At 71.4% G+C, this 57,671-nt stretch carries 47 protein-coding genes and 1 pseudogene (2 of these 48 running past the window's edge); 18 read left to right on the top strand and 30 right to left on the bottom strand.

The window, feature by feature from the left end:
* Positions 1-255, bottom strand: partial view of an OFA family MFS transporter gene (locus IEZ11_RS33235; RefSeq protein WP_189266662.1) — the 5' end (the start) only. It extends 1,074 nt beyond the left edge of the window; 255 of the gene's 1,329 nt are visible here — the first part of the coding sequence; its start codon is at positions 253-255; its stop codon lies off the left edge, out of view.
* A 205-nt stretch (positions 256-460) separates the two neighbouring features.
* Between IEZ11_RS33235 and IEZ11_RS33230 the strand changes: the two genes are divergently transcribed.
* The 5 genes from IEZ11_RS33230 to fdhD are packed head-to-tail and all read left to right on the top strand — an operon-like array spanning position 461 to position 6,884.
* The gene (locus tag IEZ11_RS33230) at positions 461-1,432 is read left to right on the top strand and encodes a 2-dehydropantoate 2-reductase (protein WP_189266661.1); all 972 of its coding nucleotides are present in this window, start codon (positions 461-463) and stop codon (positions 1,430-1,432) included.
* Positions 1,429-3,348: a molybdopterin oxidoreductase family protein gene (locus IEZ11_RS33225; protein ID WP_189266660.1), complete on the top strand. Its 1,920-nt coding sequence runs from the start codon at positions 1,429-1,431 to the stop codon at positions 3,346-3,348. The genes IEZ11_RS33230 and IEZ11_RS33225 overlap by 4 nt, the downstream gene beginning before the upstream one ends.
* Before the next feature lie 5 nt (positions 3,349-3,353).
* Positions 3,354-5,171, top strand: coding sequence for an NADH-ubiquinone oxidoreductase-F iron-sulfur binding region domain-containing protein (locus IEZ11_RS33220; RefSeq protein ID WP_189266708.1), 1,818 nt, complete (start codon positions 3,354-3,356; stop codon positions 5,169-5,171).
* Positions 5,168-6,028: a 2Fe-2S iron-sulfur cluster-binding protein gene (locus tag IEZ11_RS33215; RefSeq protein WP_189266659.1), complete on the top strand. Its 861-nt coding sequence runs from the start codon at positions 5,168-5,170 to the stop codon at positions 6,026-6,028. Before IEZ11_RS33220 ends, IEZ11_RS33215 begins: the two co-directional genes overlap by 4 nt.
* Before the next feature lie 7 nt (positions 6,029-6,035).
* Positions 6,036-6,884, top strand: a complete 849-nt coding sequence (gene fdhD, locus IEZ11_RS33210; protein WP_189266658.1) for a formate dehydrogenase accessory sulfurtransferase FdhD — start codon at positions 6,036-6,038, stop codon at positions 6,882-6,884.
* A gap of 163 nt (positions 6,885-7,047) precedes the next feature.
* On the opposite strand, the gene IEZ11_RS33205 is transcribed toward fdhD, so the two are convergent.
* Both IEZ11_RS33205 and IEZ11_RS33200 read right to left on the bottom strand, forming a co-directional pair.
* Entirely contained in the window at positions 7,048-7,575 is a 528-nt protein-coding gene (locus IEZ11_RS33205; protein WP_189266657.1) for an isochorismatase family protein, read from the bottom strand.
* Between the two features lie 92 nt (positions 7,576-7,667).
* Complete coding sequence (locus tag IEZ11_RS33200; RefSeq protein ID WP_373295007.1) at positions 7,668-8,717, bottom strand: bile acid:sodium symporter family protein; 1,050 nt, start codon at positions 8,715-8,717, stop codon at positions 7,668-7,670.
* 159 nt (positions 8,718-8,876) lie between these two features.
* On the opposite strand from IEZ11_RS33200, the gene IEZ11_RS33195 reads away from it, so the two are divergent.
* Positions 8,877-9,740, top strand: coding sequence for a LysR substrate-binding domain-containing protein (locus IEZ11_RS33195; RefSeq protein WP_189266656.1), 864 nt, complete (start codon positions 8,877-8,879; stop codon positions 9,738-9,740).
* A gap of 60 nt (positions 9,741-9,800) precedes the next feature.
* Here IEZ11_RS33195 and IEZ11_RS33190 read toward each other — a convergent pair whose 3' ends face one another.
* The gene (locus tag IEZ11_RS33190) at positions 9,801-10,778 is read right to left on the bottom strand and encodes an Lrp/AsnC family transcriptional regulator (protein ID WP_189266655.1); all 978 of its coding nucleotides are present in this window, start codon (positions 10,776-10,778) and stop codon (positions 9,801-9,803) included.
* A gap of 351 nt (positions 10,779-11,129) precedes the next feature.
* Here IEZ11_RS33190 and IEZ11_RS33185 point away from each other — a divergent pair, with 351 nt between their 5' ends.
* On the top strand, positions 11,130-12,956 hold the full coding sequence (locus IEZ11_RS33185; RefSeq protein ID WP_189266654.1) for an AMP-dependent synthetase/ligase: 1,827 nt from the start codon (positions 11,130-11,132) through the stop codon (positions 12,954-12,956).
* Positions 12,957-12,963: 7 nt separating this feature from the next.
* Here IEZ11_RS33185 and IEZ11_RS52050 read toward each other — a convergent pair whose 3' ends face one another.
* Genes IEZ11_RS52050 through IEZ11_RS33140 form a run of 9 tightly spaced genes read right to left on the bottom strand, consistent with a single transcriptional unit; the run spans position 12,964 to position 24,010 of the window.
* Complete coding sequence (locus IEZ11_RS52050; protein WP_189266653.1) at positions 12,964-14,994, bottom strand: PQQ-dependent sugar dehydrogenase; 2,031 nt, start codon at positions 14,992-14,994, stop codon at positions 12,964-12,966.
* Positions 14,995-15,005: 11 nt separating this feature from the next.
* Entirely contained in the window at positions 15,006-16,349 is a 1,344-nt protein-coding gene (locus IEZ11_RS33175) for a glycoside hydrolase family 27 protein (protein ID WP_189266652.1), read from the bottom strand.
* A complete protein-coding gene (locus IEZ11_RS33170) occupies positions 16,346-19,582 on the bottom strand; it encodes a glycosyl hydrolase family 28 protein (protein WP_189266651.1) in 3,237 nt (1,078 codons plus the stop codon). Before IEZ11_RS33170 ends, IEZ11_RS33175 begins: the two co-directional genes overlap by 4 nt.
* Positions 19,583-19,594: 12 nt before the next feature.
* Positions 19,595-20,383 carry a polysaccharide lyase family protein gene (locus tag IEZ11_RS33165; RefSeq protein ID WP_189266650.1) on the bottom strand — a complete coding sequence of 263 codons (789 nt, stop codon included), beginning with the start codon at positions 20,381-20,383 and terminating at the stop codon, positions 19,595-19,597.
* Positions 20,380-21,588: a glycoside hydrolase family 88/105 protein gene (locus IEZ11_RS33160; protein ID WP_189266649.1), complete on the bottom strand. Its 1,209-nt coding sequence runs from the start codon at positions 21,586-21,588 to the stop codon at positions 20,380-20,382. Before IEZ11_RS33160 ends, IEZ11_RS33165 begins: the two co-directional genes overlap by 4 nt.
* Positions 21,585-22,829, bottom strand: a complete 1,245-nt coding sequence (gene pqqE, locus IEZ11_RS33155) for a pyrroloquinoline quinone biosynthesis protein PqqE (protein WP_189266648.1) — start codon at positions 22,827-22,829, stop codon at positions 21,585-21,587. Before pqqE ends, IEZ11_RS33160 begins: the two co-directional genes overlap by 4 nt.
* The gene (gene pqqD / locus IEZ11_RS33150) at positions 22,826-23,080 is read right to left on the bottom strand and encodes a pyrroloquinoline quinone biosynthesis peptide chaperone PqqD (RefSeq protein WP_189266647.1); all 255 of its coding nucleotides are present in this window, start codon (positions 23,078-23,080) and stop codon (positions 22,826-22,828) included. The genes pqqE and pqqD overlap by 4 nt, the downstream gene beginning before the upstream one ends.
* On the bottom strand, positions 23,077-23,850 hold the full coding sequence (gene pqqC, locus IEZ11_RS33145) for a pyrroloquinoline-quinone synthase PqqC (RefSeq protein WP_189266646.1): 774 nt from the start codon (positions 23,848-23,850) through the stop codon (positions 23,077-23,079). The genes pqqD and pqqC overlap by 4 nt, the downstream gene beginning before the upstream one ends.
* Positions 23,851-23,869: 19 nt before the next feature.
* Positions 23,870-24,010, bottom strand: coding sequence for a hypothetical protein (locus IEZ11_RS33140; protein ID WP_189266645.1), 141 nt, complete (start codon positions 24,008-24,010; stop codon positions 23,870-23,872).
* Positions 24,011-24,342: 332 nt separating this feature from the next.
* On the opposite strand from IEZ11_RS33140, the gene IEZ11_RS33135 reads away from it, so the two are divergent.
* The gene (locus tag IEZ11_RS33135) at positions 24,343-25,179 is read left to right on the top strand and encodes an aldo/keto reductase (protein ID WP_189266644.1); all 837 of its coding nucleotides are present in this window, start codon (positions 24,343-24,345) and stop codon (positions 25,177-25,179) included.
* A gap of 107 nt (positions 25,180-25,286) precedes the next feature.
* Here the strand turns inward: IEZ11_RS33135 and IEZ11_RS33130 are convergent, their stop codons facing one another.
* On the bottom strand, positions 25,287-25,898 hold the full coding sequence (locus IEZ11_RS33130; protein ID WP_189266643.1) for a hypothetical protein: 612 nt from the start codon (positions 25,896-25,898) through the stop codon (positions 25,287-25,289).
* A gap of 227 nt (positions 25,899-26,125) precedes the next feature.
* On the opposite strand from IEZ11_RS33130, the gene IEZ11_RS33125 reads away from it, so the two are divergent.
* Positions 26,126-26,821 (top strand): glycoside hydrolase family 75 protein, encoded by a 696-nt coding sequence (locus tag IEZ11_RS33125; RefSeq protein WP_189266642.1) that lies wholly within the window; start codon positions 26,126-26,128, stop codon positions 26,819-26,821.
* A gap of 162 nt (positions 26,822-26,983) precedes the next feature.
* On the opposite strand, the gene IEZ11_RS33120 is transcribed toward IEZ11_RS33125, so the two are convergent.
* Positions 26,984-27,895: a class I SAM-dependent methyltransferase gene (locus IEZ11_RS33120; RefSeq protein ID WP_189266641.1), complete on the bottom strand. Its 912-nt coding sequence runs from the start codon at positions 27,893-27,895 to the stop codon at positions 26,984-26,986.
* A gap of 88 nt (positions 27,896-27,983) precedes the next feature.
* On the opposite strand from IEZ11_RS33120, the gene IEZ11_RS33115 reads away from it, so the two are divergent.
* Positions 27,984-28,886 carry a phytanoyl-CoA dioxygenase family protein gene (locus tag IEZ11_RS33115; protein ID WP_189266640.1) on the top strand — a complete coding sequence of 301 codons (903 nt, stop codon included), beginning with the start codon at positions 27,984-27,986 and terminating at the stop codon, positions 28,884-28,886.
* Here IEZ11_RS33115 and IEZ11_RS33110 read toward each other — a convergent pair.
* Positions 28,864-30,579 carry a glycoside hydrolase family 6 protein gene (locus IEZ11_RS33110; protein ID WP_189266639.1) on the bottom strand — a complete coding sequence of 572 codons (1,716 nt, stop codon included), beginning with the start codon at positions 30,577-30,579 and terminating at the stop codon, positions 28,864-28,866. The genes IEZ11_RS33115 and IEZ11_RS33110 overlap by 23 nt on opposite strands.
* Positions 30,580-30,630: 51 nt before the next feature.
* Positions 30,631-32,112 (bottom strand): cellulase family glycosylhydrolase, encoded by a 1,482-nt coding sequence (locus IEZ11_RS33105; RefSeq protein WP_189266638.1) that lies wholly within the window; start codon positions 32,110-32,112, stop codon positions 30,631-30,633.
* A gap of 279 nt (positions 32,113-32,391) precedes the next feature.
* Here IEZ11_RS33105 and IEZ11_RS33100 point away from each other — a divergent pair, with 279 nt between their 5' ends.
* Both IEZ11_RS33100 and IEZ11_RS33095 read left to right on the top strand, forming a co-directional pair.
* Complete coding sequence (locus IEZ11_RS33100; RefSeq protein ID WP_189266706.1) at positions 32,392-35,310, top strand: glycoside hydrolase family 48 protein; 2,919 nt, start codon at positions 32,392-32,394, stop codon at positions 35,308-35,310.
* Positions 35,311-35,524: 214 nt separating this feature from the next.
* Positions 35,525-38,185: a cellulose binding domain-containing protein gene (locus tag IEZ11_RS33095; protein ID WP_189266637.1), complete on the top strand. Its 2,661-nt coding sequence runs from the start codon at positions 35,525-35,527 to the stop codon at positions 38,183-38,185.
* A gap of 214 nt (positions 38,186-38,399) precedes the next feature.
* Here the strand turns inward: IEZ11_RS33095 and IEZ11_RS33090 are convergent, their stop codons facing one another.
* Positions 38,400-39,185, bottom strand: a complete 786-nt coding sequence (locus tag IEZ11_RS33090) for a class I SAM-dependent methyltransferase (RefSeq protein WP_189266636.1) — start codon at positions 39,183-39,185, stop codon at positions 38,400-38,402.
* A 5-nt stretch (positions 39,186-39,190) separates the two neighbouring features.
* Positions 39,191-39,496 (bottom strand): 4a-hydroxytetrahydrobiopterin dehydratase, encoded by a 306-nt coding sequence (locus IEZ11_RS33085; protein WP_189266635.1) that lies wholly within the window; start codon positions 39,494-39,496, stop codon positions 39,191-39,193.
* Between the two features lie 79 nt (positions 39,497-39,575).
* Between IEZ11_RS33085 and IEZ11_RS33080 the strand changes: the two are divergent.
* The 4 genes and pseudogenes from IEZ11_RS33080 to narJ all read left to right on the top strand — a co-directional run.
* Positions 39,576-40,076, top strand: a pseudogene (locus IEZ11_RS33080) (transcriptional regulator); the annotation flags it as partial.
* 87 nt (positions 40,077-40,163) lie between these two features.
* Positions 40,164-41,027 (top strand): Sco1979 family transcriptional regulator, encoded by an 864-nt coding sequence (locus IEZ11_RS33075; protein ID WP_189266634.1) that lies wholly within the window; start codon positions 40,164-40,166, stop codon positions 41,025-41,027.
* A 42-nt stretch (positions 41,028-41,069) separates the two neighbouring features.
* Positions 41,070-41,885: an SAM-dependent methyltransferase gene (locus IEZ11_RS33070; protein WP_189266633.1), complete on the top strand. Its 816-nt coding sequence runs from the start codon at positions 41,070-41,072 to the stop codon at positions 41,883-41,885.
* Positions 41,886-42,077: 192 nt separating this feature from the next.
* Positions 42,078-42,578, top strand: coding sequence for a nitrate reductase molybdenum cofactor assembly chaperone (gene narJ / locus IEZ11_RS33065; protein WP_189266632.1), 501 nt, complete (start codon positions 42,078-42,080; stop codon positions 42,576-42,578).
* 51 nt (positions 42,579-42,629) lie between these two features.
* Here narJ and dnaK read toward each other — a convergent pair whose 3' ends face one another.
* From dnaK to IEZ11_RS33035, 6 genes are all read right to left on the bottom strand, one after another.
* Positions 42,630-44,480 (bottom strand): molecular chaperone DnaK, encoded by a 1,851-nt coding sequence (gene dnaK / locus IEZ11_RS33060; protein ID WP_189266631.1) that lies wholly within the window; start codon positions 44,478-44,480, stop codon positions 42,630-42,632.
* A gap of 140 nt (positions 44,481-44,620) precedes the next feature.
* Positions 44,621-45,046, bottom strand: a complete 426-nt coding sequence (locus IEZ11_RS33055; RefSeq protein WP_189266630.1) for an OsmC family protein — start codon at positions 45,044-45,046, stop codon at positions 44,621-44,623.
* Positions 45,047-45,117: 71 nt separating this feature from the next.
* A complete protein-coding gene (locus IEZ11_RS33050) occupies positions 45,118-46,914 on the bottom strand; it encodes a vWA domain-containing protein (protein ID WP_189266629.1) in 1,797 nt (598 codons plus the stop codon).
* Positions 46,911-47,972, bottom strand: coding sequence for an ATP-binding protein (locus tag IEZ11_RS33045; RefSeq protein ID WP_189266628.1), 1,062 nt, complete (start codon positions 47,970-47,972; stop codon positions 46,911-46,913). The genes IEZ11_RS33050 and IEZ11_RS33045 overlap by 4 nt, the downstream gene beginning before the upstream one ends.
* Before the next feature lie 158 nt (positions 47,973-48,130).
* A complete protein-coding gene (locus IEZ11_RS33040; protein WP_189266704.1) occupies positions 48,131-50,146 on the bottom strand; it encodes an alkaline phosphatase family protein in 2,016 nt (671 codons plus the stop codon).
* Positions 50,147-50,346: 200 nt separating this feature from the next.
* On the bottom strand, positions 50,347-50,778 hold the full coding sequence (locus IEZ11_RS33035) for a hypothetical protein (RefSeq protein WP_189266627.1): 432 nt from the start codon (positions 50,776-50,778) through the stop codon (positions 50,347-50,349).
* Between the two features lie 83 nt (positions 50,779-50,861).
* Between IEZ11_RS33035 and IEZ11_RS33030 the strand changes: the two genes are divergently transcribed.
* Entirely contained in the window at positions 50,862-51,635 is a 774-nt protein-coding gene (locus IEZ11_RS33030; RefSeq protein WP_189266626.1) for an MBL fold metallo-hydrolase, read from the top strand.
* 14 nt (positions 51,636-51,649) lie between these two features.
* On the top strand, positions 51,650-52,276 hold the full coding sequence (locus IEZ11_RS33025; RefSeq protein ID WP_189266703.1) for a DedA family protein: 627 nt from the start codon (positions 51,650-51,652) through the stop codon (positions 52,274-52,276).
* A 95-nt stretch (positions 52,277-52,371) separates the two neighbouring features.
* Here IEZ11_RS33025 and IEZ11_RS33020 read toward each other — a convergent pair whose 3' ends face one another.
* From IEZ11_RS33020 to IEZ11_RS33000, 5 genes are all read right to left on the bottom strand, one after another.
* A complete protein-coding gene (locus IEZ11_RS33020) occupies positions 52,372-53,484 on the bottom strand; it encodes an MBL fold metallo-hydrolase (RefSeq protein WP_189266625.1) in 1,113 nt (370 codons plus the stop codon).
* The gene (locus IEZ11_RS33015; RefSeq protein ID WP_189266624.1) at positions 53,481-54,785 is read right to left on the bottom strand and encodes an aminotransferase class I/II-fold pyridoxal phosphate-dependent enzyme; all 1,305 of its coding nucleotides are present in this window, start codon (positions 54,783-54,785) and stop codon (positions 53,481-53,483) included. Before IEZ11_RS33015 ends, IEZ11_RS33020 begins: the two co-directional genes overlap by 4 nt.
* Before the next feature lie 119 nt (positions 54,786-54,904).
* On the bottom strand, positions 54,905-56,047 hold the full coding sequence (locus tag IEZ11_RS33010) for a hypothetical protein (protein ID WP_189266623.1): 1,143 nt from the start codon (positions 56,045-56,047) through the stop codon (positions 54,905-54,907).
* 152 nt (positions 56,048-56,199) lie between these two features.
* Positions 56,200-56,457 carry a DUF6158 family protein gene (locus IEZ11_RS33005; protein WP_189266622.1) on the bottom strand — a complete coding sequence of 86 codons (258 nt, stop codon included), beginning with the start codon at positions 56,455-56,457 and terminating at the stop codon, positions 56,200-56,202.
* Positions 56,458-56,551: 94 nt separating this feature from the next.
* Positions 56,552-57,671, bottom strand: partial view of an ABC-F family ATP-binding cassette domain-containing protein gene (locus tag IEZ11_RS33000; protein ID WP_189266621.1) — the 3' portion only. 500 nt of this gene lie beyond the right edge of the window; 1,120 of the gene's 1,620 nt are visible here — the last part of the coding sequence; its start codon lies off the right edge, out of view; it ends in the stop codon at positions 56,552-56,554.

Here is a 57,671-nt window from a genome sequence, read left to right as displayed (position 1 = left end):
GGCCACCGTCATGGCCCAGCGCGGTCCGTTGCGCTCGACCAGGGTGCCGCCGAACGCGGCCGACAGACCGAGCATCACGATCGCGAGCTGGAAGGGCAGCGCGCTCTGGGTGCCGCTCAGGTTCAGCGCGGATTCGAGCGGCGGCTTGAACACGCTCCAGGCGTAGGCCTGGCCGATGGAGAGATGGACGGAGAGGGCGGCGGGCGGGACGAGCCAGCGGCTCCAGCCCGGGGGTGCTACAGGGGGGCTGCTCATGAGTCCCGAACGGTAGGGCCCCGCAAGGCGGTTGAGAACCCGACCGTTCGATCGTATGCGATGAGCGGTATCCAGAATGCGCTGAACGGTCATGGTCGGGACTCTTGTCGCGGTCAAGTCCATACTGTAGACAATATTTCGTCGACACGATTCGGCCGCTCCTCGGCCGCCTCCGCGGTATCCCTCAAACCGAACGGAGTGTTCCGTGAAAGTCGCAGTCCTCGGCGCCGGTGCCATCGGCGCCTACGTCGGTGCCGCGCTCCACCGCGCGGGCGCCGACGTGCACCTCATCGCCCGTGGACCCCATCTGGCGGCCATGAGGCAGTACGGAGTACGGGTGCTGAGCCCGCGCGGCGACTTCACCGCGCACGCCCACGCCACAGACGACCCGGCCGAGGTCGGCCCGGTCGACTATGTCTTCCTGGGTCTGAAGGCCAACTCGTACGCGGCGTGCGGGCCGCTGGTCGAGCCGCTGCTGCACGAGCGGACGACGGTGGTCGCCGCCCAGAACGGCATCCCCTGGTGGTACTTCCACCGGCACGGCGGCCCCTACGACGGCCACCGCGTCGAGAGCGTCGACCCGGGCGGTGCCGTCAGCGCCGTACTCGCCCCCGAACGCGCCCTCGGCTGCGTGGTCTACGCCGCCACCGAACTCGAAGCCCCGGGCGTGGTACGGCACTTGGAGGGCACCAGGTTCTCGATCGGCGAGCCCGACCGCAGCGTGTCGGGGCGCTGTCTGCGGTTCAGCGAGGCCATGCGGACCGGCGGGCTGAAGTGCCCGGTGGAGCCTGACCTGCGCAACGACATCTGGCTCAAGCTGCTCGGCAACATCTCCTTCAACCCGATCAGCGCGCTGGCCCGCGCCACCATGCGGCAGATGTGCCTGCACGGCGGCACCCGCCGGGTCATCGAGATCATGATGCGCGAGACGCTCGACGTCGCCGAGGCGCTCGGCTGCGAGGTCGGGGTCTCCATCGAACGCCGGCTGGCGGGCGCCGAGAAGGTCGGCGACCACCGCACCTCCACGCTCCAGGACCTGGAACGCGGCAAACCGCTGGAACTCGACGTGCTGCTCGCCGCCGTCGTCGAGCTGGCGGGGATCACCGGCGTACCGGTGCCCACCCTGCGCACCGTGCACGCCATCTCGGACCTGCTCGCGCTGAGGAGCGCCGCATGAGGAAAAGGCAGCCGAAGACCTACCCCCGTCTCACCCACCCGCTGGTCAGGGACGCGCGCGACGAACCGTTCCGGCGGGCGGACTGGCCGGAGGCCCTGGACCGCGTGGCCCGCGGCCTGGAGCGCAACCGGGACGCGTTCGGGATGTTCTCCTGCGCCCGCGCCACCAACGAGACGAACTACGTCGCACAGAAGTTCGCCCGGGTGGTGATGGGCACCAACAACGTCGACTCCTGCAACCGGACCTGCCACGCCCCGAGCGTCGCCGGTCTCTCGGCCGCGTTCGGCTCCGGCGGCGGCACGTCCTCCTACGAGGAGATCGAGCACACCGACGTCATCGTGATGTGGGGCTCCAACGCCCGCTTCGCGCACCCGATCTTCTTCCAGCACGTGCTGAAGGGGATCCGCGGCGGCGCCCGGATGTACGCCGTCGACCCGCGCCGCACCTCCACCGCCGAGTGGGCGGAGAGCTGGCTCGGGCTGAACGTCGGCACGGACATCCCGATGGCGCACGCGATCGGCCGGGAGATCATCCACGCGGGGCTGGCCAACGAGGCGTTCATCCGGCGGGCGACCACCGGCTTCGAGGCGTACCGGGCGCTCGTGGCGCCCTGGACGCTCTCCCTCGCCGAAAAGGTGACGGGCGTACCGGCGCGTGCGATAAGGGAGTTGGCGCACGCCTACGCCCGTGCCGAGCGCGCCCAGCTGTGCTGGACGCTCGGCATCACCGAGCATCACAACGGCACCGACAACGTCCGCGCCCTGATCAACCTCTCCCTGCTCACCGGCCAGGTGGGCCGCTGGGGTGCCGGGTTGCAGCCGCTGCGCGGCCAGAACAACGTGCAGGGCGGCGGCGACATGGGCGCGATCCCCAACCGCCTGCCCGGCTTCCAGGACATCCTCGACCCGGACACCCGGCTGAAGTTCGAGTCGGCCTGGGACACGGTGATCCGGCCGCACTACGGGCTGAACCTCACCGAGATGTTCGAGGCGATGGAGGAGGGCACGCTGAAGGCGGTCTACTGCATCGGCGAGAACCCGGCCCAGTCGGAGGCCGACAGCGAGCAGGCGGTACGACGGCTGACGGCCCTCGACTTCCTGGTCGTCCAGGACATCTTCCTCACGAGGACGGCGGAGCTGGCGGACGTGGTACTGCCGGCGACCGCGGGCTGGGCGGAGACCGAGGGCACCACCACCAACAGCGAACGGCGGGTCCAGCGGGTGCGCCGGGCCGTGACCCCGCCCGGCGAGGCCCGCGAGGACATCGACATCCTCTGCGCGCTGGCGGCCCGGCTCGGCCACGACTGGAAGTACGCCGACTCGGAGGCCGTCTGGAACGAACTGCGCTCGGTCTCCCCGGACCACTACGGGATGACGTACGACCGTCTCGCCGAGCACCAGGGCATCCAGTGGCCGTGCCCGAGCACCGAGCGGCTCGAACCGACGTACCTGCACGGCAGGTTGTGGGAGACGGAGCCGGAGCGGCGCGGGACGCCGGCGCCTTTCGGGCTGGTCCGGCACGATCCGCCGGTCGACCTGACCGACGAGGAGTATCCCGTCCGGCTGACCACCGGGCGCCGGCTCGACTCCTACAACACCGGTGTGCAGAGCGGCGGTTACCCGTCCCCGCTGCGGCGCGGCGAGTACATCGAGCTGTGCCCGGAGGACGCCGAGCGGTACGGGGTGGTCGTCGGCGAAGAGGTCCGGGTGTCCTCGCGGCGGGGCGCGGTGGTCGCCCCGGTCTGGATCGACACGGCGCTGCGCCCCGGTCTCGCCTTCATGACCATGCACTTTCCCGACGAGGTGGACACCAACCAGCTGACGATCGAGGCCAACTGCCCGATCGCGGGGACCGCGGAGTTCAAGGCGTCGGCGATCCGTGTCGAGAAGCTCCCGGTCGCGACCATCGTGAGGTGACACAGGTGGACCTGCACTTCGGCGACAGCAAACCGACGGACGAGGAACGGGCCGCCGTGGACGCCCTGTTGGGCCCTCCGGAGTCCTCCTGGGAGGGCGCCGACCGCACCGACGCGGACCTGCGCTGGGCGCGCGGCGGCCGGGCGGCCCGGGACCGCCGCGATCTGCTGCTGCCGGGGCTGCACGCGGTCAACGACCGGATCGGCTGGATCAGCGAGGGTGCCCTCGGCTATCTCTGCCGCCGTCTGACGGTCCCCCCGGCCGAGGCCTACGGGGTCGCCACCTTCTACGCGATGTTCTCCGTCGAGCCCCGCCCGGCGACCGTCCTGCACGTCTGCACCGACCTGGCGTGCACGGCGGCCGGAGCGGCCGGGCTGTGCGCCGGGGTGGAGAAGGGCGCCGGCCCCGGGGTGCACGTCGAACGAAGCCCCTGTCTGGGCCTGTGCGAGCGGGCCCCGGCCGCCCTCGCGATCCGGGCCGGGGACCCGGTGCGTACGGCGGTGGCGGCACCGGCGACCGTGACCGCGGCCCTTCTCGCGGCCACCGCGCCCGACTCGGCACCGGAGGAGGACCCGCCGGCACTGGCCGTACCCCAGGCGGGGCAGGAGGGTCTGACCCTGTTGCGGCGGGTGGGCGTGGTCGACCCGGCCTCGCTCGACGACTACCGGGCGAACGGCGGGTACACGGCGCTCCGGCACGCCTTCGCGCTCGGCCCCGCGGGGGTGATCCGCGAGGTCACCGACTCGGGACTGGTCGGGCGCGGTGGCGCCGCCTTCCCCACCGGCCGCAAGTGGCAGGCCACGGCGTCCCGGCCCGAGCAGCCGCACCACCTGGTCTGCAACGCCGACGAGTCGGAGCCGGGCACCTTCAAGGACCGGGTGCTCATGGAGGGCGATCCGTACTCCCTGGTGGAGGCGATGACGATCGCGGCGTACGCGATCGGCGCGCACCGGGGCCATCTGTACCTGCGCGGCGAGTACCCCCGGGCGCTGGCGCGCATGGAACACGCCGTGGCGCAGGCCCGCGCGCGTGGCTTCCTCGGTGCCGACGTCCTCGGTCAGGGCTTCGCCTTCGACATCGAGATCCGGCGCGGCGCGGGGGCGTACATCTGCGGGGAGGAGACGGCCCTGTTCAACTCCATCGAGGGGTACCGGGGCGAGCCGCGCTCGAAGCCGCCGTTCCCGGTGGAGCAGGGGCTGTTCGGCAGGCCGACGGTCGAGAACAACGTGGAGACGCTGGTCAACGTTCTGCCGATCCTGACCATGGGCGCCCCGGCGTACGCGGCGATCGGGACGGAGCGGTCCACCGGCCCGAAGCTGTTCTGCGTGTCCGGGAGTGTGGACCGCCCGGGTGTCTATGAGCTCCCGTTCGGCGCCACGCTCGGGGAACTCCTCCAACTGGCCGGGGTGCGCGAGAACCTGCGGGCCGTCCTGCTCGGCGGTGCCGCGGGCGGCTTCGTCCGGCCGGACGAACTCGGCATCCCGCTCACCTTCGAGGGCACCCGGGAGGCGGGTACCACGCTCGGCTCGGGCGTGGTCATGGCCTTCGACGACAGCGTGCCGCTGCCCGAACTCCTGCTCCGGATCGCCAGGTTCTTCCGGGACGAGTCCTGCGGGCAGTGTGTGCCCTGCCGGGTCGGGACGGTCCGGCAGGAGGAGGCGCTGCACCGGATCGTCGCCCGCACCGGCGCCGACGCGGCCGGGGACGTGGCGCTGCTGCGCGAGGTCGGCCGGGCGATGCGGGACGCCTCGATCTGCGGTCTCGGCCAGACCGCGTGGAACGCCGTGGAATCCGCCATCGACCGTCTGGGGGCGTACCGATGACCGTCACACCGCTGGGGATCCCGCGCCGACTGCTGGAGTTCACGATCGACGGCGAGGTCGCACGGGTGCCGGAGGGCTCGACGATCCTGGACGCCTGCCGGGCGGCCGGGAAGGACGTGCCGACCCTGTGCGAGGGCGACACGCTGCGCCCGAAGAACGCCTGCCGGGTGTGTGTGGTGGAGGTGGAGGGGGCGCGGACCCTGGTGCCCGCCTGCTCCCGGAAGGCCGAGCCGGGGATGGTGGTGCGGTCCGGCGGCGAACGCGTCCGGCACAGCCGCCGGATCGTCCTGGAGCTGCTCGCCTCCTCGGTGGACCTGTCGACGACCCCGCGCGTCGCCGGGTGGCTCAAGGAGTACGAGGCGAAACCGGACCGTTTCGGCCCCGCCGCGGCCCGGCTGGACGAGGAGCCCAGGGTCGACAACGATCTGTACGTGCGCGACTACGGAAAGTGCATCCTGTGCTACAAGTGCGTGGACGCCTGCGGCGACCAGTGGCAGAACAGTTTCGCGATCTCGGTCGCCGGGCGCGGCTTCGGCGCCCGGATCGCCGTCGAGCACGACGCCCCGCTGACCGACTCGGCCTGTGTCTACTGCGGGAACTGCGTGGAGGTGTGTCCCACCGGGGCACTGTCGCCCAAACGGGAGTTCGACATGCGGGCGGCGGGCACCTGGGACGAGTCGCGGCAGACGGAGACGACCACCGTGTGCGCGTACTGCGGTGTGGGCTGCACCCTCACGCTCCACGTGCAGGACAATGAGATAGTCGGGGTCACCTCGCCGCACGACAACCCGGTGACCCACGGCAACCTCTGCATCAAGGGCCGTTTCGGCTACCAGCACGTACAGAACCGGGGCTGATCAGACCATGGGACGAGTGACGGAACGACGCAAGGTCATCCGCATCCGCGACGGGGCGGTCTCGGCCCGGCCGGACACGCTCGTCGCCGAGGAACCGCTGGAGATCAGGCTCAACGGGAAACCTCTGGCCATCACCATGCGCACCCCCGGTGACGACTTCGCGCTGGCGGCCGGTTTCCTGGTGAGCGAGGGGGTGCTGGCGGCCGCCGAGGACCTGCAGAACATCGTCTACTGCGCGGGTGCCACGGTCGACGGCTCCAACACCTACAACGTGGTCGACGTCAGGACCTCGCCGGGCGTCGAGCTCCCCGACTTCACCCTGGAGCGCAACGTCTACACCTCCTCGTCCTGCGGGCTGTGCGGCAAGGCGAGCCTCGACGCGGTGCGTACGACGGCTCGCTGGCCGATAGCCGACACTCCCCCGGTCCGGGTCGGACCCGAGTTGCTCGCGAGCCTCCCCGACCGGCTCCGCGCGGCGCAGCGGGTGTTCGACCGGACCGGGGGGCTGCACGCGGCGGCCCTGTTCACGGAGGACGGCGAGCTGGTGGACGTCCGTGAGGACGTGGGCCGGCACAACGCGGTGGACAAGCTGGTCGGCCGGGCCCTGCAGAACGGCGACCTGCCGCTGTCCCGGACGATCCTGCTGGTCTCCGGGCGGGCCTCCTTCGAGCTGGCGCAGAAGGCCGTGATGGCGGGCCTCCCGGTGCTCGCGGCGGTCTCCGCGCCGTCCTCGCTGGCGGTGGACCTGGCGGCGGAGACCGGGCTGACCCTGGTCGGTTTCCTGCGGGGCAGCAACATGAACGTGTACGCGGGCGAGGACCGTATCGCTCTGCGGGCCGCGGCCGCCCAGGGCTGACCGGTTCCCCGCGGCACGGCGGCGGGGCCCCGAACGGCGGGGAGCGCCCCCTGCGCCGCAGGGGCCCCGCCTCAGCCGGAGCAGGACGCCCCGATGCCGCCCGCGGCCTCGGACGCACGCGGCGACCGGCGGGGAGCGACGGCCGGACGCCGGCCCGAACCGGTCAGGCGGGGGTGAGGCGGACGTCGGCGGTGGTCACGACCGTGCCGAGGCGCGGGAAGTCGAGCCGTACGGACGCCTCGTGCTCGGGTCCGGTGAGGGCGGCCATGGCGTCCTCGACGAAGACCAGGTCGTAGCCGAGGTCGGCGGCGGCGCGGGCGGTGGACTCGACGCCGAGGTTGGTGGCGATGCCGCCGAACACCAGCCGGGTGACACCGAGCCCGCGCAGCCGGGCGTCGAGGCCGGTGCCCTGGAAGCCGCCGATCGTCCGCTTGACGATCTCCACGTCCCCTTCCTTCCGGAGTCCGGCCACGAGTCCGCTGCCGGGCGGCTGCTCCGCGAGGGAGGGCCGTTCGACGCGGACGAGCACCACGGGCGCGCCGGCGGCGCGGAAGGAGTGGGCCAGCTCCTCGGCGGCGTGCAGGACTTCGGTGCCCTTGCGGGGCTCCAGGGGCAGCGCGACGATGCGGTCCATCAGGTCGACGAGGACGAGGGCGGTGCGCGCCGGATCGAGCTCCAGGGGTGCGGTCATGACGGAACGTTAGCCGCCATGAGCCGTCCGTACCGGAAATCCGGATCAACAGGCCCGTGAACCCGTCGTGTTCGGCGGCCGTCGGCCCCGGTTCAGCGGCGGGGCGTGCCGGTGCCGACCGCGGACCGTGACTCCGCGGCGCGGGCGGCCGGGGGTTCGGCCGGGTCCTGGGCCTCGGGGTCATGGGCGCGGCGCTTGGCGATGACCGCGCACACCATGAGCTGCATCTGGTGGAAGAGCATCAGCGGCAGCACGGCCAGCGAGGCATGGGCGCCGAACAGGACACTGGCCATGGGCAGTCCGGAGGCGAGGGACTTCTTCGACCCGGCGAACTGGATGGCGATGCGGTCCCCGCGGCCGAAGCCGAGCGCCTTGGCGCCGTACCAGGTCACCAGGAGCATCACGGCGAGCAGTACGGCCTCGACGGCGAGGAGCCCGGCCAGCCGCACGGCGCTGACCTGGTGCCAGATGCCCCGGACCATGCCCTCGCTGAACGCGGTGTAGACGACGAGCAGGATGGAACCGCGGTCGACCAGGCCGAGGATCTTCTTGTGCCGGGTCACGAAGCCGCCGATCCACGGCCGCAACAGCTGCCCGGCGACGAACGGCACCAGCAGCTGGAGCACGATCTTCACGATCGAGTCGGCGGAGAACCCGCCCCCGCTGTTGCCGAGCAGCGCGGCGGCGAGCAACGGCGTCAGGACGATGCCGACCAGCGAGGAGAAGGATCCGGCACAGATCGCGGCGGGCACGTTGCCGCGCGCGATGGAGGTGAAGGCGATCGACGACTGGATGGTGGAGGGGACCAGGGTCAGGAAGAGGAGGCCCTGGTAGAGCGGATGGGTGAGCAGGACCGGCACCAGACCTCGGGCCGCCAGGCCGAGCACCGGGAAGATCACGAAGGTGCAGACCAGGACCGAGGTGTGGAGCCGCCAGTGACGCAGCCCGTCGACGGCCTCGCGGGTGGACAGGCGGGCGCCGTAGAGGAAGAAGAGGAAGGCGATCGCGGCCGTGGAGGCGCCGGAGGCCACGTCGGCGGCCGTGCCCCTGGCCGGGATGAGGGCGGCGACGCCCACCGTCCCGAGCAGCAGCAGGACATACGGGTCGATCGGCATCCGGCTGGGCCGGCTCAGGCGTTTCACGGTGCTCCACTTGCGGGTCGGTCAAGGCGTCGTGCCGGCGGGTACGGCCGGGTTCCGGCCGGGGCCGGGAGGGCCCTCTCCATCGTCCTCCTCCGACAGGTGATCGGGAATCCGGTATACCACTCTGACTGTCATCGCGTTCCGCGATAACATGTTCGAGTGTATGACCCTGCACAGCTGCGCACCTTCCTGGCGGTGGCCCAGACGCTCAGCTTCACCCAGGCCGCCCGCCGCCTCGGGCTGCGCCAGTCGACGGTCAGCCAGCACGTGCGCCGGCTGGAGGACGCGACCGGCCGCCAGCTGTTCTCCCGCGACACGCACTCCGTGGAGCTGACCGAGGACGGCGAGGCGATGCTCGGGTTCGCCCGCCGGATCCTGGAGGTGCACGAACAGGCGGCGGCCTTCTTCACCGGCACCCGGGTGCGCGGCCGGCTCCGCTTCGGCGCGTCGGAGGACTTCGTCCTGACCCGGCTGCCGGAGATCCTGGAGGGCTTCCGCTACGACCACCCCGAGGTCGACCTCGAACTGACGGTGGAGCTCTCGGGCACCCTGCACGAGCAGCTGGCCGCCGGGAAGCTGGACCTGGTGCTGGCCAAGCGGCGCGCCGAGGATCCGCTGGGCGAGCTGGTCTGGCACGACGACCTGGTCTGGATCGGCGCGGAACGGCTCCGGCTGGACCCCGCGCGTCCGGTACCGCTGATCGTCTACCCCCCGCCGGGCATCACCCGCGCCCTGGCCCTGGAGGCACTGGAGCACCAGGGCCGCGACTGGCGCATCGTCTGCACGAGCGGCAGCCTCAACGGCCTGATCGCGGCGGCCAGGGCGGGTCTGGGCGTGATGGCCCACTCGAGGGGCCTGATCCCCCCGGGCCTGTTCCGCGTCCCGGACCGGGCGGGCCTGCCGGAACTGGGCAAGGTCGACTTCGTCCTCGTACATGGCAACAGGCGATCACCGGCACAGACGGCGGCAGACGCACTGGCAGCGGCCGTCCTGGCGAGCGGCACGCACCTCAGACGCCGTTGACCGGAGGCGCCCCACAGGGGCGCGGGGAACTGCGCGACCAGCCCCCACCCACCCGCACTGTCAGTACGACCCCGCGTACGTCAGCTGCTTCACCCGCCGCAGAAACGGCATCGCCTCCACATGCCGCACCCCCTCCAGCCGCCCCACCGGCCCGCTCAGGTACGCGTACAGATGAGCGGTGTCCCGCAGCACCGCGGTCACCACGACATGCGACGGCCCGGCGGTAGCCGCGGCGAACGCCACCTCGTCATGCCCCGCCAACGCCGCCCCCACGGAGTGCATCGCGGAGGGCGCCGTCGTGATCCACAGCAGCGCGGCCTTGGGATACCCCAGCACCTCGGCCCGGTACTCCACGTCGATGTACACCGCCCCGGAACCGAGCAGCGCGGCCAGCCGCCGCTTCACCGACGACTCGGACCGCCCGGTCGCCCGCTGCAGCTCCGGATACGTCGCCCGCCCGTCCCGCTCCAACGCGGCGAGCAACGGCGCGTCCTCGGGCTCCAGCCGCGCCGGCCCGTGGGCCTCCGGCGGCGGCCGCAGCGCCGCCGTCTGCTCCTCGGACAGCGCCCGGAACTTCCGCACCCACCCGGCCGGTCCCCCGTAGAACCGGTGCAGCAGTTGCTGCGCGCGGATCTCCACCACGCTCGGGGTGCGCGGCAGCTTGCCGAGGAGCAGGTCGTCGTGGTCGCCGGGGTGGCGCGGCCGGGTCATGCAGGCGATCTCCGTGCCGCCGGAGGCCAGCCCGATCCAGGCGGTGTCGGGGCGCCTGGCGAGCGCGTCGGCGATGACGGTGGCGCCGTCGGGCGCGCAGCGCAGCCGGAGCATCCACTGGTCGTGGCCGAGCCGCTCGGCGTCACGGACCGCGACGACCCGCAGCCCGGCCTCGGCGCACAGCCGCCGGTAGCGGCGGGCGATCGTCTGGTCGGAGACGCCGAGCACGGCCGCGATCCGGCTGAAGGAGGCGCGGCCGTCGACCTCCAGCGCGCAGAGCAGTTGCACGTCCAGGGGATCGAGCGTGTCGGATTCCAGCTCCAGCATGGCGGCCATCCTAGGGAGCGGGACGGCGGACGGAGTGACGGAATCGGCCACTCCGGCGCAGTCCTGAGAGGGTGCCGCGGCGCCCCCCACCTGACCGGTGGGTAACCGGCCGGGGGCCGTAATCGGGTCGTACAGATTCCGTGGAGATTACGGAGCCGGAACTTACCGAACCGTAGGAATTCTGTCCGGCCGTTCCCCATGTGGGGGTATTTTCCAGACGTGAGCACGGTCATACGAGAGCAATGCTCGTTTTCGCACCCCCTCCCGCACGGTCTTCCGGTGGGGTAGCTTTCACGGCGCTGTGCGGAGCGTCACGACCGTCACTGTGGAGCGAGGAGCGGGGAGCGGGGTTTGCGCGAGTTCACCAACCCGCCGTTGGCGTCGGCACCGCCGGTCGGCGGTCTGGCCGACTGCGTGTTCGAGCATGCCCGGACGGACCCGCAGCACATCGCCCTGGGCCGCAAGGACGAGCTCGGCCAGTGGCGTGACGTGACCTCCGCCGAGTTCCGCGACGAGGTCCTCGCCCTCGCCAAGGGGCTCCTCGCGCGGGGCGTCCGGTTCGGCGACCGGGTCGCGATCATGTCCCGCACCCGCTACGAGTGGACCCTCTTCGACTTCGCGCTGTGGACGATCGGCGCCCAGGTGGTGCCGGTCTACCCGACCTCGTCGGCGGAGCAGTGCTTCTGGATGCTGTACGACGCGGAGTGCACGGCCGCGATCGTGGAGCACGAGGACCACGCGATGACGATCGCCACCGTCATCGACCGGCTGCCGCAGCTGCGCCAGCTGTGGCAGCTGGACGAGGGCGCGGTGCAGGAGCTGTACGACGCGGGCGCGCACCTGGAGGACGAGGTCGTGCACCGGCACCGGCAGGCGGTGACCCCCGACTCGAACGCCACGATCATCTACACCTCGGGCACCACGGGCCGCCCCAAGGGCTGTGTCCTGTCGCACGGGAACTTCATGTTCGAGGCCGACACGGTCGTGGCCCGCTGGGAGTCGGTGTTCCGCGCGAAGAAGGGCGAGGAGGTCTCCACCCTGCTCTTCCTGCCGCTGGCACATGTCTTCGGGCGCATGGTGGAGGTGGCCGCGATCCGGCACGGGGTGCGCTTCGGCCACCAGCCGCAGCTGCACGCGGCCGCGCTGCTGCCCGACCTGGCCGCGTTCCGGCCGACGTTCATCCTGGCCGTGCCGTACATCTTCGAGAAGGTGTTCAACGCAGCGCGGCGCAAGGCCGAGAAGGAGGGCAAGGGCGGGCCCTTCGAGAAGGCCGTGGAGATCGCGGTGAAGTACGCGGACGCGGTCGAGGCGAAGGCCTGGGGCACCGGGCCCGGTCCGTCGGCGTCGCTGCGCATGCAGCACCAGCTCTTCGACAAGCTCGTCTACTCCAAGGTCCGCACCGCGATGGGCGGCCGGATCCGCAACGCGATGTCCGGCGGCTCGGGCATGGACCGCAGGCTCGGCCTGTTCTTCGCCGGGGCGGGTGTGCACATCTACGAGGGCTACGGCCTCACCGAGTCGACGGCCGCCGCGACCGCGAACCCGCCCGAGCGCACCCGCTACGGCACAGTCGGCCAGGCCATCCCGGGCACCACCGTGCACATCGCGGACGACGGCGAGATCTGGCTGAACGGCGGCAACGTCTTCCAGGGCTACCTGAACAACCAGAAGGCCACCGACGCCACCCTGCACGACGGCTGGCTGGCCACCGGCGACCTGGGCTCCCTGGACGAGGACGGCTATCTCACCATCACCGGCCGCAAGAAGGAGATCCTGGTGACCTCCGGCGGCAAGAGCGTCTCCCCCGGTGTCCTGGAGGAGCGGGTCCGGGACCATCCGCTGGTCAGCCAGTGCATCGTGGTCGGCAACGACCGCCCCTACATAGCCGCCCTGGTCACCCTGGACACGGAGGCCGTCGAGCACTGGTTGCAGATGCGCGGCAAGCCGCAGATGCCGGCGGCCCAGCTGGTACGGGACGCCGACCTGGAGACCGAGGTGCGGCGCGCGGTGGTGGCCGCCAACACCCTGGTCTCGCAGGCCGAGTCGATCCGTACGTTCCGTATCCTCGCTCAGCCGTTCACCGAGGAACACGGCCTGCTGACCCCGTCGTTGAAGCTGAAGCGCAAGGCGATCGAGAACGCCTACGCCAACGAGGTCGAGGCCCTGTACCGGGCCTGACGTACCGTCAGCTGATGCTGACCCGGAAGATCTTGTCGGATCCGTCCGGCTCGTTGCCGTTGTTGTCGCAGTTGGTGGTGGACAGCCACAGCTGGTCGGCGCCCGGCACCTTGGTCACGGTCCGCAGCCGGCCGTAGGTGCCGACGTAGTACGCCGTCGGGGTGCCCACGCTCTCGTTGTCGCCGTTGATCGGGATGCGCCACAGCCGTTCGCCGCGCAGCGAGGCCATGTAGACGACGTTGCGGACGATGGCGATGCCGCTCGGGGAGGCCTCGGAGACGTTCCAGGTGGCCTTGGGGTTGGTCATCCCGGCGACCGAGCAGGTGCCCTCGCAGGTCGGCCAGCCGTAGTTGGCACCGGGCTTGATCAGGTTCAGCTCGTCCTTGGAGCTGTTGCCGAACTCGGCCTCCCACAGGCGCCCGTTGCGGTCGAAGGCGAGGCCCTGGGGGTTGCGGTGGCCGAGGCTGTAGACGTAGTTGCCGAACGGGTTGCCAGGGGCCGGTTTGCCGTCGGTCGTCATGCGCAGGATCTTGCCGTTGAGGGAGTTCTTGTCCTGGGCGAGGTCGGGTGTCTGGGCTTCTCCGGTCGAGACGTAGAGGTAGCCGTCGGGACCGAACAGCAGCCGGCCGCCGTTGTGGTAGCGGTTCTTCTTGATGCCCTGGAGCAGGATCTTGTAGTCACTGAGCGTGCTGCCGTCGTAGGTCATGCGCACGACCCGGTTGCCCTCGTCGGCGGTGTGCATGAAGTAGACGTAGTGGTTGCTCTCCCACTTGGGGTCGACGGCGACGCCGAGCAGTCCGCCCTCCCCGTTGGTGGTGACGACGTTCGGGACGGTCCCGACCTGGGTCCGGGTGCCGTCCTTGGTGACCTTCCAGACCCGGAAGTCGTCCCGCTCGGTGACCAGCGCGGTCTTGCCGTCGGGCATCCAGTAGGTGCCCCAGGGGATGGTCCAGCCGCTGGAGAGCGTGGCGATGGAGGAGGGAGTGCCGCCGTCGGTGGCGCAGGCCTTGGTGGTGAAGGTGACGGCGTTGCTCGGCTGGGAGACGTTGCCGGCCGCGTCGCGGGCCACGACGTCCAGGGTGTAGGGGCTGTCGCAGGCGAGACCGGTGAGGGTGGTGGTCGTGGAGCCGGTGACCGTCTTGTAGACGGTGGTGCCGCTGCGGACGTCGTACGCGGTCACGGCCCGGTCGTCGGTGGAGGCGCCCCAGGTGAGGTCGGCGGTGTTCGCGGTGATGTTCGTCGCGGACAGGGTGCCGGGCGCGGTGGGCGGGGTGCTGTCGCTGCTCGGCTGGGTCGTGCAGTCGACGACGGGGCTGGCCGGTGAGGTGTTGCCGGCCGCGTCGCGGGCGATGACGGTGAGGTCGTAGGTGGTGTTCGGGGTGAGCCCGGTCAGGGTCTTCGAGGTCGAACTCCCGGCCGCCTCACCGATCTTGTTGCCGTGCTCGTACAGGTCGTACGCCGTCACGCCCACGTTGTCCGTGGCGGCGCCCCAGGCGAGGGTGAGCGCGTCCTCGCCGATGCCGGAGCAGGAGGGCTGGCCGGGCCGGGTGGGAGCCTGGGTGTCGGCCGCCGCGGCGACGCTGACCTTGTCCAGGTTGGGCCCGCCGTTCGCGGTGGTGGCGGTGGCACGGATCTTGTTGCTGCCCGCGGTCAGCGGGACGTTCACCGTCTTGGTCACCCAGGTGTTCCAGTCGGCGGTGGCCGGGAAGGAGACGCCGGCGGCGACGACCGTGCCGTTGACGGAGATGTCCAACGGCCGGTCGGTGTCGGTGCCGTTGGCGAAGCGCAGGGCGAGCGCGGAGGTGCCGGCGGTGGCGGCGCTCACCGTGAACTCCACGTACGAGCCCTTGATGTTGGTGTAGTCGACGAAGCCGGTGCCGGTGTATCCGGTGTGGTTGGTGGCGACGGTGCCCTGGGAGATCGTCGCGTCCTCGGCCTGGTAGTCGGTGGCCGCCCGCGCGGTCCCCGGCAGCAGGGCGACGAGGGGCACGGCCAGGGCCAGCGGCAGGGCGCGGGCCAGTAGGGTTCTGGGGGTCATGACGGTCCTCCTCAGCCGAGCGGCCGGACACGGATCAGCCGGGTCTCGCCCGGACGCAGGGTCGCGCTGTAGGTGGTGGCGACGGTGCCCTTGTGGGAGCCGGACCACAGGTCGGTGACGTCCCCGGAGCCGGTGAAGCCGACCTGGGACCAGTCCACGCTCACCGTGGAGCTGCCGGAGGTGCCGGTGTTGAAGAGGGCCACGACGTACTGGCCGTCGCTCTCCTTCTTGCTCCAGACCTGCTTGACCCCGCTGTTCACGATCCGTTTCGCGGCCACCCCGTCCTGGTCGACGCCGATCAGCCGGTCGTTGGTGAGCATGGCCTTGTCGACGGTGTCGAGGTGGGTGAGGTCGGTGCCGAGCAGCAGGGGCGCGGCGGCCATCGACCAGAGGGTGAAGTGGGAGCGCCGCTGGTCGGCGGTGAGGCCCACCTGGTCGCCGTTGCCGATCTCCAGCGAGTCCAGGTCGTTCCAGCCGCCGGGTCCCGCGTACTGCTGCCAGTTCGCGGCCGTGTTGAAGCGGGCGGAGACGTGCGACCAGTCGGTGAGCGGGTAGCCGCTGCCGTTGTCGCCGGGTCCGCAGTAGCACTCGACGTCGCCCTGGGTGCGCCAGCTGTTGGCCAGCGACCGCCAGGTCGGGGCGTCGGCGATCGCGAGGTTGTTGGAGAGCGCGAAGGTGATGGGGCGGCCGGAGACACGCAGCGCCTTGGACCAGGCCTGGACGTCGGGGATGTCCTGGCTGCCCACCCCGTCGATCTTCAGGTAGTCGACTCCCCAGGAGGCGAACTGCTTGGCCCAGGAGTTCACGAACTCCTGGGCGCCCGGCTTGGAGTAGTCGATGTAGTACATGTTCTTGCAGTTGTAGTTCTTCTCGGTCTTCGAGGTGTCCGCGATGTCCTGGGCGTGGTACGAGGTGCCCTCGATCGGGGTGTTCCTGGTGACGGCGTTCTTGGCGATGCCGGGCGTGACGTAGAAGCCGAACTTCAGGCCCTTGGCGTGGACGTAGTCGGCCAGCGCCTTGATGCCGTCGGGGAACTTGGCGGGGTCGACGGCCCAGCGGCCGTAGGAGTCGACGGTGAAGCCGTTCGCGTCGCACTTCTGGTAGAAGTCGTCGAGGTTGACCTGGACGAAGCCGTGGTCCTTCAGGCCGCTCGCGGCGAGCGCGTCGGCCTGGGCCTCGATCTTGGCCTGGGTGGGCCACCGGCGCACGAAGCTCCAGCTGCTCCAGCCCATCGCGGGCCGCACGGCCTGGCCGTTGTCGGAGGCGGGGGCCGAGTCACCGGCGCGCAGGAGCGGCACCGCCGCCGCGACCAGCAGCGCGGCCGTCGCCACGGTGAGGTTTCTGGTCCTGGTCACGGGCGTCCTCCGGTCACGGGTGTCGCGTAGGCGGTGCCGATCCACGCCTCGTCGATCCGCAGTCGCTGGTAGCGGGTGGTGTCGGTCGAGGCGGCCCAGGTGGAGTCCACCTCCAGGCGGACGTACCGGGCCGTGGCGGCGGTGAGGTCGATGCCCTGGATGCCCCGACGGCTGGGCAGTTGCCCGGACTTGACCGCGCTCCCCCAGGTGGTGCCGTCGTTGCTGACGTACACCTTGTAGTCCTTGATCCGCGCCGACTGCTCGGTGTCCGAGCGGGCGTAGGCGACCGAGTCCTCGCGCTGGTTGAGCCCGAGGTACTGCACCTTCTTCGCCGAGCCGAGGTCGAAGGTCAGGTTCACCGGGAGCGTCTTGTTGTTGTCCCAGTAGGTGAGGTAGTCGCCGTCACCGGCGGCCGAACCGGCGTGCCCGCTCGCGGCGGCGCTCGCGGTCACCTTGACCCCGGTGAGGATGCCCTGCCGGCCGACCGTGAGGACCTTGAAGACGGTGTCGTACGGGTCCCAGTCGCCGAGCCCGGTCAGGGTCAGCACGCCGCCGGACTGCGACCACGAAACCGCCTTGCCGCTGCGGAGGTTGGTCACGGAGGCGATGCGGTAGCCGTTGTCGCGGATCCGCAGGGTGCTGGTCGACGGCGGGGTCAGGACGTGGACGTACTGGCGGTCCGGGTCGTCCTTGGCGATCGTCGTCACGCCGTGGGCGCCGTCGTTCCAGAAGCCGGGTTTGAGGCCGCCGTACATATAGCCGCCGCCCTCGGTGCCGTGCAGGGACTCCCAGATCGGGTCGAGGTAGGAGTTCGCGAAGGTGTTGAACGCGGCCTGGTTGGCCGGGAACTTGCCGTTGACCTGGGCGGTCTCCGCCATCAGGGCCTTCACCGAGGAACCCACGTTCGTGACGAGGCGGCCGAGGGTGAGCATCTTGTCGACGGCCGGGTCGGAGCCGTCGTACCACCAGGCACCGGTCGAGGGCAGTTTGAAGTCGGCCTCGGTCAGGCGGGGTTGGGCGGTGTAGACGGCCTGCGGGTAGTCGTAGGCCGGGGTCATCCCCGCCTTCTGCTCGTTGCTGATCATGTCCATGATCGGCGTGTCCTCGTTGTTGTTGCTGAGCGTGTAGTTCGGGCGCTTCTGGTAGATCTGCTGGTAGAGGTCGTGACTCTCCCAGTACGCGTTGTCGTTGTCGATCCAGAAGCCGCCGAGGTCGGGATAGCGGTCCATGACCTCGAAGAAGTTGTCGTAACTGAACTGCCCGAAGCCGTCATTGGTGGTGAGGTCGACGTTCTTGCCCTTGTAGGCCGAGTACGCGGCGGAGTCGAGCCACTCGTGGCCGCCCTCGTCGTGCCACTGGGGGTCGTTGGTCATGTAGAGGATGACCTTCATGTTCTTGGCCTTGGCGGCGGCGATCAGCTCGCCGAGGAAGTCCCGCTTGGTGGAGCAGGAGCCGGGGATCTTCGACGGCCAGGGGCGAGCGTAACCGAGGCGGCTGTGGAAGGTGGCGAGGACCAGGTACTGGGTGTGCAGCTTCTGGGCCTCGTTCACCCAGTAGTCCGGGGTCCAGCCGCCGCTCGTGACGTCGTTCTCCCAGGCGGTGCAGCTGGTGTGGGCGGGGGCGGTGCGCAGGCCCCAGTGCAGGAAGAGACCGCCGACGGAGGCGCGGAGGAAGTCCTGGCGGGGGTTCTCCAGATCGAGCGGTTTCACGGCCGCGGCGCAGTCCTGGCCTCCGGAGACACGGAGCGCACCGCCGGAGGTGTTGTGACTGTCCGTCACGCAGGCACCCGTGACGTCCTGGAAGCCGACGTCGTACGGGGAGTCGGCGCCCTTCTGCGCGGTGAAGCGGGTGAGCCGGATGTCGCTCGCCGCGTTGGCGATGACCGCCGGACGCCCGTCGCTCGCGGCGGACTTCACACCGCTGTCCGTGAACTGCACGTGGTCGGCGTTGTGCAGGTACCAGCCGTAGGCCGGCCGGGTGCCGATGGCCTTGGGGTTGTAGTCGTTCGGGTCGTTGCCGGGCACGCCGGTGGACATGGTGCCGTTGCCGCCGGGCACGGTGATGTTGACGTTGTCGAAGGTCACACCGCTGATCCGGTGGCCGCTCTCGCCCCACAGGGTCGGGCTGAAGGAGGGGCTGTTGCCGGTGGCGGTGATGTCGTCGTACGTGACGTCGCTGATCGATCCGACACCGGGACTGTTGCCGCATCGCTTGCGGGTCCCGATCTTCTCCATGATCGGCGAGTGGACGTTCGTCATGGTGATGTCGCGGTAGTGGACGTCGGAGATCTTCGCGCCGTCCATGGAGACCATGCCGAGGCCGGACTTGTCGGCGCCGTCGATGCGGATGTTCTCGAACTGGTAGTCCGAGAAGTCGCCGCAGGTCTCGGAGCCGAACATCAGGGCGTTGCAGCACTTGGCACCCAGGGTCGAACCGCTCACCCGGACATGCCCGTTGGGCATCTTGGCGCCGAGCGCGTAGTCGCTCTTGAAGACCAGCGCGTCGTCGTTGGCGTGGATCGTCGCGTTGGTGATCGTGGCGTTCGTGGTGGAGATGACGTTCCAGCCGTCGCGGTCGCTCGCGGTGTCGATGGTCAGGTGGTCGGACGTCACGTTGTTGCAGCCGTTGATGAGGGCCGCGAAGTGGCCGCCGCGGCGGAGGGTGAGGCCGTCGCCGATCCGCAGGCCGTCGCACCGGGTCAGCGAGATGATCTTGTCGGCCTCGCCGGTCTTCGGATTGCCGGTGATCAGGTTGCCCGCGCCGTCGATGACGCCCTGGCCGACGAAGCCGATGTCGGTGAGCCGGTCGCCGTAGATCATCGCGTCGTGGAAGTGACTGTGGCCGTAGTCCTGGTACGCGTCGTACGGGTTCGACTCGGCCTTGTCGTAGGTGTCCGCGCTGGAGCCCTGGAGGGTGGCGCCCTTGTCGAGCTGGAGCGTCACATGGCTCTTCATGTGGATGGTGTTCTTGGACTTGTAGGTGCCGGCGGTGAAGCGGACGGTACCGCCGCCCGCCGCGTTCGCGGCCGTGACGGCCTTGTCGATGGCGGGGGTGTCGTTGGCGGAGCCGTCGCCCTTGGCACCGTAGTCACGCACGTCGTAGACGGCGCCCGCGCGAGGTGCGGTGGACTGCGGGGCGGCGAGGGCCGCGGGGTGCGAGAGCCCGAGGACGACGGCGAGGACGAAGAGGACGATCGCGGCCGCACTGTGCCGTGCGGCGGTGGGGGGTTTCATGGTGACGGTTCCTCACACCTGTTGGTAGCCACGGAGGTCGGTGAGCAGGAGATACGTGTTCTGGAGCGAGCCCGAGGTGTCGCCGAGGGAGCGGTAGATGCCCCACTTCGGGCGCACCCGGTCGGCCAGGAAGGTGTCCACGCCGGTCTTGGAGGCGTCGATCACGGTGGCGCCGCCGGACTTGAGGATCCAGCGGACCGAACCCGCCGAGCCGTTGCCGACCTTGATCTGGAAGTCGACGTCGGTCCAGGTGTCGTGCAGCGGGTCGAGGTCGGTGCGGCCGACGAGGATGTCGTCGATCGCGAGCCGCAGTTCGATGGTCTGCTTGCCGTTCACCCGCCGCAGCGACTGCACGACGATCGGCGAGGTGCCGGTGCCGGGCTGCTTCATCTGCATGATGTGCGTGAAGGTGGTGGTCGCCTTGAGGGAACTGGGGATGTACATCGAGTAGGTCACCCGCCAGGTCTGGCCCTCGTTCCACTTGAGGTAGCTGCTGGAGCCGGTGCGCAGGCCGGTGACCTCCTGGCGCTGGCGGTCGGTCGAGGTGTCCCGGTCGACCGTGTGCATGTTGAAGCGCCAGTTGTTCCCGGTGGCGTAGATGTGCGGCTGCCCGGCGGGGTGGGAGTCGGCGCGGTCGTCCTCGACGGTCTCGAAGGCGCCGAGGCCGTCACTGCTCGCCGACGGCTGCCACTTGAGCTGCCAGGACGCCGCGTGGGCGGTGGTCGCGGGCAGACCGACGGCGGCCGTGGCCGCACCGGCGAGCGCGGCGCCGAGAACCGTCCTTCTGGATGTTGTGCTCATGACACTGAATCACCTCGCAGTTGCTCGTTCATGATCAGGAAGGCCCCGAGGCCGTGGAAGTCGTTCACGGCCCGGGTGCGGCCGACGTAGTACGCGTAGTCGCCGACGTTGGTGCCGATGGAGATGCCGGCGAGGTTGGTGCGGCCGTCCGTGCCGACCGACAGCTCGGCGAGCACGCCCTGGTAGCCACGGCGGGCGACGGCCGCGTAGTGCGGGTCGAGGTAGTGCTGCTGGGCGCCGCGCGAGAGGGCGTAGGTGAACATGCTGGAGCAGGAGGTCTCGGTCCAGTTGTCGGCGCGCCCGCCCTTGTCGATCACCTGGAACCAGCGTCCGGTCGCCGGGTCCTGGTACTTCTCCAGGGCCGCCGCCAACCTGCCGAAGATCGTGAGGAGTTGCGGGCGCCGGGGCTGGTTCGCCGGGATCGCGTCCAGCACGTTGACGATCGCCATCGCGTACCAGCCGACGGCCCGGCACCAGTGCTCGGGGGCGAGCCCGGTCGCCGGATCCGCCCAGCTCGCGGTCTTCGACTCGTCGTAGGCGTGCTTGAGCAGGCCGCTCGCGACCTGGAGGTGGCCGCCGTAGACGGCGAGCTGCCTGGCCGCCTCGTCGTCGGTGTACGCGCTGTCGCCGAACTCCTTGCCGTACTCGACGAGGAACGGGTTCACCATGTAGACGCCGTCCGCCCAGAGTTGATGGGCACGGCTGGAGTTGTCCGCGTGCCAGAAGCCGCCGTCGCCGGTGCGCGGGTAGGTGTTCAGGCGGTCGCGGATCTTCTGTGCCGCCTTGCGGTAGCGGTCCTGGCCGGTCTCGTGGTGCAGGATCACCAGGAGCCGGCCCGCCTGCATGCTGTCCAGACTGTTGAAGGACTGGTCGATCGAGCCGTCGCTCTTCACGAACCGGTCGACGTAGCTCTTGATGTAGGCGAGGTAGCGGGCGTCGTGGGTGCGCCGGTAGGTGAGGTACTGGCCGTAGAGGTAGAGGCCGACCGGGTAGGACCAGCCGCCGATGGTGGTCGGGGTGTAGCGGGCCATGGTGGAGTCGACGACCGCCGTGGACCAGTCGGTGGCGGCGACCGGCCTGGCCTCGGCGGCGGCCGCGACCGGGGTGACGGCGGCGACGGCGGGCGCGGGTACGGCCGCGGGGAGCGCGACCAGGGTGGCGGTGGTGAGCGCGACGGCCGCGCCGGCGGCTCGCAGGCGTTTCATGCTCCTCCTTCTCCGAGGACTTCTCTGTGGGCTTCTCTGTGGGCTTCTCCGAGGACTTCTCTGTGGGCTTGCCTGTGGACTTCTCCAGGGGGCTCCACGGGGGCTTCCCGGCGGACCTCCCTGCGGGGCTCTCCGGGAGGCTCCATGAGGGCTTCCCGGCGGGCCTCTCGGCGGGTTTCTGCTGGTGTTTCTCGGTGCGTGGCGGCGGTGGAGGTTCGTCGTAGGGGGACGAGGTGGTGGTCGGGGGCGTGGTGGCAGGCCGGGTCGGGGTTGCGGGCGTCGCCGGTGAGCGCGTACGCCTGGCAGCGGCAGCCGCCGAAGTCGGTGGTGCGCAGGGCGCAGCCACGGCAGGGCTCGCGCATCCAGGACTCGCCCCGGTAGGCGTTGAAGGCGGTGGACTCCCGCCAGATCCAGGCGAGTCGGCGGTCCTTGACGTTGGGCGGGTCGAGGCCCGGCAGGGTGGCCGCGGCCGGGCAGGGCAGGACGGTGCCGTCGGGGGCCACGGTGAGCGAGATCCGGCCCCAGCCGCCCATACACGGCTTCGCCGTGCCGGTGAGGAGGTCGGGGGCGACCCACACCAGTTCCGGTTCGTCCAGGCGGCGCCGCCACCGCAGGACCGTCTCCCGGGCTCGTTCGACCTGTCCGGGCTCCGGCAGCAGGGCGGCGCGGTTGCGGGCCGCCCAGCCGTGGTACTGGGTGTTGGCCAGCTCGATCCGGTCCGCGCCCCAGGCCACGCCGAGGGCGATCAGCTCCTCGACGGCGTCGAGGTTGCCCCGGTGCAGGACGACGTTCAGGCCGAAGGGCAGGCCCGCCGCCCGGATCAGCCCGGCCGCGCGTTCCTTGGCCGCGAACGAGTGGGCGCCGGCGATGCGTTCGGCGGCCGTCGGCTCCGCGTGCTGCACGGACAGCTGCACCCCGCGCAGTCCGGCGCCGACCAGTCCGGCCAGCCGCCGCTCGGTCAGCCCGACCCCGCTGGTGACCAGCTGGGTGTGCAGGCCCGCGGTGTCGGCGGCGGCGACCAGCTCGGGCAGGTCCCGTCTGAGCAGCGGCTCGCCACCGGACAGATGGGTCTGGACGACGCCCAGCTCACCGGCCTGCCGGAACACCTCGGCCCACTCCCCGGACCCCAACTCCACTGACCGACCGATCAGTCGGACCGGGTTCGAGCAGTACCCGCAGCGGAGCGGACAGGCATGCGTGAGCTCGGCGAGCAGTGCCCACGGTGGCTCGACGGCGGTCATCGCAGCCACCCCTCCTTCCGTAACGCGGACAGGAACTCCGGCACCTCGGCCGCGACCGGGGCGCCCGGGAACGCGGCGGAGAGTACGGCGACGATCTCGGGTACCGCCCGGCTGCCGTCGCACAGCCGGAGCACACCGCCCGCCCGGCCGTGCAGCACGACCACGCGCTCGGGCAGCAGCAACAGATCGGTGTCGCGCACCCGGTCATGACGCAGTGCGACCGTGCGGGCGAGGACGGGCCGCCAGGTCATGGCCGACCGCCGTCCGGGGCGTCGTCCGGCGCCCCGGTGTCCCCCCGGTCCACCGCGTCGAGCAGCGCCCACAGCACCTCGCACTTGTAGGCGAGCGCGGCGAGCGCGCGTTGCTGCTCCTCGCGGGTGCGGGCCCAGTCCAGGACCAGCGCGAGGGCCTCCGCGCCGTCCCGGGCGCCCTGGTCGACGCGGGTGCGGAAGTAGGCGAGGCCGGCCGGGTCGATCCACGGGTAGTGGCGTTCGAAGGCGGCGATGCGGGTGCGCATCAGACCGGGTGCGGACAGCTCGGTGAGCGAGGCGGCGACCGCGTCCAGCGCGGGGCGCAGGCGGCAGAAGGTGACGTACCCCTCGACCGCGAAGCGCACCCCGGGCAGCACCCGGGAGCTGTCCCAGAGCTGTTCGCGGGGCAGGCCGGCCGCCTCGCCGAGGCGCAGCCAGCGCTCGATGCCGCCCTCGCCGTCGGCGGCGCCGTCGTGGTCGCGGATGCGGCGCAGCCATGGACGGCGCAGCGCGGGCCGGTCGAGCTTGGCGAGGATCAGGGCGTCCTTGACGGGGATGTGCCGCTGGTAGTGGAAGCGGTTGGTGATCCAGCGGCGCAGTTCGGCCGGGGTCAACTCACCTTGGTGCATGCGCTGGTTGAAGGGATGCCGGTCGTGGTAGCGGTCGGCGGTGACGGCACGCAGCCGTTCGGTGAACTCCGGGACCGGCCAGGGGCCGGCGGCCGTCCCGGAGCGGACGGCCGGGACGGCGGCGGTGGCGGTGGCGGTCATGGCGGTCCGCCCGGGCGGATCAGCGGTCGCCGAGGGCGTAGCCGGTCACTTCCAGGGCGGTCTCCACGACCTGGTAACCAGGGCTTCGCCAGACCTTTTCATCGGATGTCTGCCGAGCGGCGGCTTCCGGCTGCCGTTCCTCGGAGGTCGTCTCGTTCATGGGCGCTTACCTGCTTTCCTGAGGTTGGGGGGTCTCAGAGCACAGAGAGAGGTCTCTCTTTCACAGGGATCGGTCGGGAGACCCACAGGGATGTTCACATCTCTGCACCGGGTTCAGTGATACGTCCGACGATGCGCACCAGAGTCGCGGCAGAAACCGGCCGAGGTCAATGGTCCCGACCAATAACGTCGGATGCGTTTCCGGCCAATCTCCGCCCGCAGTGGCTGACCCAGCGGTCAGTTCCGGCGGATTCCACGGTCAGGAATGCATCGGGGCCGGTGATCGTTGACGATGGGAGTACCACCTGTCGACAACCTAAGGATCGAGAGCTCGTGAGCAGCAAGGTCCCCCCGAAAATCCTCAACAACGGCGTCGAGATGCCCCAGCTGGGCTTCGGCGTGTGGCAGGTGCCGGACGACGAGGCCGAGCGGGCCGTCGCCACGGCATTGGAGGCCGGGTACCGCAGCATCGACACAGCGGCGATCTACGGCAACGAGGCGGGCACCGGCAAGGCGATCGCCGCCTCCGGCGTACCGCGCGAGGACATCTTCGTCACCACCAAGCTCTGGAACGCCGACCAGGGGTACGACGCCACGCTGCGCGCCTTCGACACGTCACTGGCGAAGCTGGGTCTGGACCACCTGGACCTGTACCTCATCCACTGGCCGCTGCCGGCCCGGGACAAGTACCTCGACTCGTACAAGGCGTTCGAGAAGCTGTACGCCGACGGCCGGGTCAAGGCGATCGGTGTCTCCAACTTCCTCCCGGAGCACCTGGAGCGGCTGATCGCGGAGACCTCGGTCATCCCGGCGGTCAACCAGATCGAGCTGCACCCGCACCTCCAGCAGCACGCGGCCCGCGAGTTCCACGAGGAGCAGGGCATCGCCACCGAGGCCTGGTCGCCGCTCGGCCAGGGCAAGGGACTGCTGGACGTACCGGCGATCGTCGCGATCGCGCAGAAGCACAACCGCACCCCGGCCCAGATCGTGCTCCGCTGGCACCTCCAGCTGGGCAACGTGGTGATCCCGAAGTCCGTGACGCCGTCCCGGATCAAGGAGAACATCACGGTGTTCGACTTCAGCCTGGACACCGAGGACCTCGCGGCGATCAGCGCGCTCAACGAGGACCGGCGCATCGGCCCGAACCCCGCGGCCTTCGACGTGGTCTGAGCGAAGACCTCGGCAAGGACCGGGCGAGGGCTCGGGCCGCCCCGGCCGTTCCGCCGTACGTACGGCGGGACGGCCGTTCGCGTTCCCCGACTCCCGTGCGGGGCAGGTCAGTCGGGGCGTACGTCCGCGTGGACGACCTCGAACTCCTCCAGGCCGACCACGGTCACCCGCGCCTTGGCGGCGTCGGCGCGCCGGGCCGACGCCTGACCGGCCCGTGAGGCGACCATCGAGGCGCGGTCGACGAAGAGCGAGCCGACCACGCCCCGGCCCCGCCGCCGGTCGACGAAGACGGAGCAGCGGGCGAAGCCGGGGAGCGCTTCGAGCCGGGGTATCGCCGAGGCCCGGAAGGTGTCGGCGAACAGGTCCGTGTCGGCGGGGTCGAACTCCACCCGGGTGGAACGCATACCGCCGCCCGACCTCGGCGGCTGCACCGCGTGGAAGAGGGCCACCTCGTAGTTGTCCACGGCAACGGTGCCCGCGAACGGCTCCAGCATCGGCCTGCGCCGCTCGCGCATCACCTGGTCGCTGTTGCGCCGGGCCTCCTCGGAGCCCCACCAGCTCACCGCGACCAGTTTGCCCAGCTCCCGGTCGACGACGACGTCCGCGCCCCGGTAGTCGGGACGTTCTTCGAGCAGTTCACGCCCCTGGCTGTTCAGGGACCTGATGGCGGCCTCGACCTTCGCCGGATCGCCGGTGACGTACACCGTGCGCACGAACATGACCCCTCGCCTCCCAGGAGCCACTGGAGCCACCGCTCAACCTCCGCACGGCTCCTGCGTATATATCCGAAATGTTCTGCCCCACCAGTGTTCCCCGGGGGGCATATCACCGCAATGTGCATTAAACAGCCGAGTTGACATCCAGGGCTTGACGCGGACATGCAGCCGGGTCCACCTTGTACGACACCCAGTCAGGAAACTTTCCTAACAGAAGGGGACCCCCCACAGTGCGCATCCGAACACTGACCCTTGCCGCGGCCTCCGGGGCCGCACTGCTCGCCGCCGGAGTGCTTCCCGCCAGCGCGTCCGGCGCCGCCGTCCCGAAGTCCGCCCAGGAGGGCTCGGTCAGCGCGGCGAGCCTGCTCGCCAAGGTGACGTCCTGTTCCCAGATCTCCAGCGGCAAGTACAAGACCGACGACGAGACGTCGGCCACGATCCCCGTCTGCGGCAAGAACGGCGCGGTCTTCTGGAAGGCCGACATGGACATCGACTGCGACGGGCAGCGCACCACCAACTGCAATGAGGACCGCGACCCCTGGTACCAGGACGACACCGCCTTCCACCAGTCCGACGGCAAGCCGCTCAAGTCCGAGTCGCTGCCGTACATCGTGGTCCCCAGCTCCAGCAGCATCTGGAACTACTCCAGTGCCGGCATCAAGGGCGGCGGAGTGGTCGCCGTGATCTACAACAACAAGGTCGAGTACGCGGTGGTCGGCGACACCGGTCCCACGAAGATCATCGGCGAGGCCTCGTACGCCACCGCCAAGGCACTCGGCATAGACCCCGACCCGGCGACCGGCGGCGCCGACTCGGGCGTGACGTACATCCTGTTCAAGAACTCCAAGGTCTCCCCCATCGAGAGCCACAGCGCGGCCGTGACCCTCGGTGACCAGCTGGCCAAGCAGTTCATCGCCGCCAACTGACGTCCCCGCGGCGCTCTCGCGCCACCACCGGCCCGGGGAGGGCGGGCGGCCCGGTACCACGAGGTACCGGGCCGCTGTGGCGCGCCGCGCCCGGCAGCGGTATGCCGACCGCGGCACCGTCGTGGCTGGTCGCGCGGTTCCCCGCGCCCCTTACGGGACCGCTCAGGCGGGCCGTACCGCGGTGTGCACGGTCCGGACACCGAGGACGAACAGGTCGGACCTGCGGTGCACGCTCGCGGGGTCGGCCGGGTCGAGGAGGCGCTCCAGGACGGCCCGGTCCTCGGCGTCGAGGTCGTCCGTGACCGAGTCCCGCAGCCGGGAGAAGATCTCGGCGGCGTAGGCGCGGGCCCGGTCGGAGGCCGGGGCGGGCAGGTCCAGGAGGAAGCTGCGGGTGCGGGTGTGCTTGAGCCCGGCGGAGTTCAGCAGCGCCGGCCAGTCCTCGGCCTCGGCGACCGAGCCGGGGAGCTCGCCGCGCATCTGCTCGAACCACTTCTCCTGGAGCGCGTCGAGCCGTGCCTGGAGGCCGGGGCGGCCGATGCCGACGTCGCGGGGCAGGAAGCGGCTGGGCAGCCCCCCTTCGAGGATGGCCAGGGTGCCGCCGGGGGCCAGCCGCTCGCCGAACGCGGTGAGCGCGGCCCGCTGGTCGCCGAGGTGGTGCAGGCTGTGGCCGGCCCAGAGGAGATCCGCCGGGTAGTCCAACTGGTCCAGGACGCCAGGCAGTTCACCGGCCAGCACACCGAAGCGGTCGGCCACGCCCTGCCGCTCGGCACGGGCCGTGGCCCGGTCGAGGAGCGGTTCACTGCCGTCCACGGCCAGCACCCGCGCGCCCGGGAACGCCTCGGCGAACAGACACGACACCACCCCGGGCCCGCTGCCGACGTCGACGATCAGCCCCGGCTCGGTGACCTCCTGGCCGAGCCAGCCCAGCGCGCTCTCGTAGAGGGGTGCGAAGAGCTCCGCCTGGGACTCCAGATGACCGGCCATCTCGGCCCAGTCGATGTCGGTGTTCGAGCGGGCGTGGTCATGGGAGTGGGAGTGGGTGCTCCGGTGGTCGTGGTGGTGGTCGTGCGCCATGGGGTCAGCCTCTCGTCCTGGGTGTCGCCAGCGTGCGCCGGGACACCGCCCGGAGGCCAGTCCTGTTGCCGGTGCGGCAAAAAACCGGATGCGGACGGCAAGGCGCCGGGTCCACCATGACCCGGTGGACGACGAGTTGGTGGCACGCTTCCTGACCGACGGTTTCGTGAAGATCGAGGGCGCGTTCCCGCCGCGCGTCGCCGAGGACTGCGCCCGGCTGCTGTGGCGGGAGACGGGGTACGACCCGCAGGCCCCGGACAGTTGGCAGGACCCCGTGGTGTGGGTGGGCGGCATGGCGCAGGGCCCGTTCGCGGCGGCCGCCAACTCCCCGGAGCTGCACCGGGCGTTCGACCTGCTGGTGGGCGAGGGCCGCTGGGTACCCCGGTATTCGCTGGGGAGTTTTCCGCTGCGGTTCCCGCACCCGCAGGAGCCGGACGACGCCGGCTGGCACATCGAAGGCAGCTATCTCCCGGACGGCGTCGAGACCCGCTGGTACCACACGAACCTGCGCTCCCGTGACCGCGCGCTGCTGATGCTGTTCCTCTTCTCCGAGGTGACCGGGCAGGACGCGCCGACCCGGATCCGGGTCGGCTCGCACCTGGACGTCCCGGCGGTCCTGGAGCCGTACGGCGAGGAGGGCGTCTCGATGCTGGAGATCGCCCCGCAGGTCGTCGAGGCCTCCGCGCACCGCCCCCTCGCGTATGCCACCGGCCGCCCCGGCGACGTCTTCCTCTGCCACCCCTTCCTGGTGCACGCGGCCCAGCCGCACCACGGCACCCGCCCCCGCTTCATGGCCCAGCCGCCGTTGATGCCGGCCGCTCCCTGCGAACTGGAGCGGCCGGACGGAGCCTATTCAGCGGTGGAGGCCGCCATCAGACGGGGCCTGGACCGCGCCCCAACGGGGCGCGGGGAACTGCGCGACCAGCCACACACGGCCCGCAGCGTCGATCCCAGCCCGGCCGACGGGTCTACAGCGGCGGGTACGCGTTAGCCATCAGCTGCTGGAACTGCGCCGAGAACCAGTGCCCCGACAGCGGCGCGTTCGGCAGGGCACCGGACATGTTGTTCCCGTTGCGGGCATTGCCCGTGTACGTCGGGTCGCACATCTGGTCGAAGCCCTTGCCCTCGTCGTTCGGAATGGCCGAGCTGGAGCCGTCGGACTCACCCGGCGGCTTCATCCACACATACGCGTCGATCCCGGCGGCCGGGCTGGCCTGCGGGCGCTCGCCGAGGCCGGCTCCGGCCTGGTTGCACCAGTTGCCGACGTGGATCCGGCGGTCGTAGCGGCCGCCGTCGACGTAGGCGTCCACGCTGGTCGTCGGGCCGGGGCCGGCCGGCCGGGCGCTGCCGCCCCAGCCGTTGCGGGAGGTGTCGATCAGCATGCCGATGCCGGAGTTGAAGCCGACCGAGACCAGTTGGGTGCGGAAGGCCTGGGCGAAGGACAGCTCGTCGACGTACCGGTTGTAGTCGACCCACTTCGACAGGCGGACGGAGGTGCCGTTCACCGTGTCGTTGATGGTGAAGTTGTTCTCCTTCAGGGCGCTGTAGTTGGCCGTGTTGGTGATGAAGCCCTGGACGTCGTCGACGGTCGCGCCCTCGCTGGTGGCCGCCTGCTTGAACAGGGTGGCCGCCGGGGCGAAGTTGTCGTCCCAGCCGAGCCAGCCGTGGTGGCCGGCGTCGAGGTAGTTGTAGACGTTGGGGATCGCGCCCAGCTTGGCGAGGGCGTAGCCGACGCCCTTCACGTAGTTGCCGTTGGCCAGCATGGTGTTGCAGTTGGCGGTGGCGGTGGCCCGGCTGCCGGTGTTGGTGACCAGGTTGGGCAGCGAGTCGATCTCGATGGTGGTGACGATCCGCAGCGAGGCGTACTTGCTGTCGGAGAGGATCGCCGCGATCGGGTCGATGAACTGCGTCTTGTACTTGTCGATCTCCGTCGGGCCGAGTTCGCCGTTGGAGGCGAGGGCCGCGCAGTCGCGTCCGGGCAGGTCGTAGACGACCAGCTGGACGACCTCCTCGCCGCTGCCCTTCTGGGCGAGCGCGGCGTCGAGATGCGCGCGCAGGCCCATGCTGGTGCTGGTGCCGTTGATCGCGGCGATGCGGTCGAGCCAGACGCCGGTGGGCTGGTTGGAGACGCGGGTGCCGCCCGGTTCGGCGGCGGCCTTCGCGGACCACTCGGGGTTCACGTAGACCTTGGCGCCGGCGTACGGGTTGTCGACGCGGGTGCCGCCGCCCCCGCCTCCGCCGCCTCCGCCACCGCTGCTGCCGTCGTCGACGTTGCAGGTGACGCCGTCGAGGGTGAAGGCGGTCGGGATCGCGTTGGCGCCGGAGTACGACCCGTTGAAGCCGAAGCTGACCGAACCGCCGGTCGCCAGCGTGCCGTTGTAGGTCTCGTTGTTGGCGGTGACCACGGTGCCGCTCTGGGTGAGCTTGGTGTTCCAGTAGCTGGTCACCTGCTGGTTTCCGGCGTACGACCACTTCACCGACCAACTCGACTTCGCCGCCGAGTTGTTGGTCACGGTGACGGCGGCGGTGAAGCCGGCGCCCCAGTCGTTCTGGATCTTGTAGTCGACGGTGCAGGGAATCGCGGAGATCGCCGCCTGGGCGGAGGGGGTCACGGCGACCGCCGGACCCGACACCCCGGCGACGAGCGCCAGGGCGGCGAACACCGCTGTTCTGGTACGACTCATGAGTGCGGGTTCCTTCTTCTTCGGTGGATGTGCTTCTTCTCTGGGCCCCGGTTACGGGTTGAGGGCCTTCAGGTGGTCGCGCAGCCCGACGCCGTACGCCGTGGGCGTACCGGTGTAGTCGGAGATCAGGGACGGGCCGGACGAGCAGTCCCAGGTGTTCCAGGTCCAGCCCAGGTAGGAGAGGCCGCGGTCGTCGAACCACTTCATGACCTGGTCGACGAACCCGTGCGAGCAGGTGTTCTCGCCGATCTCCCCGGCGACCAGCGGCACCTGGGCCGCGACCGGGGCGAGGGTGGAGTTCCAGCAGCTCTCGGTGGAGCAGGTGTTGAAGTTGTAGACGTGGTAGGAGGCGACGAGATTGCCGGCCGGGTCGGTGGGCCTGTACGTCAGCCACTGGCTGAGGTCGTTGGAGTACGCGAGCCCGCCGATCATGATGACGTTCCTGGCGCCGGCGCCCCGGATGCTGTCGACCAGGTCCTGCATTCCGGCGACTTCGTAGCCGATCCCCGGGCAGGTGCCACCGTCCCGCCAGCACTGCCAGGCCTGGGTGGCCGTCGAGGTCGCCCGGTCCGGGTAGGGCTCGTTGAACAGGTCGAAGACGGCCGCCTGGTCGTCCTTGAAGGTGCCGGCCACCGAGGACCAGAAGGACGGGGTGTACTGGGCGTCCGGCATCGGCTTCTGGCAGGTGGCGTGCACGTCGGAGCAGCCCGCCGAGTTGCCGGTGTACTGGCCGTAGGTCCAGTGCAGGTCGAGGATCGGGGTCAGGCCGTACGACTCGACGCGGGCCACCAGTTCCTTCACGGCGCTGATGTAGTTGGCGCCCGCGTACTCGGGCTTGACGTTGGACAGGCCGAGCCAGCACTCCTCGTTGAGCGGGATGCGGATCGCGTTCGCCTTCCAGTCGGCGATCGCCTTGATGGCGGCGTCGTCGACCGGGCCGTCCCAGATGCCGTAGCCCTGCACGCACATGAACTCACCGCCGGAGCGGTTGACCCCGAGCAGCCGACGGGCCGTGCCGCTCGCGTCCACGAGCCTGGTGCCGGAGACGTGCAGGGCCGGCGCGGTCCCGCCGGCCGGCGGCTCGCTCGGCGTCGGGGTGGGGGTCGGCGTGGGCTGCGCGTCGACGTTGCAGGTGGTGCCGTTGAGCTTGAACGTCGTCGGTACGGCGTTGCTCCCCGACCAGGAGCCGAGGAACCCGGCGCTGACGCTCGCGCCGGTGGCGAGGGAGCCGTTCCAGCTCTCGTTGGCCGCCGTGACCGTCGTACCGGACTGGGACCACTTGGCGTTCCAGCCCTGGGTGACCTTCTGGCCGCCCGCGAAGTCGAAGCCGAGGCTCCAACTGCTCATCGCGGCCATGTTGTTGGTGATGGTCACGGAGCCCTGGAAGCCGGTGTCCCACTGGCTGGTGACGGCATACACCACCGTGCAGGCCGGCGTCGCCCCGGACGCCGACACGACCGGTACCAGTGCGGACCCGACGAGGGCGCCCGCACCGGCGACGGCTAAAAGAACTGAACGCGGGGGGTGTCGCATGAGCGACTCCTTGCAGCTCGGGCGCGTCGTGACGGACGCGCCGACTGAACGGAATCGCTCCCACTGGTGCGAAGGAAGGTAGCGCCAAGTGCGTGCAAAGAACAGGGGAGTCGCTTGACTTTTCCGCGGCGGGGTCCGTCGAATCTTTTCGACTCTTCAACGCCCTTGACCGCACCATGCCACATCTCCACTATGGGAGCGCTCCCACTGGTTCAAGCCTTGACTTCTTCCCGAGCCGCAAGCGCAAGGAGGAACCAGCACATGCGACCCGGATATGCCATGCACCCCGGGCGGAGGCGCAGAGCCGTACGACGGTTGTGGACGGCCGTCGTCGCGGCCCTCGCCCTCCCCCTGTCGATGCTCGCGACCGGCACGACTCCCGCCCAGGCGGCGACGGTCCAGTGCAGCGTCGACTACACGGTCAACGACTGGGGCTCCGGCTTCACCGCGGCCCTGACCCTCACCAACCGCGGCACCGACGCGATCAACGGCTGGACGCTGACCTACGCCTACGCCGGCAACCAGAAGCTGGTCAGCGGCTGGAACGGCACCTGGTCCCAGTCGGGCACCTCGGTCACCGTGCAGAACGCGTCGTACAACGGGACGATCGCGGCGGGCGCCGCGGTGTCGACCGGCGCCCAGTTCTCGTACACCGGGACCAACACGGCGCCGGCCGCTTTCGCGGTCAACGGCACCACCTGCGCCGGCGCGCACCAGCCGCCGGTCACCGTACTGACCAGCCCGAGCGCGGGCGCGGTCTACACACAGGGCGACGCGATCCCGCTGGCGGCCACCGCGGCGGCGGCCGACGGCGCGACGATCAGCAAGATCGAGTTCTACGACGACACCACGCTGCTGGGGACCGACACATCGGCGCCGTACTCGCTCTCGGTATCGAGCTTGACCGTGGGCGGTCATTCTCTGGTGGCGAAGGCGTACGACAGCCTGGGCGCCTCGGCGTCCTCGACGCCGGTCGGCGTCACGGTCGCCTCGGGCCCCGCCGTCGTGGCCTCGCCGACCCAGCTGGGCATCCAGCAGAGCGCGACGGGCAAGTTCGGGGTGAGCCTCTCGAAACAGCCGAGCGCCAGTGTGACGGTGTCCGTGGCCCGCACGGCCGGCAACACCGGGCTGTCGGTGAGCGCCGGGTCCTCGCTCACGTTCACGCCGTCCAACTGGAGCACCGCGCAGAACGTGACCGTGGCCGCGGACTCCTCCGGCACCGGCACCGCGACCTTCACCGCATCGGCGACCGGCTACACCGGCGCCACGGTCACCGTCACGGAGCTGGCCGCGTCGCAGGCGTACGACGCGCGCTTCCTGGATCTCTACGGGAAGATCACCAACCCGGCGAACGGCTACTTCTCCCCCGAGGGCATCCCGTACCACTCGGTCGAGACGCTGATCGTCGAGGCCCCGGACCAGGGCCACGAGACCACGTCGGAGGCGTACAGCTACCTTCTCTGGCTGCAGGCCATGTACGGCAAGGTCACCGGTGACTGGTCCAGGTTCAACGGCGCGTGGGCCCTCATGGAGAAGTACATGATCCCGACCCACGCCGACCAGCCGACGAACTCGTTCTACAACGCGTCCAAACCCGCCACCTACGCGCCGGAGCTGGACACCCCGAACGAGTACCCGGCGAAGCTGGACACCTCGGTGTCGGTGGGCACGGACCCGATCGCCGCCGAGCTGAAGACCGCCTACGGCACGGACGACGTGTACGGCATGCACTGGCTGGAGGACGTCGACAACGTCTACGGCTACGGCGACACGCCGGGCGGTGGATGCGAGGCGGGCCCGACGGCCGACGGGCCGTCGTACATCAACACCTTCCAGCGCGGGCCGCAGGAGTCGGTGTGGGAGACGGTTCCGCAGCCGACCTGCGACGCCTTCAAGTACGGCGGCACGAACGGGTATCTGGACCTGTTCACCGGCGACTCGTCCTACGCCAGGCAGTGGAAGTACACGGACGCCCCGGACGCCGACGCGCGTGCGGTGCAGGCCGCGTACTGGGCGGACGTGTGGGCCAAGGAGCAGGGCAAGGGCAGTGACGTCTCCGCCACCGTCGGCAAGGCGGCGAAGATGGGCGACTACCTGCGCTACGCGATGTACGACAAGTACTTCAAGAAGATCGGCAACTGTGTGGGTCCGACGACCTGCGCGGCCGGCACCGGCAAGGACGCCTCGGACTACCTGCTCTCCTGGTACTACGCGTGGGGCGGGGCGACCGACAGCAGCGCCGGATGGGCGTGGCGAATCGGCTCCAGCCATGTGCACGGCGGCTACCAGAACCCGTTGGCCGCCTACGCGCTCAGCTCGTACGCCGACCTGAAGCCCAAGTCCGCGACGGGGGCGACGGACTGGGGCACGTCCCTGACCCGGCAGCTGGAGTTCTACCGCTGGCTGCAGTCGTCCGAGGGCGCCATCGCGGGCGGTGCGACGAACAGCTGGCAGGGCCGGTACGCGAGCCCGCCGTCCGGTACGCCGACCTTCTACGGCATGTACTACGACTGGGAGCCGGTCTACCACGACCCGCCGTCCAACCAGTGGTTCGGCTTCCAGGCCTGGTCGATGGAGCGGGTCGCCGAGTACTACCAGCAGACCGGCAACGCCTCGGCGAAGGCGATCCTCGACAAGTGGGTGGCGTGGGCGCTGTCCAAGACCACCATCAACCCGGACGGCACGTACCTGATCCCGTCGACACTCCAGTGGTCGGGGCAGCCCGACACCTGGAACGCGTCAAGTCCCGGCGCGAACAGCGGACTTCACGTCACGGTCGCCGACTACACGAACGACGTGGGCGTGGCTGCCGCGTACGCCAAGACGCTGACGTACTACGCCGCCAGGTCCGGTGACGCCACGGCGAAGTCCACGGCCAAGGCGCTGCTGGACGGCATGTGGAGCAACTACCAGGACAGCCTGGGGATCGCGGTGCCGGAGACGCGGGCCGACTACAACCGCTTCGACGACAGCGTGTACGTCCCGAGCGGGTGGAGCGGGAAGATGCCGAACGGCGACGCGGTCAACTCCTCGTCGACGTTCGCCTCGCTGCGGTCCTTCTACCAGAACGACCCGGCATGGTCGAAGATCCAGAGCTACTTGGCCGGTGGGGCCGCGCCGGTGTTCACGTATCACCGGTTCTGGGCCCAGGCCGATGTCGCGCTGGCCATGGGGTCGTACGCGGAGCTGCTGGAGTAGTTCGGCTGCCGGTTGTGTGTGGTTGGGCGCGCAGTTCCCCGCGCCCCTGACGGGGCGCTGTACCCGACGCCCGCTTCGACCGAACCGCCTGCCGGGCCGTCCTCACCCGCACTGGGGACGGCCCGGCAACTCTCACACCGAGAAGAAAGCGCTTACCCCCCTCTTTTCCCCGAAAGTCCTTCAACCGAAAGTCTTTCCCCCGAAAGGATCCCCCGTGCGAAGAACCCGCATCCTCACCGCCGTGCTGGCCCTCGCGGCCGGGCTCCTGGCCGGTGGCCCGCGTGCACTGGCCGCGAGCGACGGCGCGCCGGTCCCGCTCGCCGCCGACACCTACACCTGGCACAACGCCCGGATCGACGGCGGCGGCTTCGTCCCCGGGATCGTCTTCAACCGCAGCGAGAAGAACCTCGCCTACGCCCGGACCGACATCGGCGGTGCCTACCGCTGGTCGGAGTCGACGCAGACCTGGACGCCGTTGCTGGACTCGGTCGGCTGGGACGAGTGGGGGCACACGGGTGTGGTCAGCCTCGCCTCCGACCCCGTCGCCCCGGACAAGGTGTACGCGGCCGTCGGGACGTACACCAACAGCTGGGACCCGACGAACGGCGCGGTGCTGCGCTCCGCCGACCGGGGCGCCAGCTGGCAGAAGACCGACCTGCCCTTCAAGCTGGGCGGCAACATGCCGGGCCGGGGCATGGGCGAGCGGCTGGCGATCGACCCGAACAAGGACAGCGTGCTGTACCTGGGCGCGCCCAGCGGCAAGGGGTTGTGGCGGTCGACGGACTCGGGGGTGACCTGGTCGCAGGTGACGAACTTCCCCGACGTCGGTAATTACGTGCAGGATCCGACCGACACCACCGGCTACGCCTCGGACAACCAGGGCATCGTGTGGGTCACCTTCGACGAGTCGACGGGGACGGCGGGTACGGCGACGAAGACGGTCTACGTCGGGGTCGCCGACAAGGACAACGCGGTGTACCGCTCGACGGACGCGGGCGCGACCTGGACGAGACTCGCCGGCCAGCCCACGGGATACCTCGCGCACAAGGGCGTGCTCGACGCGAAGAACGGCTACCTCTACCTCGCCTACAGCGACAAGGGCGGCCCCTACGACGGGGGCAAGGGCCAGCTCTGGCGGTACGCGACGGCGACCGGCACCTGGACGAACATCAGCCCGGTCGCCGAGGCCGACACCTACTACGGCTTCAGCGGCCTGACGGTGGACCGGCAGCACCCCGGGACGGTGATGGCGACGGCGTACAGCTCCTGGTGGCCGGACACCCAGCTCTTCCGCTCCACGGACAGCGGGGCGACCTGGACGAAGGCCTGGGACTACACGTCGTACCCGAACCGCTCGAACCGCTACACGATCGACGTCTCGTCCTCCCCCTGGCTGACCTTCGGCGCGAATCCGTCGCCGCCCGAACAGAGCCCGAAACTGGGGTGGATGACGGAGGCGCTGGAGATCGACCCGTTCGACTCGGACCGGATGATGTACGGGACGGGCGCGACGCTCTACGGCACCGGGAACCTGACGAAGTGGGACAGCGGCGGCCAGTTCACGGTCAGGCCCATGGTGCAGGGGCTGGAGGAGACCTCGGTGAACGACCTGGCCGCTCCCCCGTCCGGCGGGGCCCAGCTCTTCAGCGCGCTGGGTGACATCGGCGGTTTCCGCCACACGGACCTGACCAAGGTCCCCTCGATGATGTACACGTCCCCGACGTTCACGACGACCACCGGCCTGGACTTCGCCGAGTCGAACCCGAACACGGTGGTCCGGGTGGGCGACCTGGACTCCGGCCCGCACATCGCGTTCTCGACGGACAACGGGGCCAACTGGTTCGCGGGGACGGACCCTTCGGGGGTGAGCGGTGGCGGTACGGTCGCCGCCGCCTCGGACGGGAGCCGGTTCGTGTGGAGTCCGGCGGGGACAGGCGTGCAGAACACGACCGGTTTCGGCTCGTCCTGGTCGGCGTCGAGCGGCATCCCGGCGGGCGCGGTCGTGGAGTCCGACCGCGTGGACCCCAAGACCTTCTACGGCTTCAAGTCGGGCAAGTTCTACGTCAGTTCGGACGGCGGCGCGACCTTCACGGCGTCCGCCGCGACCGGCTTGCCGAGCGGCGACAGCGTGCGGTTCAAGGCGCTGCCGGGGACGAAGGGCGACGTGTGGCTGGCGGGCGGTGCGACGGACGGCGCGTACGGGCTGTGGCACTCCACCGACGGCGGCGTGACCTTCGCCAAGCTCGCGAACGTCGCCCAGGCCGACACCATCGGCTTCGGCAAGGCGGCGCCGGGAGCCTCGTACCAGACGCTCTACACCAGTGCGAAGATCGGCGGGGTACGCGGCATCTTCCGCTCCACGGACGTTGGTTCGACCTGGACACGGATCAACGACGACGCCCACCAGTGGGGTTGGACGGGCGCGGCCATCACGGGTGACCCACGGGTCTACGGCCGGGTGTACATCTCGACGAACGGCCGGGGCGTGATCTACGGCGACACCTCCGGAGGCGACGACGGAGGCGGCGGAGGCGGCACGGACCCGACCCCGACCGGTGCCTGCACGGTCGCCTACACCATCACCAACCAGTGGACGGGCGGCTTCCAGGCGGACGTCCGGCTCACCAACACCGGAACCGCGTCCTGGAGCGGCTGGTCCCTCGGCTGGTCCTTCCCGAACGGCCAGACCGTCGGCCAGCTCTGGAACGCCGACTGGGCCCAGTCAGGTGCGGCCGTGACGGCGAAGAACGTCAGCTGGAACGGCACGGTGGCCGCCGGTTCCTCGGTGTCCTTCGGCTTCACCGGCACCTGGACCGGCTCCAACACCGAACCCACGGCGTTCAGGCTGGGCGACCAGACCTGCACGATCGCCTGACACCGGTCGCCTGACGACCGAGGGCGCGTGCCGCACCGGGCACGCGCCCTCTTCGTGCGCTGTCCCAACCGAGGTCAGAGCAGTACGGGCCAGTTCGGCGATCGTTCGAGCCGGGCGTTCGCGCGGCTCGGGCGGGTCCATGACCCCGATGTCCCTGCCGCGGCACAGGAATCAACTCCCCGGGGAGACCCGGGTGACCGACTGGCGGCGGACTTCAGCGGGCCGCCGGTTTCCTGAACGCCCGTACGCCGAAACGGGGGTCGGGCCGGCGGCGGTCCTGGTCCGGCAGGGCCGCCAGCCGCTCGGCGAACACCTCGGCGCGGGGATCGCCGGGCGGAAGCATCGTGAACCAGCCGCGCCGCAGGTCGGTGAGGGTGGAGCGGGGGCTGCGGCCCTGGCCCAGGCCGGTGAACGCGGCCTCTCCGGCGGGCAGCAGGCCGCTCGCCCGCGCGTACGCTCCCACTTCCGCGGAGGCGTCGGACGCCGGGCGGCGCGGGCGGCCGGCGAGCACGGCGTCGATGTCGCTGCCGACGTCGTGCGCGGCGGCCTTGTCGACGGTGGTGACGTACACCCCGCCGGGCCGCAGCACCCGCGCGCACTCGGCGACGATCACGCGGACCTCGGCGGTGTCCTGGATGAGGTGGAGCAGCCAGACGGTCGTGACGGCGTCGAACGTGGCGTCGGCGAAGGGGAGCCGACGGCTGTCGGCCAGCAGGACGGCCCCCGGCAGCCGGGCCGCCGCCATCCGCGCCATGCCGGGTGCGCGATCCGCCCCGACGACCCGAAGCGCGGGACGAGCGGCGGCAAGCCGGCGCGTGACGATACCGGTACCGCAGGCGAGGTCGAGAAGACGACCGGGGTGGCCGGCGCGACCGGGGTGACCGGAGCCGTCGGGTGTCTCGGGTATCAGGGCGAGGACGGCCTCGGCCGCTGCCTCGGCGCGTGCTTCGCCGCCGCGGGTCGCGTCGTAGGCGCCGGCTTCCTTGTCGTAGTCGAGCACATGGCTCAGTGTGCCCCGTGGCCTGGGGCGATGTCCTCCACCCTGTGGGCGAGTTCGAAGTCCTTGCCGGTGACGGCGCCGCCCACGCTGTGGGTGTTCACGGTGAGGGTGACGGTGTTGTAGCCGAGGGTGAGGTCGGAGTGGTGGTCGAGTTCGTCCTGGACGCGGGCGATGTGCACGACCAGGGCGACGGCGGCGAAGTGGGAGTCGAGGCGGTAGGCACGGGCCAGCCGGTCGCCGTCCAGCGCCCAGCCGGGCAGCTCGGTCAGCCGGTCCTCGATCTCCTTCTGCGACAGCGGTGCGACGGCCATGGTGCGGCTTCCTTCCCGGTGACCAACGAGGGGCGTACGTGCGGCCAGCCTGCCATGGACAGGCCTTCCGGGCGGCGCGGACGGCCCCGCGGACGAGGCCGGCGGAGCCGCTGTCACCCGGCTGGTTGACGGCTCGGCGCCGGTCGTGGACGCCACGTACACGGTGCTCGACGCCAACCGGGGCATCGCGATGCTCCTGGAGGGCGTCCCGGAGTCGCTGCGCGCGTGGCGCGGGCGCCTGCTGGAGCAGATGGAACGTCAGATCGCACTGCACCGGTGCACGGCCTTTCGGGAGTTGTACGAGGAGGTCGCCGGCTGTCCGCCGCAGGCCGGTGCGGACGACGGCTCCACCTGCCCCACCAGCCCCACCGAACCCTCCGAACCCGACGAACCCGACGAACCCGCCGCGTACTTCGCGCTGCCGATGCGGATCGAGCACGCGGGGCGGGTGCTGTCGTTCGTGTCGTCGATCTCGACGTTCACCACGCCGATGGACGTGACGGTCGCCGAGCCGGCCATCGAGACGTTCCTGCCGACGGACCCGGCGACCGCCAAGTACCTCAACTCGTTGGTAAGTTGATGTGAGCAGGTTCCCTCGACCAGGTGTGCGACGCGGCATCGCATGACACACTGCTCCCCGTACTTGGGCACGTAGGGGAGGCGTGGCGTGAGTGAGCGGCGTGCTGCGCCCACAGTGGGTCAGGTCGTGCTCGGCAAGCGGCTGCAGGAGCTGCGCGAGGCGGCCGGTCTGGGGCGGGACGAGGCGGCGCGGGTGCTGCGGGTGGCGCAGGCGACCGTGCGGCGGATGGAGATGGCCGAGGTCTCGCTGAAGATCCCGTACATCCAGGTGCTGCTGGAGACGTACGGGGTGGCCGAGGAGGAGCAGGCCGCGTTCGTGCGGCTCGCCGAGGAGGCCAACCAGCCGGGCTGGTGGCAGCGGTTCCACGACGTGCTGCCGGACTGGTTCAGCCTGTACGTGAGCCTGGAGGGCGCCGCCCGGGTCATCCGCTCCTACGAACCGCACTTCTTTCCCGGCCTGTTGCAGACCGAGGCGTACGCGCGGGCCGTGATGGAGGCCGGGACGATCGGCCACAGCGATCCCACGGCCGTCGAGCGGCATGTGGCACTGCGCATGACCCGGCAGCGGCTGCTGGAGCAGGACGATCCGCCCCACCTGTGGGTGATCATGGACGAGACGGTGCTGCGGCGCCCGGTGAGCATCCACTGCGAGGTGATGCGCGACCAGGTCGACAAGCTCCTCGGCTACATCGCACGGGACCGGATAACCCTTCAGGTGGCCGAGTTCGCGAGCGGCCCGCACCCGGGGACCTACGCGCCGTTCACCCTGTTCCGGTTCGGCGAGCCCGAGCTGCCCGACATGGTCTTCACCGAGTACCTGACCGGCGCCCTGTACCTGGACTCCCGTGACGAGGTCGGGGCGCATCTGGAGGTGCTGGACCACATGACGGCCCGGGCGGCCTCGGCGCAGCGCACCGAGGAACTGCTGCGCGAGTACCGGGACAAGATCTGAGCGGGAGCACCGCGCCGAACCCTGATCCGAGGAGTACAGACAGTGACCGCACCAGAACCCGCCCCGACCTCGATCGACACGAGCCGGCCGCACCCGGCGCGGGTGTACGACTGGTGGCTGGGCGGCAAGGACAACTACCCGGTGGACGAGGAGCTGGCGCGGCGGATCCTCGCCGTGGACGGCACCGTGCTGCGCGGCGCGCGGGCCAACCGCCGGTTCATGCAGCGGGCCGTGCGGACGGTCGCCGAGTCCGGCACCCGCCAGTTCCTGGACATCGGCACGGGCATCCCGACCGAGCCGAACCTGCACCAGGTGGCGCAGGGCGTGGCGGCGGACTCGAAGGTGGTGTACGCGGACAACGACCCGATCGTGCTGCGGCACGCGGAGGCGCTGCTGCGGGGCACGGACGAGGGCGCCACCGCGTATGTGCACGCCGACGTCCGGGACGTCGACACGCTGCTGGCACGGGCCGCCGAGACCCTGGACTTCAAGGAGCCGGTCTCGCTGTCGCTGGTGGCGCTGACCCACTACCTCGACGCCGACCCGGACGGCGACGACGTGTACGGCCTGCTGCGCCGGTACGTCGAGGCGCTCGCCCCGGGCAGCCATCTGATCCTGACCCAGGTCACCCCGGACCTCAGCCCGGCGGCGATGGAGCAGGCGGCCGCGAACTTCCGGCGCAGCGGCACCCCGTTCCATCCGCGTGCGCTGCCCGACTTCTACCGGTTCTTCGACGGCCTGGAGCTGCTCGGCCCCGGCGTGATCCCGGTCTCCGGCTGGCGTCCGGAACCGGTGGACGTGGCCGTCCAGGCGGAGGGCATCGTGCCGGTGTACGGCGGGGTCGCCCGCAAGGTCTGACCCGTCCGGACGCCCTGAACAGGTGCGTTTGCGTGCCCGCCCCTAGCGTCGAAGCAAAGGCTGAGCGAGGGAGCGGACGTGGCGGACACGCGGACGTCGCCGAGGGAGCCGGGTGCGGCGCTGCCGAGCGCCGCCCGGTTCCTCCGGCCGGGGCCCGACCGCCGACGCTCCCGACGAGGCGAAGGAGGACTGATGCCCTCGGACGCGGTGTTCTACCAGGCGGCGGCGCTCTGTCTCACCTACCCGGACGACGACTTCGTCGCCCGGTTGCCGCTGCTGCGCGAAGCCGCCCCGCAACTGCGGGAGTTCACCGACCATGCGACGGTGACCCCACCGCCGGAGCTGGCCGCGCACTACGTGCGGGTCTTCGACTCCGAGAACCGGCACAGCCTCTACCTCAGCCGGTGGCGGGACGGGGACGGCGACACCCGCCGCCGGGGCATGTCCCTGGTCCGGTTCCGGGACAGCTACAAGGCGTACGGCATGGAGTTCACCGGTGCGGAGCTGCCGGACTTCCTCCCCGCCGTCCTGGAGTTCACGGCCCGCACCGGCGACACCGACCTGCTCACCGAGCACCGCGACTGCCTGGCCCGGCTCCGCTGCCGCCTCACCGACCTGGGGACTCCGTACGCGTCGGTCCTGGACGCGGTCTGTGCCACCCTGCCGACCGCCCCGACCAGCGCACACCGGTGACCACGCCGAGGCCACCGGCGCTCGGCCACGCCGGCGGAACCCGGCGGTGCCTCATCCGCCCGTGCCCCTCTCCTCGTCGACGATCTCGGCGTCCACCACGCCCTCCTCCTCGGCCCCGGGCGCCCGCTGTTCCTCGGCCGCACCGCCGCCGGCGGCGGCCGCGTACATGGCCTGGCCCATCCGCTGGCTCACGCTCGCCAGCTTCTCCACCCCCTGCCGTAGCTCGGCGGTGCCGGCGTCGCGTTCCAGCAGCGCCTTGAGCCCGTCGATCGCCGCAGCCACGTCGGCCCTCGTGCCGTCCGGTATCCGCTCCTCGTTCTCCCGGACGAACTTCTCGGTCTGGTAGACGAGTTGCTCGGCCTGGTTGCGGGTCTCCGCGGCCTCGCGGCGTTCGCGGTCCGCCTCCGCGTACTGCTCGGCCTCCCGCATCATGCGGTCGATGTCGTTCTTGGGCAGGGCGGAGCCGCCGGTCACGGTCATCTTCTGCTCGCGGCCGGTCGCCAGGTCCTTCGCGGAGACGTGCATGATCCCGTTCGCGTCGATGTCGAAGGCGACCTCGATCTGGGGCACCCCGCGAGGGGCCGGCGGCAGACCGGTGAGGTCGAAGACGCCCAGCTTCTTGTTGTACGCGGCGATCTCACGCTCGCCCTGGTAGACCTGGATCCCCACCGAGGGCTGGTTGTCGGCCGCGGTCGTGAAGATCTCCGAACGCCGGGTCGGGATCGTGGTGTTGCGCTCGATGAGCTTGGTCATGATGCCGCCCTTGGTCTCGATGCCCAGGGACAGCGGGGTGACGTCGAGCAGCAGCACGTCCTTCACGTCACCGCGGATGACACCGGCCTGGAGGGCGGCGCCGACCGCGACCACCTCGTCCGGGTTGACGCCCTTGTGCGGGTCCTTGCCGGTGAGTTCACGGACCAGGTCGGTGACGGCGGGCATCCGGGTCGAGCCGCCGACCAGGATGACGTGGTCGATCGCCGACAGCCGCACGCCCGCGTCCTTGACCGCCTGGTGGAAGGGCTTCCTGCAGCGGTCCAGCAAGTCGGCGGTGAGCTCCTGGAACTGAGCTCGCGTCAGCTTCTCCTCCAGGTGCAGCGGCCCCGCCGCGGAGGCGGTGATGTACGGCAGGTTGACCGATGTCTCCGTCGAGGACGACAGCTCGATCTTCGCCTTCTCGGCGCCCTCGCGCAGCCGCTGCACGGCCATCTTGTCGCCGCTCAGGTCGATGCCGTTGTGCCCCTTGAACCGCTGCACGAGATGCTCGACGATCCGCTGGTCCCAGTCGTCGCCGCCCAGCAGGGTGTCGCCGTTGGTGGCCTTGACCTCGATCACCCCGTCGCCGATCTCCAGGAGCGACACGTCGAAGGTGCCGCCCCCGAGGTCGAAGACGAGGACCGTCTGCTCCTCGCCCCGGTCCAGGCCGTAGGCGAGGGCGGCGGCGGTCGGCTCGTTGATGATCCGCAGCACCTTCAGGCCGGCGATCTCCCCGGCCTCCTTGGTGGCCTGCCGCTGGGCGTCGTCGAAGTACGCGGGCACGGTGATCACCGCGTCGCTGACGTCCTCGCCGAGATAGGCCTCGGCGTCCCGCTTGAGCTTCTGGAGCACCCGCGCCGACAGTTCCTGGGCCCGGAACCGGGCGCCGTCGACGCTCCCGCTCTCCGGGAACCGCCAGGCCGCGTCGCCCATGTGCCGTTTGACCGAGCGGGCGGTGCGGTCCACGTTGGTCACCGCCTGCCGCTTGGCGACCTCGCCGACCAGCACCTCGCCGTTCTTCGCGAAGGCCACCACCGACGGGGTGGTGCGCGCGCCCTCGGCGTTGGCGACGACGGTGGGCTCACCGCCCTCCAGCAGGGCCACCACCGAGTTCGTCGTACCGAGGTCGATACCGACCGCACGTGCCATGTCCGTCCCCTCTCCGCCCGGGGCGCTTCCCCGACTCCAGCACAAAACTTGAGCAGGCTGTTGTCAATGCCGGGGCCCCGTGAACGACGCTGCCGCGCCCCTCCGGGAAGAGGGACGCGGCAGCGCGGCGGGCCGGGCGCTCAGGCGAGCTTGGCGTCCAGGGTGATGGTGGTGCCGGTCAGGGCCTGGCTGACCGGGCAGTTCTTCTTGGCGTCCTCGGCGGCGGCGACGAAGCCGTCCTGGTCCAGGCCGGGGACCGTGCCCTCGACGGTCAGGTGGATGCCGGTGATGCCCGTACCCGGCTGGAAGGTGACGTCGGCGTTGGTGACCAGCTTGGCGGGCGGGGTGCCGGCCCCGGTCAGGGCGTGCGACAGCGCCATGGAGAAGCAGCTGGAGTGGGCGGCGGCGATCAGCTCCTCGGGGCTGGTCCTGCCGTTCGCCTCCTGGGAGCGCGAGGCCCACGTGACGGGCTGCTCGCCGATGCCGGAGGAGTCGAAGGTGATGACACCGTTGCCCTCGGTCAGGCTGCCTTCCCAGACGGTGTGTGCGGTGCGCGTGGTAGCCACGGTTGGTTGTTCCTTTCGGCGATGAAGGCGAATGAACCGGTTCGCTCGCCCCCATCCGATCACATCCGGGCTCAGCGCACCCGGAAGACAGGTCCCCTCGCGCTGAAGGGAAGGCGGGCGCCGTCCGGGATCAGATACGCGTGCTCCCGGCGGACCCGCAGGACGTCGCACCAGCCGTCGGTGATCACCAGGACCGGGGCCCCCGGCGGGAAGTCGTCCGCGCGCTGGAGGAGGTCGATGCCGGGCTGGAGGACGGTGCCGCCGCGGCCGTGCACCCGGACCCGGCCCGCGATCTCGGTGGTGGGGAGATAACCGGCGTCGTGCGGGGCCGCGTCGCAGAAGACGACGCGCGCGGCCGGTACGTCACGGGCCTCGGCGTAGGAGGCGATCGCGCCGAGGGCCTTGCCGAGCAGGGTGCGGTCCATGGAGCCGGAGGTGTCGAGGACCACGCCGAAGGTGCACCGGGCGACCTCCTCGGGCGGGAAGTACCGGCCCGCACGCGGGATGTCCGGGGTGGACGACTGCCGGCGCGAGGGGCGGGCGTAGGACCGTACGGCCTCCGGGCCCGGCACGAACTCGTCGAACCAGCGGGCGAGTTGCGCGTCCCAGGGCAGCGGCGGATGACTGAGCGCGCGGATCTCCTCGACCAGACCGCCGGGCAGCAGGCCCCGGTCCTGGGCCTGGTGCAGGTCGAGCCCCTGGCTCAGTCCCCGCCGGTAGAACTCGTCGAGGTCGACGTACGCGCCGGGCGGACCGAGCGGCGCGCCCAGCACGTCACCGCGCCCCTTGCCGCGCAGGGTGGCCAGACGGCGCGTCCGCCGCAGGTCCCCGGCGATCCGGTCGTAGACCTCCTCCGCCGACAGGTCCTTCGACTCCGGGTCGTACAGCAGCCCTTCGGGCATGGTGCCGACGCGCATCTGGACCAGCCAGCCGTTGACGACGTAGTCGCAGGCGATGTTGAAGAGGTAGGGGTCGCGGGTGCCGAGGCGGTCGCCGTGGCGCAGGGCGGCGTGCAGCATCTCGTGGGCGAGGACGAACCGCCACTCCTCGTCGTCCATGGTGCGCAGCGGGTTGACGTAGATCTCGCCGGCCTCGGGGTTGACGGCGGCGATCGCGATGTCGTGGGCGCGGGCCAGTTCGGCGTCGGCGACCAGCCTGATACCCGCCGCGATGCCGCCGAGCAGCGGGTAGGAGGAGACGAACCAGCTCAGTGCCTGCTCCCAGGGGCGCAGCGGGGTGGGCGGCCCGGACATGGAGGTACGGCGGCCGCCGGCCAGGTCCATGGCCCGGGACATGGTGCGGGTCAGCGCGTACGCGAACCCGATCTGCCAGTCGGGGACCTGGCCGGCCCACTTGCTCCAGGAGAGCAGGAGCTGGTCGGGCGCACCGCCGTTCGTCCCGCCCCGCTCGTACGCGGCCGGGATGCCGCCGGTCCGGCGCCAGCCGGCGGCGAGCCGCTCCTCGTCGCCCTCCGGGTAGGAGGCGGGCAGGTGGTCGGGGGCCTCGCCGACCGGGAAGGTCTGCAGGAAGCGGTTGACGACGGTGCAGCGGGCGGCGAGGTCGTAGCGGTCGGGCTGGGTACGCGGCCCGGTGGCGGCCGGGAGGTGGCCGAACCCGAGATGGATGGTGCAGTGCGCCAACGCCCAGGCCCAATCGGCGGGTTCGGCGCGGCGGGTGGAGTGGGCGTGCAGCACGCCGTCGGAGTCCGCGCGCACCAGCCCCTCCCGGGGCCCCAGTTCGCACTTCTCGTGCCGGCAGATGGTGAACTCCACCGCCCGCAGCGCGGGGTTGGCACGCAGTAGTTCGACACCGGCCGCGAAGTTCTCGGCGGCGGGATCCTGCTTCTTGCGGGCGGCGGCTCGGCTCATCGCCGGGCCTCCACCAGCCGGGGCATGTCCCGTGCGGCCTCGATCAGGAACCAGGCGGGCAGGACCGGGTTGCCGTCGGGGTCGGAGGCGATGACGGTCTGGGCCACCTCGACGGAGATCTCGGCCAGCTGCACCAGCAGCGACTTGGCGCGGTACGCGGTCTGCCGGCCGTTCGCCGACATGTGCTCCTTGTCGGCGGGCAGTTCCCTGACCAGCCGCCCCCGGAACGACTCGGCGAGGTAGTACAGCAGGTCGCGGTCCTCGATCCGGGGCGGCCATCCGGCATCGCCCTTCAGGATCGCCTCGATCCCGAACCGGCTGCGCACGATCTTGACGTACCCGCAGAAGGCGGTGGCATGGGCGGGCGTCAGCGTGCCGTGCGCCAGGACCTTCAGCGTCTCCTCGTCCAGATCACGCCCGAAGGAGTGCAGGGCGTCGGAGAGCATGTGCCAGGAGCGCGGGGTGGAGAACGGCTCCTCGGTCTTCGGCGGCTTCGACCACAGGTGGTCGGGCCGGTCGGTGAGGTGGTCCAGGATCCACGGGTGGATGCCGTTGCCCGCGGCCCAGGCGAGCCAGTCGTGCGCGGAGGCCTCCAGGTGGACGTGGGCCAGCCGGTTGACGAGCGCGGAGGCGATGGGCCGGGCGAGGGCGTTGTCGGTGGCCCGGTTGCCGGCGCCGATGACGATCGACCCCTTCGGCAGCTCGTAGTTCCCGATCCGCCGGTCGAGGATCAGCGAGTAGAACGCCTTCTGCACATCAGGGGTGGCCGCGTTCAGCTCGTCGAGGAAGAGACAGTAGGGCTCGTCCCGGGCGATCGACTCGGGCGGGCAGAAGACGGACCGCCCGTCCCGGATCTGCGGAACGCCGATCAGGTCCTCGGGCGCGAGCTGGGTACCCAGCAGGCTCACGCACTCCAGCCCGAGCGACTCGGCGAACTCCCGCACCAGGGAGGACTTCCCGATACCGGGAGCGCCCCAGATGAACACGGGCCGCACGGTGGCCAGCCCGAGGAGAAGCTCGGGGACACGAGAGGGCGTGACGGACACGGCAGCCTGCAAGAGGCGGCTCCTAGGGGGGTGTTCGAGGGATTTACGACTCGAACAGTGTGAGCCGGGAGCGAACGGAACGCAGCCGATTTATCCACGGTCCGCGGAGCGCCCCTTTTGGGGGCGCGGGGAACTGCGCGACCAGCCCCCACCGCCCCGCGGCCAAACAACTACGCGGCTCTCTCCCCCTCCGCTGACAAGGGAACCTGCGGCCCGTCCGCCTCCCGGAGCCACCGCCGCAGCACCCGATGCACCGCCTCGGCCCCCACCAGCTCCTCCCCCGTCCCCACCGGAGCGGAGACGCAGACCGGCGACAGCAGGAACGGCCGCCCCTGCGCACCCCCCAGCCCCCCGTGCGACCCGATCTGCTCCTCGAACGCGAGAACCTCGCCGCTCTCCGGGTCGTACCACGAGTTCACCATGATGTCGGCGGTGTGCGGAAAGGAGTGCGTCCGCCGCACGGCATCGGCGGCGCCCGCCCCGAACACGGCCAGCGGCCCCGCGGGGCCGTGCCCCGCAGCGCCGTCGAGCCGGCCGAGCGGGATCTCCGCGCCGTACGCGCCGAGCACCACCCCGCCGTGCTCCTCGCTGCGCACCAGCAGGAAGCCGACGCCCGGATGGTTGGCGAGCGTCGTCAGCAGCGCGGGATGACGCGCGTCCAGCTCCTCCTTGGTCATCCGGTGCGGCACGTCCGGGAAGGAGATCAGGCCGAGGTTGCCGGAGGCGAGCACGACCGGTTCCGAGTGCCGGGTCGGCCGGTGCTTCTCGCCGCCCTCCTCGACCGGCCTGCGCAGCGCCGCGCGGACGGCGGCCCGCGCCTCCGTACCGCTGTGGGTGTGCTCGGCCCGCCGCGGCACGGGCAGTCCGCAGCCGGCCCGGACCAGGTCGCCGAGGGTGAGGCCGTAGCGGGTGCGGAAGGTCTCGCCGGGGCTCTGGCCGTGGTCGGACAGGACGACGATCCGGTACTGCCGGGGGGCGTGTTCGGCCGCCTTCTCGATCAGTGCGAGGGCGCGGTCCAGGCGTTGCAGCACCTTCTCGGCGTCCCGGCTGTGCGGGCCGGAGTGGTGGGCGACCTCGTCGTAGGCGACCAGGTCGGCGTAGACGGCGCTGCGGCCGACGAGCAGGTCGCCCATGACCGCGGCGACGACGACATCGCGTTCGACGACGGTCGCGAAGGCACGGACGAAGGGGTAGAGGCCGCCGCGTCCGACGCGCGGCCGCTGCCTGCGGAGCCGGGCGGCGGTGGACTGGCCGATCTCCCGGGCGACCTCGGCGAAGAAGGAGAGCGCGGTACGGACGGCGTTGGCCGGGTCGGCGAAGTACGCGAAGTATCCGGCGCGGGAACGGTTCTCCCGGCCGCGGCGGCGGGTCGCTATCGACAGCACGAGGGCCTGTTCGTCGGCGCCGCCGCTGAAGAGGTTGCCGCGGCTGGCGCCGTCCAGGGTGAGCAGTCCCCCGTCGGCGGTGCGCCCGATCGCCCGGCGCTGGAGCTCTGCGGCGCTGGTCGGCCGGTTGCAGACCATCACCTCCCGGTGCTCCTTCTCGTACCAGCGGAAGGCGGGGACGTCGAAGTTGGAGCCGTGCAGGATGCCGAGCTGGCTGGCGCCGGTCTGGCTGGACCAGTCGGTGCGCCAGGGGGTGAGCCGGTGGGTGGCGTCCAGCCATCCGGCCACCGTCGGCATCAGGCCCTTGGCGACGGCGGCGGTGAGGACGTCGTGGCCGACGCCGTCGAGCTGGAGGAAGACGGTGCCGGGGGTGGCCGCGCAGGGCGGCCGGGATCTGCGGCGGCGGATGGCCAGCCGGGAGAGCCGGCGGCGGTAGGCGTCGTCGTCGCGGACGGCGAGGGCACCGCCGGTGGCGGAGGCGACGGCGGACATCACGGCGGCCACGATCACGGCGGTCTCCGGCGCCGCCTCGCTCTGTCCGGAGGGGTTGATGCGGAGGGCGACGAGGAGGAGCGAGCCGTTGAGGAAGAAGACGAGCAGGCCGAGGACGAGGGCGGGCACGAGCAGCAGGAGCCGTACCAGAAGGGGCCAGACGACGGCCGAGAGCACACCGAAGGCGCCCGCGCCGAGAGCGGCGGTCATGGCGATCCGGGTGGCGCTGTCACCGTCGGCGGACTGGAGCTGGAAGTCGGGCAGGAGGCCGGCCAGAACCAGCATGGTGACGGTGGACACCGCCCACACGGTGATGCTCCGCCCGACCTGACTGACGACCCGCCGCCACCGCACGCCCCACCGACCTCGCGTCCGCGACCCGCGCCGGCCGCGGGTCTGCCGCCGTCCACACTGTCACACGGCTGTGCGGCGGATGCGGGTGAGCGGCGATCGGTGCGGGCGACCCGTGCGGGATCCGGTGCGGGATCCGATGCGGGTGGGGCGGGGTGCTAGCGGCCGTCGTAGCCCGCCGTCGGCATCGACAGGCGGCGGTGGACCATGGCCTTCATACGGGCGTCGTAGCAGGGCTCCGCACGGCCCACCGTCTCCACCCGGACCCCGCGTCTCGCGCACTCCGCCATGAAGCCCTCGACCGACGACAGCGCGCTCTCCAGGACCCGTCTGCTCGGGGCCACGAAGACGTCGAGTCCGGGCCGGACGCCCGCCCACAGGGCGCTGTGGTCGGGCCGCAGACCGCGGACCAGGAGTTCACGGGCGATGACGTACCCGTGTTCCACGGCCCAGCGCGCGCACATCGCGTGCTGGCTGCGGGAGTCGACCAGGAAGGGGTCGATCTCCAGCTCCTCCAGGGGCGTCAGACTCGCGATCGCGGTCACCCGCACCGGCACGAGCCCGCCGGAGGCACCCCGCACCTGTCCCATGGCGTCCCCCTCACCTCCGGGTTTCGCCGCCGACCCTACTCCTGCACGTAGGCTTCGGGGAGTCGCGCGAAGGAGACAAAGAGGTGCCGGTGGAGATCACCTGGTGGGGCCACGCCACCTGCACGATCGAGGATTCGGGCGTACGACTGCTCACCGATCCCCTGTTCGCGCGCCGGCTCGCGCACCTGCGCCGGCGGCGGGGCACCCCGCCGCCGGCCGAGGCCCGCCGCGCGGACCTCGCGCTCGTCTCCCACCTGCACGCCGACCATCTGCACGTCCCCTCCCTCGCAAGCCTGGCCCCGGGTACGCGCCTGCTCGTGCCCCGGGGCGCACCACGGGCGGTGCCCGCGCTCCGCCGGCTCCGTCAGCTGCGGATCACCGAGGTCGACGTCGGGGACGAGGTACCCGTCGGCCCCCTCGTCGTACGGGCGGTACCCGCGCGGCACGACGGCCGTCGGCTGCCGGTCGGACCGCACCGCTCCCCCGCCCTCGGATACGTCGTCGAGGGCGCGGCCCGGACGTACTTCGCCGGGGACACCGGGCTGTTCGACGAGATGGCCGAGGCGGTCGGGCCGGTGGACGTGGCCCTGCTGCCGGTCGGCGGCTGGGGACCGCACCTCGGCGAGGGGCATCTGGACGCGGGCCGGGCGGCGCGGGCGCTGGCGCTGCTGTCACCGCGCAGCGCGGTGCCGGTGCACTACGGAACGTACTGGCCGATCGGCATGGACGCGGTGCGGCCGCACGAGTTCCACGCGCCGGGCGAGGAGTTCGTGCGCCTCGCCGCCGCATACGCGCCGCAGGTGGCGGTGCACCGGCTCGGTCACGGGGAGAGCGTGCGGCTGGAGGTCGCGCGGTGAGACTGCTGGTGGTCATGGTGGCCGCCGCCGGTTCCACGGCGGCGACGTCCACCTCGACCGAGTCCGCGCAGCAGGCGATCGGGTATCCGACGCTGTTCCTGCTGGTGCTGGTCGGGGCGTTGGTGCCGGTGGTACCGACGGGGGCGCTGGTGAGTTCGGCGGCGGTGGTGGCGTTCCATCAGACGGCGCCGTTCGCGCTGGCGCTGGTGTTCGTGACGGCGTCGCTGGCGGCCTTCCTCGGGGACGCGGCGCTGTACTGGCTGGGGCGGCGGGGGCTGCGGTCGAGGAACGGGTCGCGGTGGCTGGCGGCGATACGGGCGCGGGCGCCGGAGGAGAAGCTGGCGCAGGCGCAGGGGAAGCTGGCCGAGCACGGGGTCGCCGTGCTGGTGCTGTCACGGCTGGTGCCGGCCGGGCGGATACCGGTGATGCTGGCGTGTCTGCTGGCGGAGTGGCCCCTGCGGCGGTTCGCGCGGGGGAATGTGGCGGCGTGTCTGGCGTGGGCGGCGGCGTATCAGGTCATCGGGATTCTGGGCGGGTCGTTGTTCCCGGAACCGTGGGAGGGGGTTGTGGTGGCGGTCGCGCTGACGGTGGTGATCAGTGTGGCGCCGAGTGTGTGGCGGCGGGTTCGGTCCGCCGCGTGAGGGCGCGTTGCGGGGTGCGGGTGCGTCGTGGCTGGTCGCGCAGTTCCTCCCCCAGCCTTCGGCCGGGGGTACCCCCAGCGCCTCTGAGGGGCGCTCTAGCTCAGGGCGCTTTTGAGTGAGGTCGACTCCAGAACCCTTGATCCTCCGATCGGCAGGTCCCACAGGTCCTCCCGGGCCGACTCCGCCTTCTCCCAGGCCGCCCGTACCCGCGTCAGCGGTTCCAGGACCGGCTCCGCCGAGAGGATGAAGGTCGCCCAGTGCATGGGGGCCATCCGCCTCGCGCCCAGGTCCTGGGTCGCCCGGACCGCCTCCTCCGGGTCCAGGTGGACGTCGCTGAGCCACCAGCGGGGGTCGTAGGCGCCGATCGGCATCAGGGCCAGGTCGATACCGGGGTAGCGGCGGCCGATGCGGGAGAACCAGTGGCCGTAGCCCGTGTCGCCGGCGAAGTAGACGCGCCCGCCGTCGGGCGCCGTGAGGACCCAGCCGCCCCAGAGGCTGTGGCAGGTGTCGGTGAGGGTGCGCTTGGACCAGTGGTGAGCGGGGACGAAGTCGAAGCGGACCCCGGACAGCCGGGCCGCCTCCCACCAGTCCAGCTCGGTGACGGTGGTGAAGCGGCGGCGCCGGAACCAGCGGCCGAGCCCGGCCGGTACGAACACGGGGGTGTCGCGCGGCAGGCGGCGCAGGGTGGGGGCGTCCAGGTGGTCGTAGTGGTTGTGGCTGATGACGACCGCGTCGACACGCGGCAGCGTCTGCCAGGGGACGCCCACCGGGGTGACGCGGGCCGGGGTGCCGAGGATACGGCGGGACCAGACCGGGTCGGTGAGGACGGTCAGGCCACCGATCCGGACGATCCAACTGGCGTGCCCCGCCCAGGTGACGGAGACGGTGTCGGCGTCCGCGCGGGGCAGCGGGCCGGGTTCGAAGGGCAGCCGGCGGACATCGGCGAGGCCCTCGCGGCCGGGGCGCACGGAGCCCTCGCGGGCGAACCGGGCCATGGCCTTGAGGCCGGGCAGCGGAGCGGTCAGACGGTCGTGGAAGGTCCGCGGCCAGAACCGGAGTTCGCCCAGCGGGCGGGGTTCGGCGAGCGGCGGGAACGGGGGCGCGCCGGCCGTCGGAGCCGCGGAGGTGCCGGCTTCTCCGGTGGGCGTGGCAGGCGTCGTGGGGGCAGGCGTCGTCGTGGGCACCGACTCCTGCGTCTGCTGCGTCATCGAGGAGGCTCCCATCGCTGAGCGTCGTCGCGGAGATCGTCGAGTACCGACCTCAAGGACATCAACGCGCGTTGCACGTGTGGCAGTTCCAACGGCGCGGGGGACGTGAGGCATTCCACGCGCTGCGCGTCGGTGCCGCCCAGCAGCGGCCCGGTGGCGAACCGGACGCGCAGCGCGCCGAGATCGTCGCCGAAGCGGTGGCCGCCGGGCGCGGGCATGCCCAGCCGGGCGGTCAGGAAGTCCTCCAACTCCTGTGCGTCGCCGACCCCGTGGGCGCCGAGCGCGGCGCGCAGCGGTTCCAGGTCGGCGTACAGGTGACGGCCGGCCTGCGGGGGCCGGGCCAGGGCGCCGCCGGCGACGACCGCGGCGTGCGCGGCGGCGGCCACCCGGGCGTGCAGCCGTACGACGGCCTCCCGGCGGGCAGTGACGGGCTCGGGCTCGTCGAGCACGTGGCCGGCGGCGACCGCGACCGGCCCGGCGAGGCGGGCGCCCAGCGCGGTGAGGATGTCGAGCACGCGCGCGTGCAGGGCACCGCCGGTGGCGCCCGCCGGGAACCGGGCGACGGCGGCGGGCCAGCCGGCCGGCAGCAGGGCACCGGCCAGGTCGGCGACGACGGTGACCCGGTCCGGGAGCATCTCGGCGGGGCTGAGCAGCACGGTGGCGTCCGGCGCGTGCAGGGTGTCACGCCAGGTCTCGTCGCTGACCAGGTGCAGTCCCGCGCCGGTCGCGGCCTCCACGGTCTCGTGCAGCAGTTCGGGCGGGGCGACGGTGGCGGTGGGGTCGTCGGCGACGGAGAGCACCAGCAGCCGGGGGTCGCCGCCCTCGTCCCGGACCCGGCGCACGGTCTCCAGCAGCGCGTACGGGTCGGGCGCGCCCCCGGACTCGGCCGGGGTGGCCACGTGGAAGACGGGCCGGCCGAGGAGTCTGGCGTACGGCGCCCACCAGGCGGCGCAGGGACGCGGCACCAGGACGTCGCCGCCGAGCGCGGCGGTGAGCGCCAGCAGCAGGGCGGGGGCACCGGGTCCCGCGGCCACGCGGCCGGGCGGGGCGGGCAGACCGCGGCGTTCCCAGTAGCCGCAGGCCGCGTCCAGCAGCGCCGGTCCGCCGCCGACGGGCTCCTCCGCGCCCCGCCGCGCGGCGCCGGCCAGTACGGCGGCGAGTTCGGGCAGGACGGGCAGCCCGTCGTCGGGCAGGGGCGGCCCGTAGCGGACGGGCCCGTGGCCTTCGGACGACGGCGGTGCGCTCTCCTCCGCGGAGGTGCCGTTCACCGGTCCATGGCCCCCGGGATCCGTCCGCCGCATGTCGTCCGCCTCCGCGCAGTCCGTGGTGCCGTGTGCTGTCCGGTCCGGGCCGTGCTCCGTCGCCGGGTCGTGCGTACGGTGCCGGAGTGGTCGCTCCGGGGCGTCCGGTGGCGGCCCGGTCACCCGTGCGTGCGGAACCGCCCGCCCCACAGCCGGTACACGGCGCCGCAGCAGGCGGCCGCGATCAGCATCCCGCCCGCGACCAGCGCCGGTACGGACGTGTTGTAGGCACCCCCGTCCCCCGCCTCCACCCCGTGCTGCACGCCCGCCACGGCGCAGGAGTCGTCACCTCCGCGCGCCCCGCCGCATTCCTGCCGGTCACCGCCACCGCACGCCTGCTGTCCCCCGCCGGCGCAGGGGCGCCCGGCGTCCCCGTCACCATGGGGGATCGCGCCGTCGTCCCCGTGGGAGGCCGCCGAGTGGTCGCCGCGGGAGCCCGTTCCGTCGTCCCCGCGCCCCGCGGTGCCCTCGTCACCGCGCGGAGCCGTGCCCGTGCCCTCGTCACCGCGAGGTGCCGTGCCGGTGGCCTCGTCACCGCGCGGAGCCGTGCCCGTGCCCTCGTCACCGCGGGTGAACATGCCGTCGTCCCCGCGTGAGGCCATGCCGTCGTCCCCGCGGTCCCCGCCGGTGACCAGGCCGTCGTCCCCGTGCGGAGCCGTTCCCCCGTCGCCCGGGAGCACCGCGCCGCCGCCGGCCTCCGGCGCGGTGCCGCCGCCGGCCTGTGGCATGGCGCCACCGCCGCCCTGCAGAACCGTCCCGCCGTCGCCCACGGAAGCCGTGCCGCCGTCGCCCGGGGCGACCGCGAGGGGCGCGGTCCAAGGCCGCGGCTGGGCTTCGCCCGCCTCGCCCGCCGCCGGGCAGCTCCCGTCGACGGTCCAGTTGCCGGTGCGGCCGGCGCCGGCCGCGCCCCCGGCCGCGGCTCCCTCCGCCGCGGCTCCCTCCGTGTAGGTCCCCGGCCTGTCCCCGGAGACGACCTGCGCGGTGCCCCGGTAGACGAGCCCGCCGTCCTGCTCGACCCTGGCCAGCCGGACGGTGCGCCCGGCGAACGCCGAGGACGTGGCGTCGATGGCCGAGGGCGCCTGCCCGGTCCCCCGCCCGCCGGTCTTCTCACAGGTCACGGAGACGACGACGGTGCTGCCCGGCCGGGCGCTGCCGGGACTGACCTCGGCGGCGGGGCCGGCGGCCGCGGCGGCCGTACCGGTGGCGCCGAACGCGGCACCCGCCAGGACGGCGACGGACAGGGTGCGAACGGTGCGGCGCATGGGAGGAACTCCTTGCACGGACGACTCGGAGGCACGAAACCCGTACCCCCGCAGCCATCACAGCCCGCCCCACGCCCCGCCGCGCGCGGCCGGACCCCATTCGCGGGACACGCGTCCCCTTTCGGGTGACGTCGCGGCGGTGGCCGGTGTGCTCAGCCCGCGGAGGCGCCCGGCGTCGCCGTCTCGGCGCAGTTCCGCTCGCGGGCGCCCTCCCGGGTACGGCCGGCGGCGACCAGCCGGCGCGGATTGCGCCGCAGGTACTCGCCCTCCAGCTGGGCCATGCGTTCGTTGTGGGCCCGCAGCGCGTCGTTCGAGCCGTACAGCAGGGTGTCGTGGCGCGTCCGGTGGATGTTCTCCAGCTCCTTCATGAGCTGCTGGTCGTCCAGCCGGCTGGGGTCGACTCCGGTCATGGTGGTACCCCGCTCGTCGTGTGGGTCCCGGCGGTCCGGATTCCTGCCTCCACTGTACGAACATCCGGGCGGCCGGGCCTCCCTGCCGGACCTCCTACCGTGCCCGCTCCACCCGGCGCTCGTCCCACACCGGCTCCGGGGTCTCACGGACCCGGCCGTCGCTGCCGAAGACCAGGTAGCGGTCGAAGGAGCGGGCGAACCAGCGGTCGTGGGTGACGGCGAGCACCGTGCCGTCGAACGCCTCAAGACCCTCCTGGAGAGCCTCGGCGGACTCCAGGTCGAGGTTGTCGGTGGGCTCGTCCAGGAGCAGCGCCGTCACACCCTGCAGCTCCAGCAGGAGGATCTGGAACCGGGCCTGCTGGCCACCGGACAGGCGCTCGAAGTTCTGTTCGGACTGCTGGGTGAGTTCGTAGCGGCGCAGCCGGGACATCGCCGCGCCGCGGTCCTGGGAGTGCTCCGTCCACAGGATGTCCAGCAGGGTGCGCCGCTCCAGTTCGGGGTGGGCGTGGGTCTGCGCGAAGTGGCCGGGCACCACCCGCGCGCCCAGCTTCCACTGCCCCTCGTGCGCCACCTCCTCGCCGGCCAGCAGCCGCAGGAAGTGCGACTTGCCGGAGCCGTTGGAGCCGAGGACGGCGACCCGTTCGCCGTAGAAGACCTCCAGGTCGAAGGGTTTCATCAGGCCGGTGAGTTCGAGGTGCGCGCAGGTGACGGCGCGTACGCCGGTACGGCCGCCCTTGATCCGCATCCGGATGTCCTGCTCGCGCGGCGGCTCGGGCGGCGGGCCGGCCTCCTCGAACTTGCGCAGGCGGGTCTGGGCGGCCGCGTACCGGGACGCCAGCTCGTGGGAGATCGAGGCGGCCTGGCGGAGGCTCAGCACCAGCTTCTTCAGCTGGGCGTGCTTCTCGTCCCAGCGGCGCCGCAACTCCTCGAAGCGGGCGAAGCGTTCACGCCGGGCCTCGTGGTAGGTGGCGAAACCGCCGCCGTGCACCCAGGCGTCGGCGCCGGTCGGCGAGGGCTCCACGGAGATGATCTTCTCGGCGGAGCGGGCGAGGAGTTCGCGGTCGTGGGAGACGAACAGGACCGTCTTTCGGGTCTCCTTCAGCTGCTGCTCCAGCCAGCGCTTGCCGGGCACGTCCAGGTAGTTGTCCGGCTCGTCGAGCAGCAGCACCTGGTCGGTGCCCCGGAACAGCGCCTCCAGCACCAGCCGCTTCTGC

Source organism: Streptomyces fuscichromogenes (assembly GCF_014645815.1).
GTDB lineage: Bacteria > Actinomycetota > Actinomycetes > Streptomycetales > Streptomycetaceae > Streptomyces > Streptomyces fuscichromogenes.
Note: the sequence above shows the minus strand (reverse complement) of the source record. Positions and strands in the feature narration are given on the sequence as shown.

Coding starts and splice junctions, on each gene's coding strand:
- IEZ11_RS52050 (WP_189266653.1), bottom strand. CDS start 14,994: ATGACCCCCAGAACCCTACTGGCCCGCGCCCTGCCGCTGGCCCTGGCC.
- IEZ11_RS33015 (WP_189266624.1), bottom strand. CDS start 54,785: ATGCGGCGGACGGATCCCGGGGGCCATGGACCGGTGAACGGCACCTCC.
- IEZ11_RS33170 (WP_189266651.1), bottom strand. CDS start 19,582: ATGAAACCCCCCACCGCCGCACGGCACAGTGCGGCCGCGATCGTCCTC.
- IEZ11_RS33130 (WP_189266643.1), bottom strand. CDS start 25,898: ATGTTCGTGCGCACGGTGTACGTCACCGGCGATCCGGCGAAGGTCGAG.
- IEZ11_RS33160 (WP_189266649.1), bottom strand. CDS start 21,588: ATGAAACGCCTGCGAGCCGCCGGCGCGGCCGTCGCGCTCACCACCGCC.
- dnaK (WP_189266631.1), bottom strand. CDS start 44,480: ATGGCACGTGCGGTCGGTATCGACCTCGGTACGACGAACTCGGTGGTG.
- IEZ11_RS33100 (WP_189266706.1), top strand. CDS start 32,392: ATGCACCCCGGGCGGAGGCGCAGAGCCGTACGACGGTTGTGGACGGCC.
- IEZ11_RS33190 (WP_189266655.1), bottom strand. CDS start 10,778: ATGCTGGAGCTGGAATCCGACACGCTCGATCCCCTGGACGTGCAACTG.
- IEZ11_RS33085 (WP_189266635.1), bottom strand. CDS start 39,496: ATGGCCGTCGCACCGCTGTCGCAGAAGGAGATCGAGGACCGGCTGACC.
- IEZ11_RS33165 (WP_189266650.1), bottom strand. CDS start 20,383: ATGAGCACAACATCCAGAAGGACGGTTCTCGGCGCCGCGCTCGCCGGT.
- IEZ11_RS33050 (WP_189266629.1), bottom strand. CDS start 46,914: ATGAGCCGAGCCGCCGCCCGCAAGAAGCAGGATCCCGCCGCCGAGAAC.
- IEZ11_RS33140 (WP_189266645.1), bottom strand. CDS start 24,010: ATGAACGAGACGACCTCCGAGGAACGGCAGCCGGAAGCCGCCGCTCGG.
- fdhD (WP_189266658.1), top strand. CDS start 6,036: ATGGGACGAGTGACGGAACGACGCAAGGTCATCCGCATCCGCGACGGG.
- IEZ11_RS33025 (WP_189266703.1), top strand. CDS start 51,650: ATGGTGGCCGCCGCCGGTTCCACGGCGGCGACGTCCACCTCGACCGAG.
- IEZ11_RS33225 (WP_189266660.1), top strand. CDS start 1,429: ATGAGGAAAAGGCAGCCGAAGACCTACCCCCGTCTCACCCACCCGCTG.
- IEZ11_RS33205 (WP_189266657.1), bottom strand. CDS start 7,575: ATGACCGCACCCCTGGAGCTCGATCCGGCGCGCACCGCCCTCGTCCTC.
- narJ (WP_189266632.1), top strand. CDS start 42,078: ATGCCCTCGGACGCGGTGTTCTACCAGGCGGCGGCGCTCTGTCTCACC.
- pqqD (WP_189266647.1), bottom strand. CDS start 23,080: ATGACCTGGCGGCCCGTCCTCGCCCGCACGGTCGCACTGCGTCATGAC.
- IEZ11_RS33110 (WP_189266639.1), bottom strand. CDS start 30,579: ATGAGTCGTACCAGAACAGCGGTGTTCGCCGCCCTGGCGCTCGTCGCC.
- IEZ11_RS33020 (WP_189266625.1), bottom strand. CDS start 53,484: ATGACGCAGCAGACGCAGGAGTCGGTGCCCACGACGACGCCTGCCCCC.
- pqqE (WP_189266648.1), bottom strand. CDS start 22,829: ATGACCGCCGTCGAGCCACCGTGGGCACTGCTCGCCGAGCTCACGCAT.
- IEZ11_RS33010 (WP_189266623.1), bottom strand. CDS start 56,047: ATGCGCCGCACCGTTCGCACCCTGTCCGTCGCCGTCCTGGCGGGTGCC.
- IEZ11_RS33035 (WP_189266627.1), bottom strand. CDS start 50,778: ATGGGACAGGTGCGGGGTGCCTCCGGCGGGCTCGTGCCGGTGCGGGTG.
- pqqC (WP_189266646.1), bottom strand. CDS start 23,850: ATGACCGCCACCGCCACCGCCGCCGTCCCGGCCGTCCGCTCCGGGACG.
- IEZ11_RS33005 (WP_189266622.1), bottom strand. CDS start 56,457: ATGACCGGAGTCGACCCCAGCCGGCTGGACGACCAGCAGCTCATGAAG.
- IEZ11_RS33105 (WP_189266638.1), bottom strand. CDS start 32,112: ATGCGACACCCCCCGCGTTCAGTTCTTTTAGCCGTCGCCGGTGCGGGC.
- IEZ11_RS33115 (WP_189266640.1), top strand. CDS start 27,984: ATGCGGACGGCAAGGCGCCGGGTCCACCATGACCCGGTGGACGACGAG.
- IEZ11_RS33215 (WP_189266659.1), top strand. CDS start 5,168: ATGACCGTCACACCGCTGGGGATCCCGCGCCGACTGCTGGAGTTCACG.
- IEZ11_RS33120 (WP_189266641.1), bottom strand. CDS start 27,895: ATGGCGCACGACCACCACCACGACCACCGGAGCACCCACTCCCACTCC.